The sequence below is a fragment of the Nocardia sp. NPDC004604 genome, from assembly GCF_040609795.1.
Classification (GTDB): domain Bacteria; phylum Actinomycetota; class Actinomycetes; order Mycobacteriales; family Mycobacteriaceae; genus Nocardia.
In genome coordinates, this window is sequence record NZ_JBEXLC010000005.1 from 57,375 (window position 1) to 115,045 (window position 57,671).

A 57,671-nucleotide genomic window follows, 5' to 3' on the forward strand; every position below is an offset into this window, starting at 1 on the left:
TTCGACGAGCACACCGCGGCCGGGCCGAGCACCGCGGGATGGCTGCGAGCCAATAGCGGGCAAACCTGTCACACCCGGCGGGATCTCGACGATATCGCGTTGATCAAATCCTCCGGCGGCACGACGGGCCGCCCCAAGGCGATCATGCAGAGCCACCGCTGCCTGCTGGCCGCCTACCGGATCGGCAATCAGTTCACCGCACCGGCGAAGGATCCGGTGCACCTGGTGGTAGCGCCGCTGACCCATGCCGCGGGCGCGACGGCGATGGCGCTGTCCGCCTTCGGCACGCGCAATGTGCTGGCGCCGTCGACCGATCCTGCGGTGATCCTGGAGCTGATCGAGCGGGAGCAGGTGACGCATATCTTCCTACCGCCGACCATGATCTACCGGATACTGGCACATCCGGACGCCCGGACCCGTGACTGTTCCTCCCTCGAGTACGTGACCTACGGCGCGGCGCCGATGTCGGTCGACAAGCTCAAAGAAGGGTTGGCGCTGTGGGGGCAGGTGTTCGTCCAGTTCTACGGTCAGTCCGAGGCGCCAGGAGTGATCACCTGCCTGTCCCGTGAGGATCATTACCTCAGCGATGACCCCGCGGCCCTCGAGCACCTCGCCTCGGCCGGCCGGCCGACCAGCATCTGCGAGGTGGCGCTGATGGATGACGACGGCAACTTCGTCCCGACCGGTCAGCGTGGAGAGATCGTCGCCCGCGGTGAGCTGGTCTGTCCGGGATATCTCAACAATCCCGAGGCCAATGCCGAAGCTCGCCGTTTCGGCTGGCATCACACCGGCGATATCGGGGTCTTCGACGAGAGCGGCTACCTCTATGTCGTGGATCGCACGAAAGATGTGGTGATCTCGGGTGGATTCAACATCTACCCCAGCGAGATCGAGCAACTGATCTGGTCGCACCCGGCGGTGCAGGACTGCGCGGTCGTCGGTGTGCCCGACGAGGACTGGGGCGAGCGGCTGACCGCGGTGATCGAGCTGAAGCCGGGCTCGGATGTGACCGCCGAGGCCATCACGCAGATGTGCCGGGACCGGTTCGGCAGCCTCAAGACCCCCAAACAGGTCGAGTTCTGGCCCACGCTGCCGCGCAGCCCGATCGGCAAGGTCCTCAAGAAGGACGTCCGCGCCCAGCTCACCGCCGCACACACGGGGACGGACTGACCTATGGCAGACAAACGCGCCCTTGCGGGGCGGTACGCCATCGTCGGGGTCGGTGAAGCGGGACTGGGACGCGCGCCCGCCGGGACGACGGCGCTGTCGCTGCAATGCCGGGCAGCGCGGGCGGCGATGGGCGAGGCCGGCCTGGGCCTGGCCGACATCGACGGCGTCTTCGCCCACTGGGACGATCGCGCAAACGCGCTGCTGGTTGCGGAGTACCTGGGCATTCACCCCAGCTATGTCGACAACACCGTGGTCGGTGGCCAATCCAGCATCACCCATCTCGTTCATGCGATGGCGGCCATCGAGGCAGGATTGTGCGAGGTCGCCCTGGTCACCTACGGCAGCACCCAGCGCCTGGACCACAGTCGCGCCCGAGGCGGCATCGTCCAGGACCCGCGCTCACCGATGGGCCAATTCACCACGCCGTACGGAATGCTCAACCCGGTCGGCTACTACGCGATGCTGACCCAGCTGTACTTCAACCGCTTCGGCGCTGCCCCGGAGGATCTCGGCCAGGTCGCTTTGGCCGCCCGCCGGTGGGCCCAGCTCAACCCGAACGCAGCCCTGCAGGCGCCACTGACCATGGACGACTACCTCGCCTCACCCATGATCGCCGACCCGCTCCGCAAACTCGACATCTGCCAGATCAACGACGGTGCCGGCGCCCTGATCCTGACCAACGCCGACCGTGCCCGCGACCTGGCACAGCAACCGGTATCGATCCGCGGCTTCGGCGACACCTACCGACATCACATGACACCCCTGTACTCCGATGACTGGCTCGACAACGGCGCACTAGCCACGGTCGCCGACGACGCACTGGCCATGGCACGCCTCGACCGCCACGACATCGACCTGGTCCAGATCTACGACGCATTCACCATCAACGTGCTCGTCGCACTGGAGGCCCTCGGCTTCTGCGAACCCGGCGGCGCCGGCGCATTCGTCGGCGGCGGCCGCATAGCCCCGGGTGGAGCGTTCCCGCTGAACACCTCCGGTGGCGGACTCTCGTTCAACCATTCCGGCCAATTCGGCATGCAATTGACGATCGAAGCAGTCCGCCAGCTACGCGGTGAATGCGACCTGCGTCAAGTCCCCGGCGCACGGACCTGCCTGGTGCAAGCCGGAGGAATGGTCATGTCCGCCTACATGGTCATGATCCTCGACACGATCTGACATTCCGGCCCGGCCACCGTGGTCTCGCCTCCCTCATCTCTTCCCCCTCTCCTCATTTCTTCAAGGAGGCCTTATGCGGCCGAACACTGTTACGGCGGACGCACAGGTGACAGCCAACCTGCTGTCGCGTCTGGACCGGCTGCCGATGACGCGGACAGCGTGGGTGACCACGATCCTCGTGACCGTAATCTGGGTTGCCGAGGGGTTCGAGACTGGAGTGATCGGTCCGATCCTGCTGCTGGTGAAGGTGCCCTGGGGCCTGACAGCTCAGGGCGTTGCCCAGCTCGGGATCGCGTCCACCAGCGGCATCATCGTGGGTGCTGCCCTCGCCGGTCGGGTCATCGACCGATACGGCCGACGGGTGGTGCTGCTCTGCGGCGTGACCCTGTTTTCGCTGTCCTCCATGCTGTGCTCGCTGTCAGCGGATGTCGGCTGGATCACCGCGATGCGCCTGCTCGGCGGTCTCGCGCTCGGCGCGGTCTTCACGATCCCGTACCTCATGCTCTCGGAACTGCTGGGGACCCGATCTCGCGCACGAACGATCGCCGCGGCGTCCGGGGTACTCGCGCTGAGCTATCTGATTCCTCAGGCCGCCGCGCTCGTCGTGATCGACCATCTCTCGGTCGATCCGGCCTGGCGCGTCCTGTTCCTCCTCGGCGGCCTGCCGATTGTGGCGGTGCCGTTCATCTATCGCTATCTGCCCGAAAGTCCGCGGTGGCTGTTGCTCACCGGGCGTGTAGCCGCAGCGCAGGCACTGGTGGAGCGGATGGAACGCGAAGCGGGATACGAGCACGACAAGGAGCTTGTGCATCCCGGAATCGGTGCTGTCGTGCAGGCCGAGCACCAGTCCGGCAGCGAACGAGGCAGCGGGGCCGGGAGCCTGTTTCGCCGGCCGCTGGTCGGCCGACTCCTCGTGTGCCTACTGATCTGCGCCGGCGCCAGTGCTGGTGCCTATGTGCTCTTGGTTTACGCATCGACGATGTACGCGGATATGGGGATGTCAGCCCAGGAAGCGCTGATCACCGCCATCGGGATAATCATCGCCGGCGCATCGGGAGCAATCGCGGTGGGGCAGTTCGCCGACAGACTCGGCCGTAGGAAGACCTTCCTCGGTTACAGCCTCGGCGCCGCATTCGGCTTCAGCATGCTCGCGCTATCCCAGAGCATTGCGCTCGCTGTCACCTTCGGCTTGGTCAGCGCGTTCTTCTGTACGGGCTTGGTGCCCTTCACCAAGCTGTTCACCGCCGAGCAATTCCCCACTCGCGCACGCGGAACGGCCGCCGGGTTCGTGGAATCCGCAAGCCGATGCCTCGGTGGGGTTCTCGTCGTCGCGTCGATCCCTTTCATACAAGCGAAATGGGGCACCACTGCACCGTTCTGGCTCATCGCCACGATATTCCTGCTGTGCCTCGGACCGGTCATGATCCGCGCTCGTGAAACCCGCGGCATGAGTATCGACCAGGCAGGAGCAGCCTGAATTCTGACACCGCACAGCGCCTTCGTCGGCATTGCCGACAACGAATTCAGGCAAACATCATTCCGGCCCCGGGAACCACCGACCAAGGACGCGCTCATCGCTCGCGCCGAACAAAAGCTGGCGGCCTACAAATGCCCTCGACGCATCGAATTTCCCCCGGCCCCTCCCGATGACCGCCACCGGCAAGGTCCGCGAACGTGAACTGCGAACACACGGCCGAAAACCACTACACCACAACGCTATCTCGTCCGCACCGAGTAGCGCAGACAACTACGACCCGTCAGGAGATCATCGCGACCAAACCGAACATCTTGATCATACCCGGCCCCGGCGATCATTCCGAAGATCGACAACGTGACCTCAACCACGGTGCGCACCATCACATTCCAGGTCCGCACCAAACCCGATGAAATCAAGGAACACCAGATGAGGAAAACCACCACCACCGCGCTGCTCACCGCGACGGCCATCGCACTCGCCACCGCGACGGCCGGCGCCGACCCCGCGCCCGCCGACCCACAGCCGAACGCCGTGCACTACGAAGTCGCTCGACGCGGCGACGCGGCCGTACTCGCGACCAGCGACGGCAAGCTGAAGATTGTCGGCGACCAGCTCGTCGTCACCGACCGCACCGATCAACCGGTGGCCGCCATCCCGCTCATGTACCAGATCGACAACACGGCCCACCCGATCAACGCCCAGATCGACGGCGGCACTGCAACTCTCACACCAACGAGGACCGACGGCCGCCCGGGCGAGCCCATCTCCCGCGACCAGGTCATCACTACCGACCAAGCCGCCAAACAGGTCGCGGAATCCCTCAACCCCCGCGACGCGCAAGCCCTGGGCACCTTCACCCAGCGGCTCACGATCGGCGCCGCCATCAGCGCTGTCGTGGGCGCCATCCTCGGCGCCGGCGTCGGCTGCCTCGCCGGTGCCGCAGTCGGGGCCGCGATCACCAGCCCGGTCATCTTCCTGCTCGCGCCTTTCGTCGGCGCCGCCGTCGCCGGCTGTGTCCTCGGTGCCGCCACCCTCGGCGCGGTCGGCTCCATGACCGGGCTCGTCGCCGTCGGCGGACCCATCACCCTGTTCGCCGCCATCCAGTACTTCTCCACCATCCTCGCGCCCTGCCCGCCCGAGCTCGCCTACTGCAAGGACCCCGCACAACAACCGGCGGCACCGGCCAAATAGCCCACCCGGCCGCACATCGGTGGGCCCATCAGGGCCCACCGATCCGGCTCCCTGATCGGGCTGCCCCCGATCTCGTTCGGTGGCCCAGCTCTTTCGCTCGCGCCCGTGCAAATGTCCAGGGACGTAGGAACGTCACGATCGCAGCGAGCCGTTCAGCGCCGCCGTGGCCGATACATCACCCACCCCAGCACGACCAGGTCTGCGCGGCCCGCCTCGACCAACTGCGCACCGAAGGAAGCTGAACCCCGATAATGGTCAGATGACCGAATCCCAGCTCCACCAGCGCTTTCCTGAACTGGCCAACACCCTGCCGTTTGCCCGGCTCGGTGGTGCGCCGACGCCGGTCCGCCTGCTCGATCTCGGCACCGGTGCCGCTGTGTGGTGCAAGGACGAAAGCGGATACGGCTCGGGCGGCTGGGGTGGCAATAAGATCCGCAAACTGGAGTGGCTGTTGCCCGAGGCGCGACGGCGCGGAGCGCACACCATCCTCACCTTCGGCGGCACCGGAACCAACTGGGGTCTGGCCACGGCGCTCTACGCTCGGGAATTCGGCATCGACACCGCGCTGGCGCTGGTCGACCAACCGGTGGACGACCACGTCCGCGCACAATTGCGGCGGCTGGAGAACTCCGGCGCCACTTTACATTTCACGCACAGCAAGTTGCGCACGGTCCTCGCCGCACCGTGGCTGCTGCTGCGGCATATGCGCGGCCGCACCCTGCCGTATGTGCTGCCCGTCGGCGGATCGTCGCCGATCGGCGCGCTCGGCTACGTCGAGGTCGCATTGGAGCTGGCGGCGCAGATCGCCGCGGGCGAACTACCCGAACCGACGCATCTGGTGACCGCCGTCGGATCCGGTGGCACGGCAGCGGGTTTGGCCCTCGGCCTACGGCTGGCCGGATTACCCACCCGCGTTGTCGGTGTCATCGTCAACGATTCGCTCCCGCTCGACGCGCGGCACATTGTCGGGCTGGCGAACCGTGCCGCGGCAGTGCTGCGCGCGCGGGGCGCGGAAGTCACCGTGCCCGAGCTACGCCCGGAGGACGTGACAATGGTGCGCGACTGGCTCGGTCCCGGCTACGGCCACGAAACCCCCGCCGCTATCGCCGCGCAGCAGCTCGCCGCGACCAACGGACTGGAATTGGAAACCGTCTACACCGCAAAAGCTTTGGCGGGACTGCTGGATATGGATACCCGCGGCGACTTCGGTGACGGACCCGTACTGTTCCTGGATACCTACGGGCCGCGCTGATCCGGATCCAGACCCAGGATCACCGCCAGCACCGCGCGCAGCCGATCCACATCGCCCCGAATACCGGTCACCGCATCCTGATATAGAAACGCCTCGATGAGCCGGACCAGGGCATACGCGAACGTCTCGGTGTCGACCCGGTTCTGGTAGCCCTCCTCGATCGCGATATCGAGTATCTCGGCGACCACCCCGACCACCTTCGGCTGCACCGGTCCGTCGCTGGTGGTGATGATGCGGCCCGCGGTGGCCTGTTCGGTCGCGATGAAATACCGGTACGCCTCGCTGCGCGTCATCCAGCGCGCCACCCGGTCGAGCATGGCGAGCACGCGCGGTGCGCCCGATCCGTCGACGCGGGTGCGCGCCGCCAGGACCATCCGCTCGAATTCCGACACCATGACCGCGCCGATCAGACCGTCTCGGGACCCGAACCAGCGATAGATGGTCGCCCGCGACAGCCCCAGCTCGGCCGCGATCGCCTGGACGTCGACCCGCTCGGAGGCCAGGAACTGGGCGCTCGCCGCGGCCAACACCTGCTCCTGGGAGGCGGCGGCAGGACGGCCGACGGGTCGGGCGGTACTGGAGGTTGTGGTCATCCCAGCCCTGGGATCGATTCGCGACACATGCGTAGTAACGTACCAAATTGATCCGGACGAGGCGCACGCCCGTCTGGGCCAGTGCTCCGCCACCGCGAGAGGAAGTGCCCGTGCGCTCGACATTGATCTCCCGTAGGGACCTCGATTTCCTGCTCTACGAATGGCTGCGGGTCGAGGAGTTGACGGCGCTGCCGCGGTTCCGCGAACACTCCAGAGAGACCTTCGACGGTTTCCTCGACCTCTGCGAGGATCTCGCCACCCAGCAGTTCGCGCCGCATAACAAGCGCAATGACAGCAACGAGCCGACCTTCGACGGTGAGCGGGTCACCATCATTCCGGAGGTCAAGGCCGCGGTCGAGGCGTTCGGCAAGGCGAATCTCATCGGTGCCGCCATGGATGAGGAGATCGGCGGGCTGCAGTTGCCCGCCACACTGGAGGCGGCCGGGTTCTGCTGGTTCCAGGCGGCCAATGTCGGCACCACGGGGTATCTCTTCCTGACCGTCGGCAATGCCAATCTCCTTGCCGCACACGGCACTCCGGAGCAGATCGAGCGCTTCGTCAAACCCATGGTGGAGGGCAGATTCACCGGGACGATGTGCCTGTCCGAACCGCAGGCCGGTTCCTCGCTGGCCGATATCGTCACCCGCGCCGAACCGCAGGCCGACGGCACCTACCGGCTGTTCGGCTCGAAAATGTGGATCTCCGGCGGCGATCACGAGCTGACCGACAATATCGTGCACCTGGTACTGGCCAAGATTCCCGGCGGACCGGACGGAACCAAGGGCATCTCCCTGTTCATCGTGCCGAAATTCCTGGTGGCCGAGGACGGTTCGCTCGGCGCGCGCAACGATGTAGTGCTGGCCGGACTGAATCACAAGATGGGTTATCGCGGCACCACCAATACGGTGCTGAACTTCGGTGAGGGCAAGCACACTCCCGACGGTGCCGCCGGAGCGGTGGGCTATCTGGTCGGTGAACCGCATCGCGGCCTGTCCTACATGTTCCACATGATGAACGAGGCGCGGCTCGGTGTCGGGCTCGGCGCGACGGCCCTGGGCTACACCGGATATCTGAAATCGCTGGACTACGCGCGCGAACGCCGCCAGGGTCGCGCGGTCACTGCCAAGGACCCGGCCGCACCGCAGGCGCCGATCATCGAGCACCCGGACGTGCGGCGCATGCTGCTGGCACAGAAGTCCTATGTCGAGGGCGCGCTCGGTCTGCTGCTCTACTGCAACCGGCTCGTCGATCTGGAACGCACCACCGCCGATCCGGCCGCGAAACGCGAGCACACCCTGCTGCTGGAAATCCTCACCAACGTGGCCAAGAGCTGGCCGTCGCAATGGTGTCTGGAGGCCAACAGCCTCGCCATCCAGGTGCACGGCGGCTACGGCTACACCCGCGAATACGATGTCGAACAGCACTACCGCGACAACCGCCTCAACCCCATCCACGAAGGCACCCACGGCATCCAGGGCCTGGACCTGTTGGGCCGCAAGGTGATCCAGCACGACGGAGCCAGCCTGCGGCTACTGGCCGCACAGATCGAGCGGACCGTACTCGCCGCCACCGAAGCGGGCGGCGAATGGACCGAATTCGGCGGTCAACTCGACGCGGTCTGGCAGCGCCTGCTCACCGTCACCGGCTGGATGTTCGCCTCCGGCGATATCGCCGCCGCAATGGCGAATTCCACCATCTACCTCGAGGCCTTCGGCCACGTGGTCCTCGCCTGGATCTGGCTCGAGCAGGCACTGGCCGCACACGGCAAACAGGGCGACTTCTACGACGGCAAGCGCGCCGCCGCCCGCTACTTCTTCCGCTACGAATTGCCCAAGACCACACCACAATTGGATCTGCTGGAGCTGATGGACCGAACCACCCTGGATATGCGCGACGCCTGGTTCTGACCTGCCCACGCACCGCGACCCGAACCGGATCGCGGTGCGTTCGCACGCTCAGACCACCAGTGGACGGGGCGGGTGCGACACCAGGCCACCGCCAGGAATGCGAGCAGACCGAGCAGCGGCAGGGTGCCGATCGTCCAGCTCAGCAGGGGCGGACCGGGTTGGTCGAGGCGGTAAATTCCCCATCCCAGGGGTAGTGCAGTCGAGGAACGTTCCGGCGTGAAGACCCCGGACGAGGACACCAAGAACCTCAAAACGGCTAGGGCCGCCGCCGTCTACATCCTCGAACACCAGGCTTGAACACACCACAGGTTCTGAGCAACATGTAAATGGTGTCTCATGCGGTTTCGGCATGTCGTAACCCGTTGCGCGCCATAATATTCGGCAGTGATCGACGAGCTGTCGAAACGGCCGGTGCCCGACGAGTTATGGGGAGCTGGTTGAACCGCTGCTGCCCAAAGCCCCGGCAATCCACCACAATTGGAGACACTACGCGACTTCACCAGTCTGCTGGGCCTATTTTCGGATCATGTCGAATCGAGCGGCGGCTGCCGGAGTCGGTCTTGCACGGGTGATGGCACATTGTGGGGGCAGCCCCACGGCAGCCGTGCACTACATAGCTGGCGCTATCGCCGCCGCGCCCGAGGACCTGGAACCTTACGCGGTGCTCGCTGAACTGTGGGAGGAACAGCGGGCGGCCCTGGCCGAGGTCTTTCAAGGCGCTAGCTCCCTGAGGACGGTGCTGGCGCAGTCGTACGTCAGCTTCCTCGAGAACGACATGGACGGCGCGGTGATGGCGATCGGTTCGATCACGGGCGCGCGGCCCACGATTGCCTGGGCCAACGCCCCTTGGTTCAGCGATGCACAGTTCCTGGAGAGAGTGACTGCCAACGCGCTGGCCGAGGCCGCCATGCGGACGATGGAGTACGGCCATGCTCTGGACACCCTCAGCACGCGGGAGGGGCTCCGTCCCTGGTTCGATGCGATCGACGTGGTCTGTACCCGCGAGCCGGTGCCTGAGGCGATGGCCAAGATGGCGATCTTCCTGCGGGCCTGCGGTCTCACCGATGCGTCGTTCGGCCTGTGCGACCGGGCGGATTCCATTGAGCGGATCATGTTGACGGAAGTCGTGCGGGCGGGGACCTGGCGCAAGTCGGGGGATCCTGGTCAGACCGCGGCGGCGTTCGAGCGCGCTCTTGCCCTGGACCCAACGAACTGGTCGCTGTATCTCGACCTCGCCGACCTACGTGCCGAACAGGGCGACTTCTCCACCGCGGTCCAGCTCATCGGTCAGGGGCTGGAGCACGAGCCGACCGAAGTAACGCTTCGTGCTGCAGGGGCTGCCTACCGTGCCCGGATCACGGGCTCGCCCGACGACCTGCGCGATCTCATAGGATTGGCGCCGCACCTTCCGAACGACCCGTACCGGAGCCTGCTCATTGATCATGCCTGTGCTGGTCCCGCTCTGCCCGCCGAACTCATCGCCGAAGCTCGCCGCTTCCAGAACACCTAACGCGGGCTCCAGCAATAGCCATGACCATGTCGTCTACCGGCACATCGTCAACATCGCGCAACGCCCCGGCCGCGTTGAGCGCCCGTCACGGTGGTGTGCGCGAGCTGGCCGTATCGCCTCGATGTCTCAGTGGTTCGGACACGTGGCCCTGTCGCGTTACCGTCGCCCGCCGACCAAGGCGCGCAGTTCCGACATTGGATCGAACCGCCCCGCTGGACGTTCCGTCCCTCCGGCCTTGCGACGGTCGAGGCGATACGTGCTTGCTCGGCTCAGTGCCGGCCGGTTGAGGCCCAGCGGTCATGAACGCAAATACGTCGGCTCCCAGAGCAATTGGTGTCCTCTCGCTCAATGTGACCGGCCCGCACCTGTTGCGGGATGAACGAGTCATCACCGAGTTGGCACCCATCGCTGCCCTGGATATGCGCGACGCCCGGTTCTGACCTGCCCACGCACCGAGACCGAGTCGCGGTGCGTTCGCGCGCTCAGACCACCAGTGGTCGACCACCGGGGCGGGTGCGACGCCAAGCCACGGCCAGGAACACGAGCAGACCGAGTAAGGGCGGGGTGCCGATCGTCCAGCTCAGCGGCAGGGGCAGTCCGGGCTCGTCGAGTGCCGAGCCCAGCCACGGCCATTCACGGTCGGTGCCTCGGACCCGACGATGTCGCGGGTCGTCAGCGACCTGGTATGTCTCGTCGCCAGCGAGCCGGTGGCGTGCCGTAGCGGTTCTTGAACGCGCGGCTGAATGCCGCCTCCGACGTGTAGCCGACTCGCTCCGCGATGAGCGCGACCGAAAGGGAGGTGTCGCGGAGCAGGCCGGTGGCGGCATCCAGGCGTACCTGCGCGAGATAGGTGGCCGGCGGCTTCCCAACGCGAGCGGCGAACCGCGCGGCGAACGCCGACCGGGAAAGGTTGCACGTTTGGGCCAGCTCCTCGACTGTCCAATCGTGGCCGGGGTCTCGATGGATAGCGCTCAAGGTCAGACCGATCTGCGGGTCGAATGCACCGGCCAGCCAGTTCGGTTCGACGTCCTTGCCGGCGGCCCAGGCGCGCAGAATCTGGATGAAGATCAGATCGAGGATGCGGGCGATCATGACCGCTGATCCTTGAGAGGGCGATTGCATCTCGATTACGAGCATCCTGCGGGCGACTTCGAGCCCTTCGGGCGCTGGGGCGCGGTCGCCGCCCAGGATGATCACGGCCGGCAGGCTCCCGAGCAGGTGGCTCGCCTGCGGGTCGCCGATCGTGAAGGTTCCGCAGAGCCAGCGCGCCGGCTCGGGTGCGTCGTTCTCTGCTGCGCTTGCCCGCACGATCGCTTGCGTGCGCTTGCCTGCGTTGCTGAGGTGGTGGGGGTCGCCGCGCGGGAGCAGGACGACATCGCCGCGGCCTATGTGCTCGACGTGTGCGTCTCCGTCGATCCGAAGCTCGAGTTCGCCCTCTTCGATGATGTGCAGGCTGCCGACATCGGCGAAGCCCATCGAGAAAGTCCGCGGCGGACCGTACGCAACGATCCGTTCTCCGCTCAGACGCACACTCCGGAGCAACTCCGAGAGCAAGTCGTCCGACTGACTCTCTGCGGAGAGGCTGATCGCGGCGTCCTCGAGCGCTGCCGAACCGGCGAACTTCTGCGGCGATCCGAGCGAATTGGCTTGTGCCGCTGGACGATCGGCAAGTTTTACCGGCGGTTGGGTCATGGTCGCTAACCATTCCTCCAGCTAGTGTCGACAACCGTGAGCGGGAGCGCTCGCTGGTATCAACGGAGACTAACGGAGAGGTCATCTATGACCGAGCATGGCAAGACCACCAAGATCAGCTTTATCTACTCCAACCCCACCGACCCGGACGCCTTCGAGGCGGCTTACCCCGAGCAGCTGACGCTGGCGCGCAAGCTCCCCGGCCTGACTCGGCTGCAGACGTCGAAGGTCTGGCCCAAGGAAGACGGCAGCCCGACCCCGGCCTACCGACTGCTGGACCTGCACTTCGCCGACTACGCGGCGGCCAGCGCCGCCGCCGCAGAGGCGGGTCCCCTTGTCGCCGCTACCCGCGAGCACGCCACCGGAGGCGTAGTGATCGCATTCGCAGAAGTCCTCGAGGACGCCTAGCCTGCGCCGTTCACGGCAATTGAGGCGTCGCCACCTGGGATGCGCGAAAGTTGCTTCTACCTGCAACAATTCGACACTCCCAGCGTTGAATGAGCAGATCGCTTTTGCGTGAGGGAGCCTAAGTGGTATTTGCGGCTGGCCGCGGACGGAAACGCGTCGGGTTCGGTGTCGCAGGCGGGTTCGCTGTTGCTGGTGCGCACCGCGGAGAAGATCGGCCTGGTCACTGGTCTGTCGAAAGCGTTGGCACCGTGGCACAAACCCCTCGCCGCCCACAATCCAGGCAAGATGGTGCTGGATCTGGCGATCGCGGTCGGAGGTGACTGCGCCGCGGATGTGGCGCTGTTGCGCACCCAGCCGGGCATGTTCGGGCCGGTCACATCGGACCCGACCTGTCCCGGCTGGTGGCCGCGTTGGCGGCGGATGCACCGAAAGTATTGTGGTCCCGGCGAACCCGCAGTGATCCTGTTGCGACCCGGTAATTCGTCAACCAGTGCCATACCCGCTGGGTGCAATATTCGCTCGGGTTCACCCTCACCGAAGCTCTCGTCGACTCGGTGAACCTGGTCCCGAACAAGGTGCGGACCCCGGCCTACGACGCCGACGCCCAGGTCCGAAAACGCGCGTGGGTCGCCGAAATCGACAACGCCCGTCATGGGAGCCGAAAACCTCACGGCTGCACCTGTTCTCACTGCCCGGCCGCATCACCCGTCACGCCCGGGGAACACGGTTGCACCTACCCCCGGCCGCGATGCGCTTGGTCGGCAACACTGTTCGCGTCACGACCGATGCGGAGGGACTGCGGCCCCGGGCTCCGCGGAGCAGTACGTTCGGACGGCTTGTTCAGCGACGTCGAATGATGTGGACGCCGAGTCTGTCCAAGATGCTGAACGAGTGTTTAATATGTTGATCATGTGTTCAATGGATGGCAGTCTGCCCGCTGGCAAGAAGATCCGTGTCGACATGAGCGGGGCGCCTCAGACGATGCTCGCGACGTTGTATGCCAAGGCGCTGGACGCCGATGCCGAGAATTCATTGCTGCGCGACACCTGGGCCAGGGATGCGGTCAGCCGTATCGACTACGACTGGCACCGCACTAGCATCACGGCCCGCAACCAATTCGGCGTGACCACGCGCACGGTGCATTTCGACGCCTGGGCGCGGGAATTCCTCGCCCGGCATCAGCGAGCCACCGTGCTGCACCTCGGTTGCGGACTGGACAGCCGCGTATTCCGGCTGGCCCCCGGGCCAGGGGTCGAGTGGTACGACGTCGACTACCCGGAGGTGATCGATCTTCGCGAGAAGCTGTATCCCTCCCGCGAGCATTACCACCGGATACCGGCCTCTGTGACGAGTTCGGATTGGCTGCAGGCCATCGCCGGGGACCAACCGGTGCTGTTGATCGCCGAGGGCCTCACCATGTACCTGACCGAAGCCGAGGGCATCGGCCTCTTCCGCGAAGTGGTTGAGAAATTCCCTTGCGGCGAACTTCAATTCGATGCGTTCAACTCCCTGGGGATCCGGTCCCAGAAGATCAACACCATCGTCCGGCGTTCCGGTTCAACACTGCACTGGGCGATCAACGGCCCCGACGACATAGTCTCCAAGGTTCCTGGCCTACGTCCGCTCGCCGCGATCTCGGTCTTCGATTCCGAGTCGTTCCGCCGCGGTGTTTCCGGCGGCTACCGGTTGATCGGAAAACTGATGTCGCTGGCTCCCGCGGTGCGGATGATGGCTCAGTACCACCGCTATGCATTCTGAATCCACCGGTGCCGGCCTCCCCGGCTCGTATCCCGGGACTTTGCCCGAATGTGCACCAGTTGCTCCGCAGCCGGATGGGATTGGTTGTTTCCGTAGCGATGCAGGGAGGGCTCGGTTCACCTCGGCCTATCGCGCCGGTATGCGCTTGCTCCCGCAGGCTGAGGAAATTCGAACTATTGCCACCTCATTCGGTTACACGACGGCGTACCGGTTCGGGCCGCCCGCCCCGGAGCCCATCCTGTTGTTGTCGGGCCGACAGGCATCCACGCCGATGTGGCGAGCCAATGTCGAGTCCCTGCGTGAGATCGGCACCGTGTGGTCGATCGACAGTATCGGCGAGCCCGGTGCCTCGGCGCAGACGAAGGCGATGAGCAGTCCGTGCGACCAGGCGGCGTGGGTGGACGAGGCGATCGCCCAGCTCGGCGTCGAGCGGGTGCATTTGCTCGGCGTCAGTATCGGCGGATGGCTTGCCGCACAGTGCGCCATCCATCGGCGCGAGCGGCTGGCCTCGACGGTTCTACTGGATCCGGCCATGACCTTCGCTCCGGTGACGTGGAAGATGGTCGCGGTGTCTCTCGGTAGTGTGCTGCCGGGGATGCCGCAGCCGATCCGGCACCGGCTGCTGAGCTGGATTTCCGGTGGAGTGGCAGTCGACGACGACATCCCCGAAGCGCGCCTGATCGCTTCTGGCATGCGCGATTTCCAGCAACATCAGCCGCGTCCTACGCTGGCCTCGGCCGACGACTTGATGGCGATCACGACTCCGGTGCTGGCGATCATCGCAGGCGCCAGTATCGTGCACAACCCCGACCGAGCTGCCAAGCGCGCACGCATGATCCCGACCGCACAAGTCGAGATCTGGCCCGGCCGTTCACATGCGATCAACGGCGAGGCACCCGACGCCCTCACCGCCCGGATCGCGGAATTCCTGGGCTCGAGGTGAGGTGAAGCGAGCACGGCTCCGAACCGCATGAACCCTCCGTGAGATCGTCACGACGCTGCCGCGTGTATGCACGCGTTCAGCGTCTCACGCATCTACCCAGCAACGGCCGAATCCGGAAAGCGCTTGCCCAGCAATCCATTCGAGCCGACTCCGCATATGCGCGACGCCCTGGTTCTGACCTGCCCACGCACCGCGACCCGAACCGGATCGCGGTGCGTTCGCGCGCTCAGACCACCAGCGGTCGACCACCGGGGCGGGTGCGACGCCAGGCCACCGCTAGGAATACGAGCAGACCGAGCAGGGGCAGCGTGCCGATCGTCCAGCTCAGCGGCAGGGGCGGTCCGGGTTGGTCGAGGACCGTCACATTGTCGAGGGTGCCTTCGCCGTGGCCGAGCGGACCGTCGATCGCGAAGGTGAAGGTGTAGGTGCCCGGGGCATCGAAGGCCTTCACGTCCAGGCCCCAGGAATCGCGTTTGCGGGGATGGCGGACCAGCGGCGTGGCGCGGCGGCCCGGTCTGACGGCGGGGCCGGTCAACCGCAGCGTTCCGGACTTATAGGCGATGCCGCCGTCGGGCATGAAGGTGAAGTCCAGCGATTTCATCGCGCGAATCGGCCAGGTCGAGAACCCTACGGTCACACCGTACGGCCCGACCTGGACACGCTCGGTGTGCACGATATCGACCGGCGCGTAGGCGGACGCAGGGGCGACCGCGATCAGGGACAGGGTGATCATGGTCAGCACGGTGACGACGAGTCTGCGCAATACGGGCCCACCCGCCACCCGGCCACCGCCCCTCATCGAATCGCTATGCGATGCAATGCTCATCACGCCTCCCGCACCGCGGGCAGCATGGTGGTGAACCGTCCGCCCAGGAATCCGGCGAGCAGCCCGAGCGGAATGCCGAGGAGGGTGATCGTCACGACGTCGCCGACGGCTATACGCGAGCTGGCATGGGTGAAAGCCAGCTGGAGCGGAAATGTCACACCGATGACCACGCCGGTCACCGCACCGGCCACCAATACGATCTTCCTGGCGTCGAAACCACGGTTGCGGGCCAGCCAGAACAGCGCCTCGACGGCGACGGCCGCGACGATCAGGAACATCGGCATCATGACCGGCAGCTCCGGCGGTCGTCCCGTGAGACCGTCCCGCAGCGGTAGACCAATGGCCGAGGCATAGGTTTGCGCAGCCCAGGGCGAGAACCACCACAGCAACGCCTGCATGGCGCCGAGCGCGGCGGCGATCGCGATGGCGGCGCCCGTGCGCGCCAGCAGCGCCGCGCCGAGGATGAGCAGCATCGGTCCGAACAGCACGATGCCGAGGATCGTCGGATCGGCGGGCAGGTGCAGATTGTTCAATGCGTTGGTGGGAATCGGCGCAAAGGTGATCAGGATGGGAATCGCGACGACGATGCCGAGCTGTCCCCACCGGTGGTCACGATGGGCCGCGAAGACGATGATGCTGCCGATCATCGTCAGCGAGATCGATAGGAACAGCGCGACGTGCGACGGGGTGTTGAGTACCGCGTCGAAGCCGTAGATCGAATGCCATTCCAGATCGAGCAGGCCGTAGAGCAGGAACAATGCGGCGCCAGCACCGGCGATCATATAGCCGAGCGGTGCGGTGAGATTACTGCCGAAGACCCGAATGGGGGTGCCGCCGAGCCGGGGTACGGGCCGACCGGCACGTTGGGCGGCGGTGGCGATGACCACCATGGCGAGGCTGGCGAATCCGGATATGGCACTGCCGGAGTACAGGAACAGATGCGGCAGGGTGAAGAAGGTGTCGGGGCCGACTTCGTTGTGCCACTGGATATCCCAGCTGAGACCGACCAAAGTGACCGCGGTGCCGAGTAATACGCCCCAGGCGCCGATGCGGGCCGCGCTGCCGTTATCGGAGGCGGTGATATCTGCTGCCGGTCCGGCCTCGGCCGCGGTCGCATCGGGTGGTGCTGACGTGCTCATGGCGGTCCTCATCTCTCTCGTGCTCCGACGGTTGTCTTGATCTGCAAGTGCTTTCAGCCACCGACCCACAGCGGTACCGCGAGTTCGTCGACGCTGCCGTGTTCATCGATCGATAGGCGAAGCTCCCATGGGCCGGTCATCATCAGCGGCACCGCCGCGGCGTGGAAACGACCGGCCCCGGCGGGCACCGCCGCAATGGGTTGTCCCGCATGTCCCATCAGCGGCTGGTTCGCCTGAATTCGCACTGCGACATGGTCTTTCGAGGCACCGGCACGGTCGGTGACAGTGATGTCGATATCGGTGCTGCCGATTCGCAGGTTGTCGATGGCGACCGTGACGAGATGGCGCGGGGTACCGGATTTCAGTACGAGCGGGCCAGCGGGACTGGGCCAGACCAGCCAGATGACGGCGGCGAGCACGATAACGACCGCCGCTCCCCCGGCCAGCAGCAGACGGCGATCGGTTGTCCGGACCGCGGATTCGGACCCGCTCATGGCTGTGCTCCCGTCGCGACATCGAGGACGATCGGAACGGTGAGCACTGTGTAGCGCCGTTCGACCTGGATCCAGAGTCGATACCGGCCCGCGAGCGGGAAGGTGTAGGTGAAGGGAACGTCGGGCCCGTATGCGGCGACCGTCTCGTCGGGCGTGCTATCGCCGTTGACGGGTGGCATGAGCATGGTTCCCCGGCTCGCGGCGGGCTCGGTCATATTCATGCCCGGCATATCCATACCCGACATATTCATGCCGGGCATGCTCTCCATCGATGTCGCGCCCATCGAGTGAGCGTGCCCCCAGATGGGCGAGTTCTGCACGGCCGCAGCGATATCCGTATCGGATGGCAGTGGACCCGCCATGATCATGTGCCCGACCATGCCGAGCCACGGCTGCAGGTCGGCACTGTCGCCGAACTCGGCGGTAATGGTGATCGGTGCTCCGGCCACCGGCGTGGTCGTCCTGATCTTGACCGGATTTCCGTCGATAATGGTCGCGGTGTTCTTGTCACTACTACCGAGATGCACCGGGGCACTGACGGATTGCGGTGCCCCAGTACCCGGAAGAACAGTGAAACCGCTTGCCGCACGGACCATCTGAACGCCACCGCCGCGCCGCGCCAACTCCGCCGACACCGCATATCGCCCGGCCTCCGGCGACCGCAGATGAACCTGGTAGCGACCGGGCCCGATCCGAATCGGATGCAGATGCGACAGACCGCCGGACGGTCCGACGACGAGCAGATGCATCAGCGCACTGTCATGGACGAGCAGATCATCGACCGGTGCTCCGGTGGCGGCATCGATCAGAACCAGGTCGAGATCGCCTGGGCGTCCGGCATTCACCGGCCCACCCGCAATGGTCAGCAGGACCGGCGGCCGCGAGAAGTCCGATAGCAACGGCTGATTCAGGGCATAGGGATCGGTGACATTGTCCACCGTGGGCTCGAGCTGTCCACCGGGTTGCGGAGGCAGCGGCAGCGATGAGGACAGCACCGCGGCGGTCACCGATACCGCGATCCCGGCCACCATCCCGGCGGCGGGTAGCAGCGCCCACCCGCTGCGCCGAGCGCGTATCGCGAGCACCGCTGCGACCGGCAGCAGCACACCCGCCACCAGAAATCCGCCATAGACCAACCGTTCGGGTGGCGAGGTCACCTGCGCGGGCACGACGAAGGGAATCCGTGCCACCCGCGCACCGTCGCCGATGGCCAATTCCCATGGCCCGGCCCGATCCATGGGCACAGTCGCCGAATACATTCCGGGTGTGTCGCCGAGATCCACAACCGCCTCGGCGGTGGGCGCGCCGGGCGCGGGCAGTGTCGATCGTGTGGTGGCGCCGGTCGGCGTCACTGCGAGGGTGAGCCGCCCGGCGGTGGTACCGGCATGGGTGACCACATCGACGCGCAATGGCCCCGGCACACTGGTCACCCGGCGCAATACGACCGTGAGCTCCCGATCACCGAGCGACTGTGCAACCGAAACATCCGCACCCGAGGCGGGCGCATCCGCGAACGCCGAACCCACCCCAACTGACACCAACAACGCGCACACCCCTGCGACAAGCAGAGCGCGACCGCGAACAACACCGGCAACAACAGCCACGCCCGCCATGGTAGGGATGCGCACCCACGAGAACATCACCCCGGGTGGGGATTTCGTCTCCCCCGCCGGAGTGATGCCACCCTGGCCGACCATCCGGATAATCCCTGAACTCATCCGCGCCGGAACCGCTGGCCCGCCACCCGCTGATTCAACAAGACCAGCAGGGCGATGCGTGGCCGCGCTGTGCGCCCGGGGTGCCCATGTCCCGCGCGGCCACCTCACCGAGGTCGCGGGTGCCCTGGCCACCGCGGCAATGCAGACGGCGCACGAGGTGCTGGCCGCGCGCGGCGAATGGACCACCAACGAGAAGCGCCTGCTGCAGCGGGCGGAGCGGCGTGGCATCGACACCACCGTAGCCGGACTGCGCCCGGAGCCCGCCGCCCTCGCGGAGGCGATCGTCGAGGCCGAGACGTTGTTCCGTACCGCGCTCGATGCGTCATTCGAATCTGTGTGATCAAAACTCACCGACCGTGAACGGGGTGGCGCAATCGCCATTCCGGCACGCATCCGCCCAGGTCAGGGCGACTGGTGGGCGGCGGAATAACATCCCCTGATTTGGCCGGCCCGCTGGGCGGATCTGGCGGGCTGGCGCGCCAACTATCGTCGCTGTCCATGCAGGTCAGCGAGAGAAAGGTGGCGGAGGTGGGAGCCGAGGCGACGCCCGTGCGACGGTTGCGGGCCGACCAGGCGCGCCGGATAGCCGACGTGCTGCGTCATCAGATCCATGCGGGGGCCTTCGACGAGACACTGCCGAGTGAACAGCAGCTCGCCGCGGAATACGACGCGTCCCGCAATACCGTGCGGGACGCGCTCGCACTGCTCAAGGACGAAGGGTTGATCGATCGGGTGCCGAAGGTGGGCACCCGGGTCGCCCGGCGCAAATACGACCACGGGCTCGACGCGCTGCTCGGGCTACAGGAAACGCTGAAGGGCCACGGCACGGTACGAAACGAGGTGCGTGCGGCCGTGCACATCACCGCGCCGCCCGCGGTCGCGCGCAAGCTGGGGCTGAATCCCGGTGAGCGCGTGGTCTATATCGAGCGACTGCGTTATCTCGCGGATCTGCCGCTGAGCCTGGATCTCACCTATCTCGCACCCGATATCGGCACCGAGGTCCTCGGTCACGATCTCGAGACCAATGACATCTTCGTGCTCATCGAACAGATCAGCGGCGGACCACTCGGCTCGGCCGATCTCGCGCTGGAAGCGATTACCGCGGATGCGCACACCGCCGCCACCCTGGAGGCGCCCGAGGGCGCCGCGCTGCTGATGCTCGAGCGGCTGACCCGTCTCGATGACGGCAGACCGGTTGATCTGGAGTACATCCGCATGCGCGGAGACCGAATCACCATGCGCGGCAGTCTGATCCGCAGCACATCCGAATGGAAGGTCATCTGATGGCACTGGCGAACCAACGTACCGATATCCCGGTGACCATCGACGAATCCCGGTGCATTCAGGGCTGCACGCTGTGTGTGGAGATCTGCCCGCTCGACTCGCTTGCCATCAACCCGGACAACGGCAAGGCCTTCATGCACGTGGACGAGTGCTGGTACTGCGGCCCGTGTGCGGCCAGATGTCCCACCGGTGCCGTCACCGTCAATATGCCGTATCTGATCCGCTGAAGTATCTGCACCGAATCCGGAAGTCCCCCATGAAGAAACGCCTCGCTCCTCTGCTCTTCGCCGTCGCACTGGCCGTGGCGGGCTGCTCGCTGCAGAGTTCGGACAGCACCCCGGCCGGAACCGTCAAGGTCGTCGTCGGCTACCAGTCCAAGACCATCAATACCGTCACCGCGGGCACCCTGCTGAAGGCGCAGGGCTATCTGGAACAGCGGCTACAGAAGATCACCGACAGCGACGGCGCCAAGTACCAGGTGGAGTGGCAGGACTACGACACCGGCGCACCGATCACCGCGCAGATGCTCGCCGAGAAGATCGATATCGGCTCGATGGGCGACTATCCGTTACTGATCAACGGATCTCGCACCCGGGCCAATGATCGGGCCGAGACGGCGCTGGTATCGGTGACCGGATACAACCCGAAGGGCGCGCTCAATATGGTTGTGGTGCCCCAGGATTCGACCGCGAACACAATCGGCGAACTGGCGGGGCAGAAGATTTCGGCCAGCGTCGGCTCGGCCGGACACGGCACCCTGGTGCAGGCACTCTCGCGGGTGGGCGTCGATCCGGCCAAGGGCGTCGAGGTGCTCAACCAGCAGCCGCAGGTCGGTGCCACCGCACTGGAATCGCACCAGGTCGGCGCGCTCGCGCAGTTCGTCGCCTGGCCCGGACTGCTGGTCTTCCAGAACAAAGCGAAATTGCTCTACGACGGTGCGGAATTGGGCGTGCCCACCTTCCACGGCGTAGTCGCGCGGCGCTCCTACACCGCCGATCATCCCGAGGTGCTGCAGGCCTTCCTCGCCGCCCAGCTCGATGCCACGAAGTTCCTGAACGACAAGCCGTTCGAAGCCGCCAAGATCGTCGCCGACGGTTCCGGATTGCCGCAGGAGGTCGTGTACCTCTACAACGGGCCCGGCGGAACGTCTTTCGATACCACGCTCAAGCCCGGTTTGATCGATGCGTTCAAAGGCGATGTGCAGTACCTGAAGTCGATCGGCGACTTCGCCGAACTCGATATCGATAAGTTCGTCGATCCCGCGCCGCTGCGCAGAGCCTTCGCCGACAACGGCGTGGGCGACTACGACCAGGCGGTGGCGTCCGCCGTCAACCCCAGCCGCGTCACCGGTACCGACCCGGTCTGCGCGCGTCCGGTGAGCAATGCCACGCAGGCCGGTGAGCTCTGGCTCGACAGCGCCGAGCCACAGCCCGCCGCGGATCCGACCTGCCTGCTGCGCGCGGTCCAGGCGGCCAAGGCACAGGGCAAAGCGAATGCACATCTCCGAAATCGGTTTGTGCGGTGGACATTCCGCATCCGGCGTCTGGGTCGACGAACATGCGCGAACCACCGTGCCGGGCCTCTACGCGGCGGGCGATCTGGCCTGTGTACCGCACAACTACATGATCGGGGCGTTCGTCTTCGGTGATCTGGCGGGCGGGCATGCCGCATCCACCTTGTCCGAAGTCGATGCCCCGGACGACCTTCCGCAATCGCAGCTGGCCGAGGCGCACGAACTGATCTACCGCCCGCTGCGCCAGCCGGATGGCCCGCCGCAACCCCAGGTCGAATATAAGTTGCGCCGATTCGTGAACGACTATGTGGCGCCGCCGAAAACGGCCGCGAAGCTGTCCATTGCGGTCGAGACTTTCGAGCGGATGCGCGGTGAGATCGCCGAAATCGGCGCCCGCACACCGCATGAGCTCATGCGCGCGGTCGAGGTCTCCTTCATTCGCGACTGCGCCGAAATGGCGGCACGCAGCTCGCTGACCCGCACCGAATCCCGCTGGGGGCTCTACCACGAACGCGCCGATCTGCCGCAACGCGATGACGTCGAGTGGCGCTATCACCTGAACCTGCGCAAGGGCTCCGACGGCGCGATGGAATTCCGCAAGCGCCCGGTGGCGCCGTATCTGGTACCGGTGCCCGGCCTCGACGATTTGCCCTCGGCCGATTCGACCGTGGTCCCGGTTCGGCAACCCGATCTCATCGGTGGCCGCGCACCGGCCGCCGCACCACGCACCGTGCGCACATCGACGACGCCGCCGTCACCCCGGCTGGTCACCCTGCTCGCCCTGGATTCGCCTACGGTGCAAGACCTTTCGACCTACCTCGCCGATCCGGACGCGGGTGTTCGAGTGGCGGCACTTTCGGTGCTGACCGAGAACACCCCCGAGGGTTTTGCTCCGATTCTCATCGGTGCACTAGATGACACCGCGGCATCCGTCCGCGCGGCCGCCGCGGCGAGTCTGCGCGAACTCGTGGAGGTGCTGCCCGATTGGCACGGCCTAGCCGACCGACTCGACTCCCCCGATCCGGTGGTCCGCGCGACCGTCGTCGATCTGCTGCGGGCCCGGCGATCCGGATCGGCCGCGCAATTCGTCGCGGCACTGACCGATTCCGATCACCGGGTGCGCATCGAAGCGGTGCGAGCGCTGGTATCCCTCGATGACCGGCAGGCCGTCTCCGCGGCGGCCACCGATGAGAACCGTGAGGTCCGCATCGCCGTCGCATACGGATTGTCGACGATCGGCGGTCACGGTGCGAGCACCGCACGCGAACTCGCCGAGGATCCGGATCCGCTCGTGCGCGCCGCCGCACTGGCAGCCTTCGCGAATCTCGTTGTCACAGCAGATGATGCGAAACTGCTCGCCGATGCGCTCGGACACTCCGCATGGCAGGTCCGGGTCGGCGCGGCCCGTGGTCTCGCGGGCGCGGACCCGGATTTCGCGGTCACCCCACTGTCGGACGCCCTGCGCGATCCACACCTCGACGTGCGCAAGGCGGCGGTATTGTCGCTGGCCACCTGGCCACAGAACGGGGCAGCACATGACGCACTGAAGCTGGCGATCGATGACACCGACGCCGATGTGCGCGCCTACGCGCGCCGAGCGTTGGACACTGCGCACCCGTTGTCGTAGCCGCACACCAGGTGTGCCGCCTACCGGAGGTGCGGCACTGCGCCGCCAGCCCAGGGAGCTTCTCGACGGTTCGACATTCGGCGATCCACATCAGAAGCCGCGGAACACGCCATCCGCGTCGACATTGGTGGAGAAGTCCTCGAAGTCCATGTTCGCCAGCGACAGGTTGTTCTCTACCGCCGCCATCTCGCTCGGCACCACGCGGAAGGTCTGAAAGCCCACCACGTCTGTGTTCCCCCGACTCGTATCCACGACGAGAATCGGATGTTCGGGATCGGTGACCGTTCGCTTGTCGACCAGGAAGAGATAGTAGGGCGGTGGCGCAGGCAGAAGGCTCTCCAACTTCTCCACCGTGAGCGCTTCGAAGCGACGGTCGTCGACCGGTGTAATGCCCGCGTACGCGAGTATCCCGCCACCGAGATCCCACGGCTGCAGCGCCGCGTTCACAGTTTCGGCCCACGCGGCATCGTCAGCGAAATCGGTTCTGATGAACAAGGATTCGCCGTCCGGCAGCCGCATCACGTCGTCCTCTCCGGCCGAGATCGGTCTCGTATCGCCCACACACATGGCCAACACGATCACGGCCAACGCAGTCACCCCCACCGGACCGAACCTCATGAGCTGCAAGCCTACCCACATCCAGAGCCTGGCTACGCTGCAGATCGTCTTGGGCGGCTGTGCACTCTCCCAAGGAGTCACGGATCACCGCGGCCCGGTCAATTGTGACCAAGCTGCACGCGAGGCAAGGTTCCCAGTCGAAATCGGTTTATGCGCAGCGGAATTGGAAGCTTGCGACCGGTGTCGCGCCGGGTGCCACGTCGACCTGAACGTAGGCAATGCTCGCCAGCTCACAGCCGGAGGGAACGGAGGTGACCTGCGCCTGGTAACAGCCGTTCGGGAAGTTCTGCGTCACCGTTCCGTCGCGGCCGGTCGTCAAGGTGGCCAGCACCGGTCCGGCGGAGCACGTGGTGATGCCGACCGCGACGCCCGTGACCGGTATCTGATCGGTGCCGGTGGTCGCCTGCACCTTCAGCGGACCGTCGCCGGGTGCCCGAGCACCCGCCGCGCCGACAGGCAACATCGCCACCAGGGCGGCACCGAGTACGGACGTGAGGAGCAGCGTGTTGCGCAAGCGGGTCTCCTTCGGTGGGTGTGAGCGGATCCGGGCGATCGGCCCTGTGCCACCGTATTGCAAACCGACCGGCACGGCCACGACCCGCGACCGCCTGTCGTCGCACGGTCGCGCCACGGGTCAGGCGGGATCGGCGATAACCACGATGCCGCTCGGCGCGTCCACCAGCGAAACCGTTCGCGCGGCAGCATCATCCACGTGCACGCGCGGATGGGTCGGCAGCTCGGCTTCGTAATACGTACCCGGACCATAGAATTGGCCGTACTTCACGACCACACCGCCGATATCGAGCACCGCGGCCTCGTGCGCCTCGATCACCGCGCCGCGACCGGCGGGCGGCTCCCACGCGATGCTCTGAGCGAGAAAACGCTTCGCGCCCGCGGCCTGGGCGGCGGCAATCAGATTGCGGGTGCCTTCGCCCCGGATGCGCGCATTCGCACCGGCAAGTTCCGGCAGCAGCGCCGCATCGTCGGGAAGGTCGGTGAGCTGGTGCATCACCAGGTCGGGACGGCAGGCGACGACCGCGGCGGTGAGCGCGTCGAGGTCGTACACATCGCAGACGACCGGTTCCGCACCGGCGGCACGCACCTGGTCGGCCTTGGCTGCCGACCGGGTCATCCCCGCCACCTCATGTCCGGCCTCGATCAGCAAGGGCAGCAATCGGGTTCCGATGACGCCGGTCGCACCGGCCAGAAAGATCCGCACCCGTCCACCCTAATTCCCGGATCGAGCGGTCCATCTGCGGGAGTACCGCATAGCTGGTCGTATGCTCTAGAGCCAGCGGTAGCGAGGGAGATGGAGGGTCCATGGCGGATCGGGAAGTGCTGAGCTGGGAATTGTTCGGGACGGCGAGCCGCGAACTCGCGACCGAAATCGCCAAGGACGGGTTCGAACCGGATCTGATCCTCTCGATCGCGCGCGGCGGCCTGTTCGTCGCGGGCGCGCTCGGCTACGCATTGGATGTGAAGAACCTGCACGTGATGAACGTCGAGTTCTACACCGGCATCGATCAGCGCCTCGACCTGCCCGTCATGCTGCCGCCGGTCCCACAGGCGGTCGATCTGGCCGGTGCGACGGTCCTGATCGCCGACGATGTGGCCGATACCGGCGCGACCCTGAAGCTCGTGCGCGACTTCTGCATCGACCACGTCGCCGAGGTCCGCTGCGCGGTCATCTATCAGAAACCGCATTCGGAGGTCGACTGCGAATACGTCTGGCGTCGCACCGACCGCTGGATCAACTTCCCCTGGTCCACCGAACCGCCGGTCGTGGATCGTCAGGCCCGCATTCTGGATGCCTGATCAGGCAGACACTTCGGAGCGTCCGGACGAGCACCCCGGGTCGAGCTACTTGTCGGACCGCTCGGCCGTGGCGGCGTCGAGGCGTGCGCCGAGTGCGTTGACCTGGTCACGCAGTTCGACCAGGCGCGCGATCGGATAGCCGACCTCGGCAATGACCGCCTCGATCATCTGCTTCGCCCGGGGCCGCAGCGCACGTCCGGCGTCGGTGGCGCGCAGTTCGACGGCACGGCGGTCGTGGCTGCTGCGCACGCTCTCCACCAGACCGTGCGCCTGTAGCCGCTGGATGAGCGGGGAGACCGTACCGTAGTCCAGGCGCAGCTGTTCGCCGAGTTCCTTCATGGTCATCGCGGGGCGTTCCCACAAAGCCAGTAGGGCCAGATACTGCGGATAGGTCACCCCCATGGCCTCGAGGAACGGCCGGTACGCCGCGGTCATCGATCGGGAGGTGGAGTACAGGGCAAAACACAGCTGCGATGCGAGCGAGAGCAGGTCGGTATCGGTTCCCCCGGTTGCGGTGGCACCGTCGGGAGTCGTGGCCGCCTCGACACGCACCACTGGTGTGGGATGCGCTTTTTCGGGCATTAGGACACTGTATCCCAGCGAAATCGCTCCAGGATTTGTGCTGTTACGGGGTAACGACACGGGAAGCGAGCAGTTCCGACGACACCCGATCTTCTGACACCTGTTCTACCGAGCACGGCTGAGCGGACCGCGCCGCTGCATCGTGGCGGCCGGGACCGTCCGGTCCGTATGGCCCCGGTGCCGCAGCTGCAGTGGCGGCGCGGGATCCACCGGGTCGACGTCAGCGGTCGAGTCTTGGTGCAGGATGTGCTGTCGCGGTTGGGGTGGACGCCGCACACCGCGCTCGGCTGGAGGATCTATTCGGACATGCTGGTGGTCGGCCCCGGCGGCGGGCCGGATCGGCGGGGCTCCATCGCCCCCGCCATTTCGCTGCCCGGTTCCGATACGCCGGCGCGCCCGTGCGGGCACGCGCATGGCGCCACCCGCACCGATCCTCGAGCGACGACAGCTGCTACTTGTTCGACGATGATCCGTTGGGGTGCTGGCGTGTTGCCTGCAGTCACTGTTCGGCATCGGCCACCAGTTGCACGCGTGATTGTGCGCCGCGCTTGGCCAGTATGGCCGAGACGTGCGACTCCACTGTGCGTTGTGAAAGGTATGTCCGAGCCGCGATTTCCGAGTTGCTGTGGCCCAGGGCAATCAATTCTGCCACGCGTTTTTCGGCAGGTGTCAGCGCTGGCTGCCCGGTGTTGGTGTGACCGCTCAGACGGTTGCGGCCTCGACGAATTCCGAACTGGCGCAAGCGCGCATCGGCCCGTGTGATGCCCATTGCCGCCCCGAGGGTCGAGTACTGATCTACCGCTCGGTACAGCGCGGCACGTGCATCGTCCCGGCGCCCCGATGCGCCGAGCAGCGTAGCCAGGTTCTCGCACGCCTGCCCGACGTAGTGTGGACGGCCCGCGGCGCGGAATTCGGCTTCGGCCGACTCGACCAATGTCGGCTTACTGTCGGCAAGCCCGCGACAAAGGAGTGCTGTGCCACGGCGGGCGGCAGTCGAATATCGACTCTTCCATTGCTCAGCAAGCAAGGCCACCTCTGTTGATATCTTCGAATCTCCGGCAGTCAACGCCATCCGAGCGAGGTCCGGATAGACGTAATAGCGCAACGCCATCGCGGCACCGTCAGCCGTGTCATCACAGAGCACTACCAGTCGCTTGATCGCGTCCGCTAACTGTCCGTTTGCTTCGTCTACCAGCGCTCGAGCCCATGACCACACGAATTGCTGCTCGCAGGTGTCCGAGGCTTCGCGGAAATCGGCCGGATCCAATACTTCCGCGCCGATGATGCCGCGATTGATCTCGATCAGTGTGGACCAGCTTCGCGTCGTAGGGTCGTCGGCTCCTACAGGCGAAGATGATTCGGTCTGTCCCTCGGCTATCGCGTCCCAGCTGCCAGCGAGGAATCGAAGCCTTGCACGAGCCCGCCATGACTGCGGTGGGTCGATTCCCGGTTCCACGCGACCGAGTTCGAAGGAGCGATTCAGCGTGTCCTCTGCCTCGGTCGTGCGGCCCAACTCGATCAGAGCCAAAGCGCGAACCGCGAAAAGGTCGAATGCCAGTGGGCGCCACTGCAACAGGACACCGCAATGGCGGTGGTCGTCGGCTACTTCGTTGCCCAATTCGATGGCCTCGTCCAATAGGCCCTCGTGGTAGCGGATCATCCCCAGCACGTGGCGACCGAGTCCTATTGCCGTCGTGTCGTTTTCCGACTCGCCAACCGAGATAGCCTCGGCAGCGGCTGCCTCGGCGTCGGTGGTGCGCTGACGGGCCAGCAGAATCAGGGCCGCCAGACCGGACAATCTGCCTCGCACAGCCTCGTGGCGATCGACCCGATCGATTGCCGTATTGATTGTCTCCAGCGCATCGGTGAAGCGACCTTGGGTGTATTCCACGTACGCGCAGAGCCACACCATGTCGGCGACCTCGCGAGGGTGACGATCCGACTGGCGTGCGTGCTCCAGCGCCGATCGAACAGCAGGGACCGCCGCAGCAGCGCGACCGCAGCGCAGCAGCGCTCGCACCCGCCACACGGACAACACCTCGACGATATCGTCGTCTGGTAGCCCCACCGCGCAGGCTCGTGCCAGCAGGCGGACTGCGAGTCGCGAGTCCTGCAAGGTCAGAACGGCCGCGGCTGCGGCAATCCATTCGAGGAGGTCTTGGTCGAACGATGCCCTGGCTTCCAACAAGTAGCGTGCGATTCGCTGGTCGGCTACGCCGGCTGGGATGAGCCGCCGAGCTGCGTGCAAGGGCATATGCGCGCGGTCCGGTGCGGACAGACGATTGGCGAAGGTCGTGCGTAGTGCATTGTTCCGGAAGGTCAACTCATCACCCATATGCTGCAGAACACCGCAGTCCACCGCATTGTCGAGCATCGCCCATATCGTGAGCAAAGGCTGGTCGAGGATGATCGCGAGTTCAACGGGCTCGATATTCGGCCCGAGCGCGGCTGCCGTTGACAATACGTTCTGCACAGCTGGATCCAGATAGTCCAACTGCCTCGAGTCCTCCATAACCAGTCCTCCCAGGCCAGGTCTACGGCAGTCTTGTATCCAGTCACAACGCACGTCAAGGGCCGGTACTCCCTCACGTGGGCATTCCCGATCGGTAGTTTCGAATCTTTACACTGACGGTTGTGGTTGGCAGCGCGAACGGCGAGTTACACGGCCGTATGGACGAAATCGCTTGTGCGACAGAGTTGATCACCCAGGTACAGGCGGGCAACGGCAACGTCGCGACGATTATTGGCGAGCCCGGCATCGGGAAGACCGCGCTGCTGAGCTTGCTGCGCAACGAGGCGGCACACCGGGGTTTCCGGGTGCTTGCCGGAGCGGCGACCCGCCTCGACAAGCACGTGTCATTCGCCGGCCTGCGTGCCTGTTTCGAGGGGCATATCGGGCCACACGAACCGCTCATTGACAGAGTACTCACGCTGCTCAGCGGGGTCGAAAGAGCGGAAGGTGGCCTGCTCGGCCGAGAACTCGCGATCACCGAGTCGCTGTTGGCCCTCATGGACCACTGGTGCGCCACAGCTCCAGTGGCCGTCATCGTGGACGACGTGCAGTGGGCCGACGGCTCCACGATGAAGGTGTTGCAGCACCTGAGCCGATATGCCGTCCAGCAGCCGGTTCTGCTGTTGATAGCAACTCGTCGATCGCAGTTGCCGACGGTCCTCGCCGAACTGGATTCGACCGGCGGGCACCACATCGAGCTGGCACCGTTGAGCGAGCCCGCGGTGGTGGCAATGGTGGCACAGACGCTCGGGCGAGCACCCGAACCGGTCGAGCTGGCGGCCGTCGCGAGGGCTGGCGGAAATCCGCTCTATATGACCGAAATACTGGCGGGAATCATCCCTACGTCAACGCTTCCGACCGTCAGGCAGCCACCTAACTCTCCTGACGATGTCATTGAGGCGAGGCTTGCGCTGCTCCCCGCGTCCGCACGTCAGGTGCTGTCGGTTGCGTCTGTGCTAGTGCCGAATATTGCAACGATAGAGCTCGCGGAAGTGCTCGATGCTCCCGCTGGGCATATCGACTCCGTCGTGAAGCTGGCGCTCGAGGCCGGATTGCTGGCCGGTACCCCAGAACGGTTCACCTTTCGCCACGATCTCATCCAACAAGTCCTGGCTGAGCGTGTGCCGCAGGCGACCCAGCGGAACCTGCACGATCGGGCCGCGCTGATACTAGCGGCGAACGAGGCCTCCCCCGAGCGCATCGCGAGCCACTTGGTGCAAGCTGCTTACCATATGGTCAACCCGGCAATGGAAACTTGGCTGCTCGACAATATGAGCGGGCTTGCCCTCCGGGCACCGGAACTCGCGGTCGACTTGATCGAGCGGACCCTACCGAGGGTCTCACGTGTGTCCAACGCCTATCGGGCATTGTGGGAGCACAATATTCGCGCGCTGCTGACGAAAGGCAGCTCGAGTGAAGCCGAAGCGTCGATTCGCGCATTATTGCGGTCGAACGAGCCCTTGGACCAACTGCCGTCATTCACCGCAATCCTCTGGTGGCTTCTCACGATGGCTTGTATCGGGCAAGGCAAGCTGGAGGAGACGATATCGACGATTCGGCAGGTGACGGAACGGCATGTACTCACCGAGTCGGAGCTCTCCCGCTATACCGGGCTTGCCAGCATCTGCCATTATCTGCTCGGTCGGCTGGAACCGGCCGAGCTCGCAGCGAAAGATGCTTTCACGCACGGCGACTTCGGAAATCACGCTGCGGTGACATTGGGATCCCTGGCCTACGTCAGCGGTCGGCTGGACGAAGCATTGAGCTACGGCGAACTCGTCGTGCACGGCTACCAGACGCAACCACTCGATGACAAATCGGATCAGTTCGATCCCTATACGCTGCAAGGCAACAGCCTTACCGAATTGGACCGCTACCCCGAAGCTCTCGACCTTCATGCAGTAGCGGTGCTGCACGGATACCAACACCAGGGCACGTTCATCGCGTCGAGCTTGTACGCTCGGGCACGGATCCATTTCCTCACCGGCAATTGGGATGACAGTCTGGCCGAAATCGAGGCGTGCGCGGACACTCCGGACCCCATGGACTTCGGCCCAACAGGGCTAGCTTTGGCCGACTTGATCGCCGTGCGACGTGGCATGAGCCCGGCGGTCCGTCCGTGCTCGTCGGCCGAGGGATTCGGCAGCCGCGACCGAAAACCGTGGCAGGCGTGGACTCACGCCCTCCTCCTCGAACGCGACGGCGAACTGGAACACGCCCAGCAAGTACTCGCCGAAATATGCACGCAGACCATGGCCGTGCCGACGTTGTATTACCTGTTCCCGGATCTGGCTCGTCTTGCCTTCACGTGCGACAACGACGCACTCTCCCGGGAGATCGCAGCGAAAGCCGAACTGTTGGCCGAGACATCGACACCAACGCACAGCCGCCGCGGTACAGCGTTGTACTGCCGCGGTCTGGCGGATAGTCGGCGCGACTTGCTCGACGCGGCGGCCGACGCGTTCCGCACCGCTGGGCGACCGCTCTACGAAGCATTGGCTCGCGAAGCCCTCGCTGCCAGCCTGGCGGCCGATGGAGATCGAACCGAGGCACGAAAATCGCTGGTAGCGGCCATCGCGCACTATCAACGGCTCGACGCGTATTGGGACATGGCCCGCGCCGAATCAACATTGCGCAAACATGGAGTCCGCCTCGGTCAGGTCGGCCCCCGCAACCGACCCAAAACAGGTTGGGCAGCATTGACTCCCACCGAGCACCGGGTCGCGAAGCTGGTCGCCGAGGGCCACTCCAATGCGGCGATCGGCACTCAAATGGTCCTGTCACGGCGAACCGTTCAATCTCATGTATCCAGCATCCTGACCAAGCTCGCGGCAAAATCCCGGGTTCAGATCGCGATCGAATTCCATCGCCAGCGCTGAGGCAAAGTCGAAGGCTCCTTGCACTGTCCTTGGCTGGATTGGCCGATGTCTCGGTATGCCCGCATATGGTCGACTCGTCCCATGTTCGTGTTGACTCATCGGCCCGAGGAGGTCCCGGACGACCCTCACGTCACATTCCTGTCGGCAGGCATAGCGGGTGGCGTGCGACGGCCAAGGCTGCACCAGACACCGGTGCGGTCGGCATCTTCGGGGCGAACCTGGCCCGGTGGTGCCTGGAAGCGAGTCTCTTGGACGAGATGGTGGCGCACGTGGTGCCGATGCTGCTCGGCAGTGGTGTTCGACTCTTCGAAGGGATATCGCTGGGTTCCTCCCAGCCGATCCCGCCTCGTGGTGGCTGCCCATGCGGCGCGGCATTCGGCGCTACTCGCAGTGGCCGGTCGCCGCAACGAAGCCCGCGACGCCCTCGGCGCTGCATTGCGCTTGTACGATCACGTTGGCGCGCAACGAGACTCGGCGCAAGTTCGGGCTCGACTCCGAGAACACGGCGTTTGGCCCGCCCGCAGGGCTCGCTCGGACGGGCAGGACAAGTGCGTCTCTCACACCCACTGAGCACAACGTCGCCGATCTCGTCACCGAGGAATGCACCAACGCGGCTATTGCGAATCGCCTCTCGGTGTCGAAACGCACCGTCGACAAGCACGTTTCGAAGTTCCTGGCCGAACTCGAACTCCGCTCTCGCATCCAAATCGCAGGAGTCCTCGCGAGCCCGCTGGCTACTGCCAGGATGTCGGAACAGACCGATACTCTCGCGATATGAGCGACATCACGAAGAGCGTTGACGTCCCGGAGTACACGGACGCCGAGTTGGTCGCAGGTGAGGAGCTCGCCCGCGAACCGGCCTTCTGGCTTGCTCACCTGCTGGTGACGATGGGCGATCTCTCGGCCGACACAGATGAATACGGCGTCGCGGCGTCCGTGTTCGAGCCGATGCTGGAACGTCTCAGCGATGCCGAGCAACCGTGGCCTGTGTTCCGGGTCGCCTTCGGCGGCGGACACACAACCTTCGTCGTCTATGCCAACTTCGAGGACACGAATACAGTCGAGTTCGTCGTACGCCACCCTGCGTGGGACCGTCTCGGGCATCTGGGGCAGTGCGGGCCCGAGGAGGCCGGGCCGGGACTGTCCTGGACGGAGTTGACCGCCATCGCCGCGAGCGTGCCGGAGAACGCGTCTGACGCCGAGGGCCTCGTCGATCCGGCACAGCGCCTTCTGCTTCTCTTGCCCATGCTCGGGGACGCCGCCACGCCAGAGGACGCATGGGAGGTCGTCGTGCGCGCCCTCGTTCGCTGCGGTGCACCAGACGACGTAGCTCCCCGGTTCGCACGGGAGCTGCTCGGGACCGATATGGACGATGGGTATTCCGAACCGTCGTGGATGGTAGCCGGGGACAATCCGGTGCCCATCTGCTCGTCGCACTACAGCCCGCGCCAGATCCCTATCGCGCTTGGGATCACCCCGAATCAGGCCCAAGCCTTGGCCGAAGCGCTCCGCGGCGACGACCCGTCGGGACCGATCTGAGTGAGCGTGTCCGGACCTCAACCGCTTTGGGCTCGTCGGACCACTTGGCCAAGCGGCTATGCATCGGTTTACCACTGCTGGAAACATTGCTCGACCGTCACCAAGTGGAGCGTTAGCTTATGGGACACCCAACAAAAAGGTATATCCCCGACATGGATCTGATCACAATGATTTTGGCGCCGGTTACGTCCTTGACAGACACCGGCAGTTCCCGCACCAATTGTCGTTTTCCCTGGTAGAGAGCACGTTATTTCGTTAGAACGAAAAGAGGTTCAGTGTGCGTATCGCCAAAGTCTCCGTCGCAGTCGCAATCACCGCAACGGGGCTAGCAATGAATTTCAGCGCTGCACCAAGTCACGCAGAGGGCGTCGCGGCAGAGGGTGCCATCGTTTCGCCGACCGTGGATACCCGTGCCGATGAGCCGATCGGGGACCACGCGAGTGCGTGTGATCTCCCCGGAGTACTGGCCAACCCGGGCACGGCCCTAATTTGCGTCATCACCGGTTCGTCCAGCTTCTGACGAAGCCAACCACTGAGTTCTTGCCCGGTCGCCGCTCGCGCGACGACCGGGCAAGAGCTGACGCATACCATGACGAATCTCCCCGGGGCCGAGAAACGTATCTGCCAAGGTGCGCTGATTCACCACCAACGCCGTCAGCGGCCTCCTCTCCCACGATTCACCGACCTGCACCAACCGGCAATACGTCGACCAGCCCTCCACCAGGCGGGCATGAAACACCGCGTCGTCATACGTCGGGACCTTCAGCTTCATCCCCGTTAGGAAGGTGTCGACGTCGGGAAACGCCTGGGGCAAGCCAGCAGCATCGCGCAGATGAGCGGCGGCGCGCAGGCGCTGTCGGACTCGCGGGCCGTCGATGTGAAACTCAGCCGCGATGTCGCTCTCCGAGCGCTGCTCGAGCCAAAACATCCGAGCAGCATCGGCTTTCAGACCGGACCACCCGGCGAGGGCCCTCTAGCTTGCGCGGGGCTTTGACGCACCAGGTACGTCACCCGTTGTCTTCCAGCGCGTTTGAGAGTGGACCGCAGTGCGGACAGGCTCACAGCCGCGCCCTGGGCCGGGCTGGGTGCGCGCCCCGAGCACGGCCAGGGCGTCGCGGTCGCCCAGGTCGGGGAAGGCTTCCAGGGCGGCGGGGTAGTACTCGCGCAACGCCGAGCGCAGGGTGTTGGTGTGGCGGGTGCGGGTCCAGATGAGGTTCTGGTGTGTGCGGGCGAGCACCTTGATCGCTTCGGCGGCCCGGCTGTCCCCGGCGATCGGGCAGTGGTTGTGGCGGTCGGTGCGGACCAGATCAGCGAGCAGTTTCGCGTCCGCGGCATCGGATTTCGCCTATGGCGGTCGCGGTAGCGGGCCACAGCCAGGGGGTGATCGCATAGACCCGGTATCCGGCTGCGACCAGCGCGTTGACCCACAGACCCCGGTCGGTTTCGATGCCGATCATGACCTGGTTCGTGTCCTGGGCGTGCGCGGCGAGCAGCTCGTGCAGGGCGGTGATACCGGCTAGCCCTTCGGGCAGGCGGCGCGCGGCCAGCCGCGTGCCGGCCTCGTTCATGACGTGGACATCGTAATGATCCTCGGCCCAGTCATCGCCGACGAAGATCATCGATCACCTCATCTCGTGTAGATCAGCGGAAAAGGGGTGGAGCCCAAGGCAACCCGGCGGCGACCTAATGGATCAGTGCTCGACCGGCACGACATCCCATCAGCGCTACAGGCGGCCTCACCAACCGGCCAGGGCACGATCTAGCTCTAGGAATCGGACCACATTCCAGGCGCGGAGAGTGCTCACCGACCGGCGGCTCGGCGATCAGCCTTCCCCAATCCAGCCACCGAAGGAGAACGAACCGATCAACTCCCATTAGGCCGGGCGTGGCGCGTTGGGTCGAGGATATGGTCGGCGACCTTCTTGCCCAGACGCTGTTGGGTCGATGCTCTGAGTCCGGGCCGGTACAGTGACACGAATTCTGCGGCGTCGGACACGCCGATCGGCGGCGAAGGCCCCCACCTACGACCGTATTTGACGCCGCGCACAGTCACGGTCTGCAAACCGGGGACGTCGACCTCGATGAGGGCGTGGTTTTCGCTCGCGGCCAGCCAGCGCTGGATCCTGAGGTCGGCCGCGGCCCAGTCCGTCGGCGGCTTGCCGTCGAACAACGCTCGCGCCACGAGTGCGTCGACCGATGACAGGGTCGGATCGTCGCGCCGGGCGACGATCCCGGCCATCCCGTAAGGCCGGTCCATGGCCAGGCTGCCCGGCCATCCACGCAGTGGTTCCGAAGTAGCGAGCAGCGCCTCCACCAGTTCCGCCTCGACATGACGGCGGAAGTCGTCGCGCGCAGGCCCTAGAACGATGCCTGATGGGATCTCGCGCACCGAACCGTCGAGCGCGACCTCGAAGCAACGGACGGGCCGCGGGTTCCACAGTGCGTCGGCATAACCTGCGCGGCGGTGCTCGAGGGCCAGCTCGCGCAGCCAATGCTTGTGCATTCCCGGTGTCGCCGCGACCAGCAGCTCATATCCATCAGAGCTTGGGGCAATCATCACATGGTCGTCGACTGCCTGGCCGAGGCCCTCCAGCACGTCCCCCGGGCGAACCTGGAGATCGGTCACTCGATCTTCTGCGGTGAAATACCACTCAGCGACCCGGGCCAATTCCCGCAACTGTTCCTGCGCCCGTTTGCGGGCGGCGAGGCGGGCCAGCATGGGTGCCAGTGCGTCCGCTCCGGGCGACGTATCGAGACCGGCTGCGACAGTTTCCGCGCGGTGCCGATCCAAATCCTGGTGCACCGCTTTGACTTCGGCCGCCGCGACAACTGTCGCGTCCACGACGGCGGCCCGCCAACGCGCTCGGTCGCCGTCCGGATCCGACAGGTCGAAACCGAGCAGCTCCGGGAATTCGGTCGAAATGTCCGCCATAGCCGCGAGCAGCTGCGCTCGCAGGCTGTCCCGGTATGCGGGAGTCGGGTCCTGTGGCTGGTCTTCATACCAGACCGCCCGCAGCGACGTGCTCTCGGCGAGACCGTACGGCGACACGTCGTCGCGGTTCTTGTCGACTGCTACCAGATCGCCACTCGCGTTCCGGGATACGACAAGTTTCCTGGTCGATTGCGGTCCGTGCTCAACGATCTCGACGCGGCCCCGGCCCAGCTTCACCAGGTGAGCAAGCAATTCGGCGCGGCTGTTGTATTCGCGCGCGTGTGCCGCGGCCGGATGATTCCTCGGCAGCGGACCGTCGGTGTCGGGCGCCGCTTCGGCAGGCAGCAACCGGCCGCCGACGCGTGCCACCACGGCGAACTCGGACGCGTCTGCCAGGTGCGCCGGTCCTCGGCCCAACAACTTCGCGAAGAGGCTTGCCTCGTCCGCGGCGCCCTGACCAGCGAACCGCCGCGAAAACGCGTCGGCGAAGCCGTGATCTCCTAGCGCCGGAAAAACCACGATGTTCCCGGCCGTGTCGTCCTGCACGCGGATCGTCAGATGGGTGAGGCCGGGAACACGGATCGTCCGGTATCCTCGCGAATCACTCCGGCCTGAGGGCTCGGCGGGAATCGCCTCGAGGATCGGCCGTCGCCGCAGCGCCAACTCCGCCAGCACCCGGACCGGCCCGGTGAGATTCGGGTCGCGGCGCAACGCGTCGACGAAGTCGGGCAATCGGGCCTCGACATTTGCATGGTCTATCAGCGCGGCGGGCACGACGATCGGCACCGGCGCGGCCATCACCGAAATCGAGGGAGTAAAGAGGTCGCCGCCCACACCGAGAGTCGCCAACCAGGCGCCGAAACTCTGCGTCGTGTCGGAGTCCAGCCATTCGAGAGCGAGCTCGCGTTCCACCGCCTCGTGGAACCGCGGCCGATAGGGCAGTTCGACGTCGACTGCGTCGAGCCACGTCGTCCGGCCATCGCTACCGACCCGCAAGTAGCGCCGCTCCACGCCATCGGTAATGAAGGCGTGCAGGACATCTCGCGGTATGTCGATGGTCCGGACTGCGGCGTCCCGCACCGCCATGTGTCTGCCTTCGGCCGCCACCACCCACAGCTGCGGCGGGTTCGGCCGGTCGCGGACCCAGGCCACCTGACCGAAACGCAAGGTGTCACGCCCGGCCAGTTCGACCAACAGCGCTCGGCGCGTGGGAGCATCGGGGTCGCCGACTCGCTCCAGCAGCACGTGATAGTGCGGTACCAGCCGTTGCAGCCGGGCGAGCCGGTCCCGTCGATCGACGAACTCGGCCAGCATCTCCTGGTACGGCAGGGTGCTCGACCTGCTATCCGCATGCAGGGCCCACAGCGCGACGTGGTGCTCCGTGAGCGCCGCACCGCGGAGCGCTGCCTGCAGGTCTGCCTCGTCGTGGGCCAGCAGCTCGTTCCAGATACGTAGCGTCCGTTGCCAATTCGCGGGCGACAGGGCTGTGTAGGGGTCGTCGAAGCCATGGCCGAGCGGCCCGACGCCACTCGCCAAATCCGCGATGACCGACCCCATTTCAGCGACCCACTCCAACGTAGGATTCATCGCCCGACCTCGGCCGTCGAACAGGACGGCGTGCAACGTGGACGTGCCGAAACTTTGGGAGGTGCGTTCAACACGACCGCGCACGACGCGGATTTCGTACCGGATCGTGGTGCCGCCCGCGTCCTCATAGACATGGGCCCGCGCGCCATCGCCGAGCATGATCAGATCGCCTTTGAGGGCGGCGAAATCTCGTCCGTAGTCCTGCTTCTCGCCGGACTGCGGATCGAACAGCCCCTCGTCGAGCTTGCGCTGCGACATGGCGATCGGCCGGTCCGACAACCGCGCCCGCTGCCGTGGGAACAACCGATCCGCGTCGGCAGGCGTGTAGCGCGGCGCGAGAGCGGCGTTGTCGGGATCGGTGCGGACGTAGTCCATCCGCGCCACCGACACCGTCCGTCCGTCCGGTTCCCATCGATCGTAGGGAACTCCTTCGGCCCCCTCCTCGGGGTATCGAAGCGGGTCGATAACGTAGATGCCCTCCGGAAGGGTTTCGCCGCTGTCGGATTCGCGCTCATCGAACCAGCGCATCACGCTGACGTGCTGATCGAGTGGGATACCGTCGACCCGCAGTTCTTCCAATAGGAACGCGGCATCGACCCGCTGCTCTGCCGGGATCGCGCCCGATCGCCGGGAGTCTGCGATCTCGGCGGCCAAGTTGTCGCAGGCCGCGCGGACGGACTCGTGGATGATCAGTGGTACGAAGGCTCCTCCGGTCGTCGCCTCGAAATGCGTTTGCGTCACTTCCCCGAACTCGCCGGTTTCAGTGAAAGGCATGATCTGCGCGCCTGCGGCGTTCATCGCCTGGCGAGCGTCTTCCGGGCACCCTCGCCGCGGGTCGCGTTGCGGCACATACGGTGCCGACGCGTCCAGGCCCGGCAAGTCGCTCACCGCGACGGGCCGATGTGTCCCGCCGACGAGGCGACCCACCAACTCGTCGACGCCGCCGGGTGTTCCGATCGCATACTTCCCCCGCCGCCGCGTCTCAACGTTCTGCCACGGCATCGGCAGCTCATCGGCAGCTCCGCCGTCCCAGGTCCGGGACCCGCCCGCGCCGCCCCCGGATCCGCGAGCCGCCGCGCGCTCACCAACGGGCCTCGACTCACTCGTTGACGCACCTTCCGAAGTGCCTTCGTCCGGCGAGCCTGCGGATCTCGACGCACGCGTGGGAGCATTCAGGTCGATCCGGCCCGTGATGGCTCGCCCAGGTTTTGCCGCCATATAGCTGGATGAGGCGTGGACGTCGGCTGTCGGCAGCGAGGGGTGGTGTTCGGCGGGAGACGGTCCCGGAGGAAAACCGAGGGCGCGGTGAATTCGGGATCGGCTGAGGGCGCGGAGGTAGCCTGCGGTCAGCGCTACGGGCTCGTCGCGCTGCAGCAGGATCCGCTCCGGGTACTCTGCACCGTTCGCATAGGGCAGGAGGGCACGCAGCACGCCGAATTCGTCTTTCCGCCATGAGCTGACCGCCAACTCCCTGAGGTTCGATGGCGGGTCCCAGCGGTCGAAGGGAATACCGTATCGGGCGTCGTTCGGATCGGCGCATCGGGCGGGGTCGTGCACGTATATCCCGGCGGGCAACTCCGCTCCGCCGTCGGTGCGGCGGGTTCCGTGCCACCGTGCTGCCGCCGCATGGTAAGGCAGCCGACGGTCCTCCACTAAGCCGAGTTCTTCGAGCCACACGATCGCGTCGACCGGATCCTCGCGCGGGTCGTCCGCGTCGGGGATCAGAGCCTGGAATAACGCCTCGAAGGCGGCCCTACCGGGGTACGCCAATAGCGGGAGGAACGCGCAGTCCAATGTCTGTTCGAAGTGGTCGAAGGTGACCTCGTCGAACGCGCCTTTCTCGGTGAATTCCCCTAACCTAGCGCCCATCTCGACGAGGAAGTCACGCACGAGATCGGGGCATGCCCGTGCCGCGCCCAACCGCGCGATGTCCGCCTGGGACACGTGCGGTGCGCTGCCCAACGCCAGCGTCTCCTCCAGCTCGGCTACCTCGGCCGTGGCCTCGGAAGTAGGTGCGGCCGAGACGATTCGACCGACATAGGCGAGGAGGTCGTCCGGGGCGACGTCCGCGACCGACGCCGCAGGGAATCCCTCGGGGACGCTTCCCGGCGCACCGGAATAGACGAAATACACCGATCCCGAATCGATTCCACTTGCGTCATCCGTGGTCAGGCGACGTGCGTTCACGAGCACGATCCGTGCGATGCCCGCTGCCGCACCTGGGCGGCGCAGGGCTTCCAGCAGCATTCGCGCGCTGTCCGTGCCGTAGGCCACGGCGTCGGTATACGTCGGCAAGAGCCGTGGGGAACCACTGCGTTGCAGTGCCAGGCCAAGTGTACGAGGCCAACCGGCTTCGACTGTCGCCCTGCGGATCTCGAGTGCGGTCGAGACGGCCTCAGTGAGCTGCTCTAGTGGTTGCGCCGCGACCACGAGAACCCCGGGAGCCACCCTATTGTCGCCAACGGTCACCTCTAGCCGGTCACCCGCTTCGGTGGCACCAACCTCGATGCCGGTGAATTTCAGCCGCCTGTCTGACACCGCACCGATCGGCTGCTGTTCCGCAAGGGTGTGCAGGCCCTCCAGACCGAGGCGCAGCTGGTCTCGGACCGCGGCGATCCGTTCCGGTGCGGCCTCGATCCACGCGAGCCTGTTCCCGGGAAGGTCGGGGTGGGCGAAACTGTGAATGGCGCTGTTGCGTGCGACAAGATCTGCGGCCTCGAATTGGGCGACGGCGTAGCCGAACCACTGCGTCAAGAACGTGCGCTGGTCGAATGTCATCGACAGCCACAGGTCGGCGAATCCCTGCTCGTTGCGCGTGTGGTAGAACGACAGCACCGCGTCGACCACCGGATACATCGCCTCGAATCGATCGGCATCGTCCTGCGCGAACGCACGGAGCCACGGGAAGACCGGGTCGGGCTGCCAGATCACGTCCAGCGGGTTCACGAAGTCGCCGGGCATGCCTGGGTAATCGGACGAAAGCCACTGCACGGCGCGCGCCGCCACATCCGGGTCCGACCCGAGGCCGCGGTCTCCACTCGCTCGGTAAGACTTGGTGATCGCCGCGAATGCCGCATCATATTCGGGCCCCGGATTGAGGTGGACGACCGCGATACCGGGACGGTTCGCGAGCGCGTGGCTTTGCGACATCGCGATGGCCGCTTCCGGGCCGACGCCGATCAGGATGTGCCTCTGCAACGGTAGATTGGTCAGTGCTCGCAGGTCGCGAACCAAATCGGCGACGATCCCCTCCGCCTGCATCACCATCACGCCCGCCTGCATCACCATCACGCTCGTGATCGAATCGACTCCATCGTCGACGACCACGGCATGCATGGCCAGCACCGCGTCCACGGCGCGTTCCGGCTCGGCCGACGGCGATATGGGCGAGGTCGCGTCGTAGCGCCACAACCTGAGGTTGTTCTCCGGTGCGCCGAACCGCAGTGGCACCCGCGCACTGCCGGGGTCGAGGGGATCGAACACCAACCGCCCGAAACGCGGCTCCGGACAGTCTGTACCCTCCGGCAGCGCGGCAATTTTCTCCATGGCGCGTCGCATCGCCCGTACCGTGTTGTCGCGGAAGCGATCCCACGCGTGCTTCACCGCATCAGGCACATCACCGAAGCCGCGTTTGATTTCGTCCTGCGTCTCCGGGATCAGGACGTGCAGTGACATGAACCGGATTTCGTCCCAGTTCGGCCCCGGGTAGCGCATCACCTCGAGCGGGCACCCTCGCATGGCCAACCGCCGCTGGTAAGGCGTGAAGTCCTGCCATCGCACGGCGTGCAGAAGTGGGTCGACACCGGCCTGGATCTGCAGGTGGATGTCGTGCAGCATGTTCCGGATACGCTCGAGCTCCGCTATTTCCTCGTCGAGCACCGGCTCATACTGCGGACAGAACTCGAAGCCCGGACGCGTATTGCGCGGCTCACCGTTCCACACGGTGTCGTCCGGCACCGCGTGTAACGACCAGGGCAGCGCGAGGGATTCGGAGTACACACCCAACGGCGGCATGCCGTGCAGACGTCGGAACGACCGGACGCCATCCCATTCGGCGGCCGCGCCCGGCTCGGCGAGGAACGACGGGATCCGAGGGAAGTCCGCATCCGTCCCGACGACCACGGTCTCGCCCGGCAAGCACAGCACATGGTCACCGACGATCTGTGCCAGCGGGTTCTCGGCCTGCATGCGTTGCAGCACATCCCGTGAAACGAGACCACTGATCTCGAGTTCCAGTCGCCTATTGTGGCCTGCGAGTTCGATCCTGCGGCGACGCCACTGCTCGGCGATTTCCGAGTCCGATCCGGATGCGCCGAGTTCGGCGAGCCGCTCACCGAGTAGCCGATGCTCGTTGACCACAGCGCGTCGCCGTTCCTCCAAGGGCCACAACGATGTCGTGGTCGAAAGCGACGGCAGGTGTGCCTGAATGCCCTCGTACTGATACTCGGGAGTGAAGCCGTGTGCGCGATCCCAGTCGCGGCCAAGCCACTGCCGGTATCGAGTTACTTCGGACTCGTCGACCTCCACGTGGCCCATGGGAACCTGGTGGCCCGCCGTGCTCAGTTCGGCCGCGAACGCCGCGCGTGTGCGCCTGGCCAGCAGCATCCCGGCTGTGGCGTGTTCGACGAAAGTGTCACGATCCAGCTGCCACGGACCGGGCTCGTATTCCAGATGCACCCTCAGTTGTTCGGCGGCGTCCACCAAATCCAGGGCCTGAGCAGCAATGTCGCGAGCTACGACGTTGCCGTTCTCGTCGCGTGCGTCGCGCGCAACGGTGACCTGCATGCGCTCCGGGTCGAAGTACACTCCGCGGCCAATAGTGTCCGCCGCACGCACCAGTGACAAACCGCGCGTATCCGGCGCTATCTCGATTCGCTTTTCGCGTAGGAAGTCGAGAATCACACGACCGAGCCGGGTTTCGTCCAGCATTGCGAGTATCGGCCCCAGCCACTGATTCGGCTCGTCGGCGAACCCGCTGCCCGAGAACACGCCTGGTGTGCCCGCGCCGCCGCCCGTTACCGCGTCTTCGTTCGACTCGACGCCGAAATCGGCTGCGCCCGAACGACCGCCGCGCCGGGGCGGCTCTGGCTCATGATCGTCCCCCGCCACCGCGATCCGGCCGTGCAGCGCCTGCCTGACCGCCGCGCTGCCGATGAGGCCGTTCGGCGAACTCGCGGCATGACCGTGAATGCTGATGGCAGACAAGGCCGACGCATGATGCTCGGTGATCCCGGCATCAGGGTCGTCGGCATCCGGTTCGGACCTCCCCTCGGGCTCCACCGAGCTACCCGACGTAACGGCCTGCCCTTGCGGCAGGAGATCGCCCCGGAATTCGTGGGCAAGCGGGGCGTCAACACCGTCCGGTCCGCGCGAATCCCGCGGTCCAATGGGACCATCTGCCGAATCGCCGTTCCCGTCGGTGTCCGGACCGGCGCGAGGGACGCACGGCAGGTAGGCCTCGATGGAACAACCGACGCCTTCGTCTGAGGTGAATTCCCGCCAGCGTGCACCCAGCGCCGTCAAGGTGGTCACAAGGCGGTGACGGGGCGTTGTGTAGTCGGCGTGGGTGATGGTGAGCTTCAGCTCGGGTCCCGTCGGTCCCATGTGCTCTTCAGTCCCGAAAGTAACGCGACGACTGAGCGGAATGGCGGTGAGCATGGTGGCGGCCGCCTGCTGAGCGACGTCCCGGTGCGACCTCGGCCAGGCTTCAGTGACCTCGTCAACGAGCTTGAACAGCCGTATCCGGTCATCCAATCGGTGCACGCGTAGGTCCTCGAGGGAGCCTCGAACCGTCACCGTCGCGGAGCGCAGTTTAGCGACTTCGGCCTCGACGGGGTAGATACGTCGCGGACGGCGGATGTTCGCTAGACGACGGCGCACCGGCGAAACGCGGTTCACCATACGGCGGATCCGACGATCCGCCATGACGATAGGTGCCTCGAACTCGGACAAGTGCGCACGGTCTGAGGTGAAAGCGAACTCGAGGCAGCGTTGCCCGTCCTCGACGACCGTGTCGGTCCACGGGGTCTCGGCAAGATCGAGCACGCCCACCGTCTCCGCCGGGATGGCACCGTGATCGTGCTCGAAAGTGATGATGACACAACCGTCTTCGTAACGATCCACGTAAACCCGGGGCCACGAGTCATCGGGCATCACGACCAACGCATCGGCAATGATCCGCTGAATACGGACCACCTGGCTGATCGACGCGTCAGGGAGCATATCGGCCACTGACATGCGGGCGTCGAGTCCTTCCCGCATCCAATGCAACACACCCTCGCGGACAGCGTATTCGGCGGATTGCACCGCTATCTGCTCGGCGCTGAGGTCAGGTCGGTCCAGACTACCGATATCGGTCAACGGCTCGTACTGCCTGCGGCATTCGCGTTCGAGGCCGCGCAGTCTCGTCGACAACCAGTAGTTGATCACCTCCGACGCCCGAGGGTCCGTGACCCGCTCCGTGACGGTCGAGGCGACATCCGCTGCGAAAGCGGCGATATCGCGGTCGAGGCGGGCAGCAGGCGAGTCGCCTTCGGGGTGCCCGTCCGCCTGAGCAGCCCCGACGGTCGACGGGGAGTGCTCGGCAGGTTCCTGGACCTCCGACAGAACGACACCAGTGACGTGTGCGAGTTCGTCGAGTTCCATCCGCATCGCCCAGAGAAACGCCAGCAGATCGGACCTTGCTTCGGGGTTTCCGAGGTGTTCCCAAGACAGTTCGCGCAGCGTCTTCTCATGGCTCTTTCCCCCGTTCAGTACCGAATCCAAGGGTGTCACCATCTCCAGCACCCTTACCACCGGCACACGCGTGTCCCCCACGAACTCGCCGATCTCTTCGAACGCCCTCTTGGTCTGACCAACCACATCGCGGACGAAATCCTCATCACACGTATGAGGCACGACATGACGGAGAACAATCCCGAGATGACCGATGAAGTCGGAAGCCGCCGCAGCGAACTGCCCCGTCCCACGTGTGGCCATCTCGAAGTCCGACCTGGCCGGGGGCAACGCCGCCAACGCCGCCACGGTGCCATCGTCGTAACCGACGCGCTCCTCGAGATACCCGTCGGCCTTCTCTGACCAGCTAATACCATGGACTCGTCGGTCCCTGGTGTAGTAGGCAGCGACGTCGCTGAAGCCAACCCAGAAGTCGCGCCGCAGGCGGCTCCGCCGTGCGTATCCCGACTCGCCCGCCGGTTGTGCGGCCAGCATGACGAGCAACATGCGCAACGCGTAGGGAAGCTCGCTCAGGTACCCCATCGGCCAACTCGGGTCGGCCACGTCCAGCCGCTGTGGTAGCTCGACGGTCAACGACCCCGCCAGATTGAACACATCGCTCGCGAGCTGATGCAGGACAGCGACCCCGCCGCGGTAACCCCCGGCACCCTTGACCAGCGCAGGCGGCTCCGGCCTGCCGACCACCTGCTCCTGCCAGGGAGGCCGACGGTCCGACACGTCCATAATCAGCCGGTCCAACACGACGTTGACAGCACGGGCAACGGCACGCACCACCGCGGGTGGAGCAGGCTTCCCCTCCTTGAATGCGTTCCACACCCGCACCGCGTCGTCATGGAGCCGCTCGGCCAGTGCACGCGGATCAGCCTCCCGGTACGCCCACACCACCAGCTCGCCATACATCGCATCCACCGATGGCAGACCCTCGGCAAGCTCCGACCATGACGAATCACCTTCCGGCACACCCTCGTTGAAACGATTGACCGACAGATTGCGCGGATCGATCAGTGAACGCGGCTCCTGCTCTCCGGACCACGGGGAGCGCACGGCCCGCTCCTCGGCACCCGCCCACAATGCCGGACCGAACACCGCGCGCCCCTGCGGGGCGGATGACTCTTTCGCGTCGATGTTCGGCTCACCTGTGGCGGCGTCGGTGGTCCTGCCGTCGGGAGCCTCGCTCCCGGCTGAACCTGCCAGCGAATCGCGGGTCGGACCGATATGCAAGCGCAGCAAGGTTTCACCCCGGCTCGACCACGGAATGACTTGTACAGCAGCCATATTCGCTAGCACATTGCCGATGGTTTCGGCGTCCGCTTTTTTCACCGCTTTGTCGACGACGATGTCCATCGCTACCGCGCCGCGTTCGAGATACACCATACGCGCTTCGGCACCACTGCCGAGATTCTTCCACGCGAAACCCTCCACAAGCCACGTGAAAGCCACCATGACTGCACGCGCCGACTGCTGAGCAATCCCCGCCCGCTCCAACGCATCCCGCAGACGACGCTGAACCTCACGCAGCGCGTGCCGATCACCCCGAGCCATTGGCAGCGGCGGAGCCACCGCCGGCTGCCCGTCAGCCTGCGCACCTTGCTCGCGTCCGCGCGGCGCGGATGAGCCGTTCGCGGCGGAGTGCGTGGACTCATTGGCAATGTCGACATTGTCACGGCCGGTATCGCCCGGCTGAGGCCTCGACGCTAGGGACACGACGTATTGCACGAAGTCGTCTTGCGACATGGTGTAGGCGCGCAGATCGATATCCTGCGGAATGACCAAGGGCCTTCCCATGAGATAGACCGAGGTCGCGATGAGGAACGTTCTGATGACCGCATCGGAGCCGCGCTTGCATTCGAGCGATTGATACAACAGATACGCGATATTGGCCATCGCCGCGTCAGTGCAGCCGCCAACGGAATACCGGGCCAACTCCTGCATGGCGGCTCTGAATATCAGTGCACGGTTTTTCTCGCTCGCAGTGATCACGTACATCTTCTCGCCGCCGACGTCGAAGTTGTGGACCGGGCCTGCCCTCGCCTCGACTCCGCGCTTCACCTCCAGCGCGACCTCGGATGCCAAGCGACCTCTGACGATACTGTTGCCGTCCACCTGGATATCAGGTGCCAGCCGTACGATGTTCTGCAGCAGGTCGCCTTCATTTCCCTCGGCTTCGAATCGTCGCTCCGCCCATTTACCGGCATCCGCAACGACGCGGCTGGCGGGCGTCTCCTGACCACCGATAAAGGTTTGCAGTTCTTCGCTCCACTCGGATCCGGCACGCAGCCGCCCGACCTCGCCAATAGCATCGCGATTAGGTGCGTCGTCAGTTATCGGGAGCAGCAATCGTTCCTGACCGACCGCCACCCCTGCGCCGAAACGCGTAGCGTCGAGACCCGCACGCCAGACAATCACCGCATCGAAGATGTCCTCCCAATCCTCTGCAGCAAGCTCACTCGCTCGCGCCCAGAGTTCCTCCAATATTCGGTTCACCTCGGCAGCCTGCAGAGCTGCGAATTCTCTCCGCTTATCCAGCTTCAGCTGATCCTTGTCACTCAACGGCCGCGCGAAATCATCTGCACGATCGGGCATCGGCAACGACTCAACACCGACCATTGCGGGGCGACCGTCGATACCAGGCCCAGGTGTGTCTTCCTGCGCCGCGTCACGGGCTGCGTGGGTGGCCGCGGCGAGAGCAAAGTCGGCCATCGGCACTGTCATACCGTTACGGTCGGCGATTCCCAAATCCGCACGCGCCGAGGTGAAGTCCGGCTCGAACATCGGATAGATGGTGAGAGCCACCTCGTCGCCCACTTGCAGGCGGTAAGGCACCAATTCCGAGCTCCGCCCGGTACGCATACAGACCTGGTTGATTCTCGCGTAACTACGCAACTCGCGCTCGACATGGCTCACGCGCTCCGCAAGGTCGTCTTCACTGTTCACCAGTGCCTGAAGCGCCAATGCGATTCGCCGCCGGTCCTGAACAGACACCACGATCGCAGGTTCACCTAGCCCAGCGGACTCAGCGATCCGAACGTAGCCGAACCCACCGAGCATTTCCGCAAGCTCCGCAGGCATATCCGCCGTACTGTCGTCACTATCTTCGTCGCTCTCGTCGGACGAATCCCGGTCCGGCCCCGGCTCGTAAGTACCCCGACCAGGGAAGGCATTGATGGTGATGTCGCCGAAAGGCGATGGGTCCTCTGTATCGGAAACCCGGCCTGCGGCCCGGGCAGCTGCTATGTCGATCGCGCCCGGATCGACGTAGCGCGGCACAGTATTCGCAGCTTTCGAGGCCTTTGTGCGCCATTCCTTCCCAGCGGCCTTCCTTCGGGTGGCATGTTGCGCATAGTCGTGTATGGCCTGCCGACCGAGATCAGTGTTCAACGCTGCGACGGCTGCCTCCATGGCTTGCTCCCGGCCGCCACGACCGGGAACCGCAGACAGCAATGAGGCGTGCAGCCAGTGTGTCTCGCGATAGATCTGCTTGAGATCCTCGCAGAGGTCCGCACATTCCCTGTCGTCCACACTGACCAGCACAAACGTGGAGCCTCGACGAGTCACCGACAGCCCTGCGTCATTGAGAATCTGGGTGAGCTGAGCAAGAGCGGCGCCATCGGCGCCGCCCTCCTGCCGTGCTGCGGCTGTTAGAGGGCGCAGACGGTTCCAGTCGATCGGCTCGCTGATGACTTCTGGACCGTGCACCGCGGCAGCAGGTTTCAGACGCTGGTCGACGAGCACTATCGTGGCCGCGGGATCGACTGACTTGGCTGCGGCGACGATGTCGTCGATCTCCATGAGGATGGTTGGCGCGACATGGTCACGGGTCTCGTCATAGAAACGCCACAGTTCTCGCTTACCCACGCGGTCGGTGATGCCAAGCTGATCGATCGCGGGTCGAACAGCGGCACGCCGTTTCGAGGCTCGCTCGCGTCGGCTGAACCTGAGAAGGCTATAGCCAGCGGCGCTGACACCAGCAATGGTCGTCGCGAATTCGGCGCCGACCTGGCCGCTATTGTGGGCGGCCACCAGAGGGCCGAAAGCGAAGACACCGACTGCCGCACCAGCGCCGAGGACCATGGACATCACGCCGGTCTGCGTACCCAATCGATCAGCGGGGATCGTTTCTTGCTGAAGTTTGGTACGCCCGGCATTGACATAGAGGGCAAGTCCCCCAAGAGTCGCAAGTCCCACCGGCACCAGCACAGGATTGTTCGTTATCGTGACGGCCATGGCCAAGGGATAACCCCAAAGTGCTCTCGAATACAATTGCGAGAATTCGAGACTTGCTATCCTGCGCTTATATTCTTCCGGCAAGAGGTTGGCGATCAATGTGCCCGCTGCGGGTCCGGCGATCGCTGCGCCCTTTTCTAATCCTGAGAGGTTCGGGTTCTGTATCACATCTGCGACTCGCGTTACAAAGAGGCCATTCCAGGCAATATTGTTGATAGAGGTAAAGCTCGTGAAATCTCTAAGAGGCTGGTTCTGCCAAAGTCCCCGGGCACCCAAACGGATATCGCTAAGTAAACGGCGTCGGGCTGTTGGCATCTGCGGAGGGAGAGACTTCTGCAGGCCCATCTGCACTACCGCCTCGAGCCCGAACGACGCGGCATTCAGGCCCATTGGAAGCCAAGAGGAAATGGCCACAGCGGTGGGCGCGAATACCCGAGCGCCGATATCCGTGGCAGGCTGGATCACTGCCATACGTCGATTTCCTTCGTCCCGCTGCTCGGCGGCGAGCAAGAATCGGACCTCTTTTTCGAGGCCTTTGCCGACGTATACGCCAGCCGCGGATCCGACGAACGCTGTCGCAGCGAGGATCGCGTCCAGATGGGAGACGCCCAGGCCAGCGGAAACAGCGCCGGTGATGGCAGCGGCTGCACCAACTGAGGGGCCTATGCGCATCACCCATTTCAGGTGGCGGTCGGCCATGATCCCGGCATGCACGCTGAGGAGTACGTTTGGGACCCAGCCAAAGCCAGTCACCCAAACCATGGCCGTCGCCGAGTGCATCGCATTCGATGCCACAATCGGCGCGGCAGCCTTTTCGAGAGCTGTGCCGCCATTATTGGCTACTTCGGACCACCACAACTTCTCGATAGCCGGGTTGACGGTAAATAGTTTCGTCTCGGGCCTGACCGGCTTCTCCGCTTCGGGATTGTCGACCCGCGGATCGTTATCAGGGGTGTGGTGGAACCAATTGAGTTCGTTGTTGCGGAGGTCAGTGATAAAGGCAGATTCGTGCTCCAGCGAGTTCCCTGTCCAAGGTGTCCGCGGAGTCCACAGCTCGTTACGCAGGTGCGCCGTCCGTCGGGCGAAATATCGCGCTGACTTCACTTTCTCGACAGTCCGGGTGACGATCTCGCCGTTGAATTCGCGATGCAGCAAATCTACTGTCTCGTCACGCACTATGGCCACCGTCTTGCCCTGCTTGGCTACCGCAGCTTCGATGCGGTCCTCCGCTGCCAGCCAGCGCTCGAGGTACGCCGGGCCATCCACCGATTTCTCGAGGCGGCTGTCGAGCTCCGTGCGCAGTTCTCCGGCCGTCGGGTCGCCTGCGGCGAGGGCTCGCTGGTATCGGCGGTACAGCTCGATCAGGTCGTCAGGGAGGCCGTGGTGTTCGTGCGTCGTCATGCCTACGAAGCCGGTCTGGCCTTCGTCGAGGCCGGTGACCTCGTCAGGTTCGTACTCCTGCGAATCACCTGTTCGCGGTGTCCGAAGTGCCTGTGTCTCAGGACTTTGGGTCGGGTCGGAGTACGCGGTGGCGATCCGAGGGTGGGTGCCTTGCCGGGGAATTCGGTCTGGGTTCTCGTCGATGAATTTCTCGACTATCGGTTCTGGGTGGCTCTCGCTGCGGACTATCCGGATGCGTGCCAGCGGTCCCGATTCATCCTCGACTTCGGCCTCGATGCTCCAATTCGTCGAGGTTGTTCGTTGCACAGTGAGGTTCAGCCAGATGTCGCCGGAAACTGCTGCGCGTGCCGCAGCCACAACCTCCGCCACCGCCCTCCGCGGCAGGGGGTTCTCAATCGCGTGCGCGCCTGCTGCAAGGATCGCGTCGGTCAACGCTGCGACGGGTGCGGAGACATCTCCTGCGTTTCTGCCTATCCGCAAGTGAGCCTCACCCGACCAGTGCTCACCGGGAGATTCATCCGGGACGGTGACCACGCTCAGCGATGCTCGCTCGGTCGGTTCCCCGTCGAACCGCACCGAGATTTCCAGCGGATGGCGACCCGGCGCGATGTCTACCTGTCCGGCTGCCGCGCCTGTGTCGAGCACCCCGCGCCGGATTAGCTGCGTCAGCGCGGGTACCAGGCCGAGGCCGCCTGTCCCTCCCACCGCGTTGCCGACCTGCGTGGCGATGATGATGGCATTCGCGTTGCGGGGGAACGAGATCTGCTCTATGCGCAGAATCTTCGCCGATTGCGGGAACCTCTCGTTCAACCAGTCGTATGCGGCGGTGACGTCCGAAGGTTCTGGCTGCTCGATTTTGTAGCCGTGGCTGGGGCCATTGCGGATTTGGCGGATCTCGTGGAGGAGCTTGTGCAGCATGGCGGTTGGGTCAGAAGGTGTCGCCGGATCCCCTCCCAGTCCGTATGCCAGATAGTTCTCCAGTGAGACGTCGGCCGAGGTGATGGTGATGTGCGTGAGTTCGGGCCAGTGTTTGGCGATGGTGGCGAAGAGCCGCCGCGGGTGCAGCGGATGGCTGTAGAAGCGGGCACGTTTCGTGACGCGGACCTTCTTGCCCAGACCTTGTCGGACTCGCTGGATATTCTGCTGGGTGTTGCGCGCGTCCGGTTCTATGACGATCCGGTCCGTACTCATGCCGGATCTGCTTGCCTGGATGGCGAATCGGCGGCCTTCGTCTCGATATCCGCTGGACCACAGTTCGAGATCCGTCCCACGCAAATCGTTCGCGGCGAGTGTGGCGGCACCGATGTCCCAACTGCTGACGACGACAGCGATCTCCTCATCAGTGGGTTCCGACTCCTGCGCCCAGCGTGGGTCGTCGGGAATGTCGTAGGTCCTTAGGTAGTTAAGAAGGGTGGTCGCGTGCTCGATGGTCAGTTCCGGGTCGATGTTTTTGTCGGGGAGACTGGCTTTCCATTCGGCTAAGACGCGCGGTATCTCGGGCTCGTGGCCGAGCGGCTGGATGACCGTTCCGGCCTCGTAGGTCGCACGGGATGTCTGTTCTTGGGTCGCCCGGGATGTCCGTTCTTGGCTTGCCTGAGTTGGCTTTTCGTCAGCTATGTGCCGTGAAGCTCCTCCGCTGGGCCCGGCCGGTGGCGACGGCGGCCCGGTGGGGACGGAGCCATCGGGATCATCCCCATCCTCATCGTCGTTGGTTTCGCCAGATGCTGCAGGGCCTTGGGAATGGTTGGTCTTCTCGGAGGAAGTAGTCGAGCTGGTCACTGCATTCTTGGTCACGTGCATGTCCAGTGTGTCCCCGACAGTTGCGAGCGTGTCCAAATCCGAGCGGATGAAGTAGACCTGCAGGTCCTCGGGACGCATGCCGTACGCGTACGCTAGCTCCCAAAACCTGTCCAGTGTAGGGATCATTACTGCGCCCATCGGCACGACCATCATGCTGTCCGGTCCGACCGCCTCGAGCACTGTGATTGCCTTGGCGAAGTCGAGCCACTGGCATGCCCATTTGCCGTCCTTGGTGCGTATGCCGAACTGATAGTGGAGCCCATTCTCTGGGTTGTAGCTAACGAAGGTAATGCGTGGGCTGTCGGGATCGCGGCGGATAAATCCGCGAAAGTGACCGCCGACCTCCTCGTTTATGTCGACCGGATGCAGTGTCGAACTCTCTGGATTGTGACTGACGAAGGTAATTCGACGAGTGGCGGGATCGCGGCGGATAAATCCGGGTTCGTACGTGAGGCGGTCCTTGGGATCGTTGTGGAGCTTCTCGAGCTCCTCGACCAAGGGCCTTCCGACGTTGTTGTTTGGGTTGCTGAGCTCTTCGAAATCTGCGACCAACTGGAGCGCTTTTTCCTGCATCATGCTTTCCTGGACCAGAAAGAAGTCTCGTCCTTCGACGGCGTTGTCGTCGAGAATGCCGACTTGGCGCAAAAGAGCTATTTGTTTGGCCTTGAAGGAGGTCAGTTCCTCCTCGGTATAAGGGTTCTCGGGATCTCGGGTCGCTCTTGTGGCCGGGTTCTGCAGGTTGTAGTCGTCCCAAAGGTTGGCGATCACAATATGAGCATCGGGATACCGATCGCGTAGAGATTTGACAAGCGCTGCGGACGCCATCAAAACATTGCGATCAGTCGGAATGAGATTCTCAAGAGTAATATTGCCGCCGCGATAGTCTACAAGATAGGGACCGACAACCTCGACGATGATGGACCGACCCTCGGCGACCGCTCGCTCGATTTCCTCCGGCTGAGCGCGACCATAAATGACGCCATCCTTCTCGAGCTCGCGTTGCTCGTATTCCTTCTCGACGTCCGCTTCGTTTGGTAATTCAGTGATGCTCTGATTCGCGCCTCTCGTCCTCAGTGCCTCCTGCTGGCTGGCGGTGATGTCTGCGATGTGCTCTCCGTGCACCGGGGAGCGGCCGAGGAAATTCTCGTTGTCATCCCGTTCCCGTGTTCCGATGAGGTCTTCTCGCTGCAGCTCCAAAAGGATTGGCGATGCCCCGTCATTGTTCTTCGACGCTCCATCGGTAATCCGGAAGCCCACCGACCGGTAGGTCTGCACTGTGTCTGTGTCGTTCGCGTCTAGCCGCACTATGACGTTGTGCACGTCCGGGCTTTCGCGGAACAGCCGACGCATCGTCGCGTGGAGCACCCGCCCGAGAAGATCCGTGTTGCCGTTCGAGGCCTCCATCGCCACGTCGTGGACGTAGGCGGTTTCAAGCATCGAGGTGACATGACAGTAGGCGGCTACCGTACCCTCGCTCAATGCCACGACCTCAAAGGGCTTAACCTCGGCACCGGGATGCTCGGCGATACGGTCGGCGATACGGTCGGCAACGCGGGAAAGGGCTGACCGCACCGTGTCTCGCCGCGCGGCCAGATCCGGCGGCCAGTCGTCCGCGGGGCTGCTCGAGCGGAAACCCTGGTCGATCGGCTCGTCGCCGACGACAACCCAGGTCCTGCGTCCAGTGACGTCCCTGTCGATCCCCCAGTTGTGAGCAGCCGAGTCCAGCTCCGCGATCACCGGTGCCGGATGCGGATTCGTGGCCGACATGCCGACGTCATGCACTTCGAGCTCGACGCGTCCGGTTTCGGGGACCACGATGCTCACCCGCGTCGTGACGGCGGACCCTTTGTCCGCGGACCTGTTTGTCAATGCCGAGACCGCCCGGGCCACATCCTGCGCAGCATCGCCCCGACCGACCCGGCGCAGCTTCAGCGCCGCTTCAGCGCCGGATTCGGGCGCGTCGGCTCCGCGAGGCCCGCTCGCGGAATCGACGACGCCCAGCCCGATCGTCAATCTGTCGGGGCGAACGCCGGTAAACAGACCGTACGGCTTGGTACCTGCAGGCGGTGGTTCTGTGGTCGCCGAAATTTCGGCAGAGGCGAAACTACCGTCGACGAGACGCACGGACACCGAAATTCGCGGGTCACCCACATCCTCGACACCCGTGACGTCGATGTGCGGATTCGCCGCCCCGGACGCGGCCAGCTCGATCAGCCCGCGTGTGAGAGCCTCTGCAGACTCCACCCGGTCTTCAGGCCACCTCAGATCGACCAGTTGATCGCGCAGTGCGGCCTGCCAAGGATCGAGAGCCTCTCGCTCGGCGAGGGCCGCGGACTCCCGTTGGGCTGCTTGCTCTTCCCGCTCAGTCAGCAGATCCATGGCGTGGGCGTGCCACTCGGGCACGCCCAACGCGCGCAAGTCAGATTCCAGCTGCTGCAGATCCCGCCGCAGTTCAGCCAGTTGGTCGGGCGAGTAATCATGGGTCCGCAGGAATTCGAAGACCTCCGTCGGGTCACCAGAACTGGGCTTGCCGCTCTGCGGGTCGTTGTTGTTCGGATTGCCCATGAAATTCGTATGCACCGCGCCATCGCGGTCGAGGTAAACATCAGCAGGCTTCTTTTTCTTGCCCCTAAAGATCGCCTTCTCGAGTAGGGCTATCGCCTTCCGGTTGCGGCCATGCTGCGGCAATCGGAAGTGCTCTTTCAAGAGCCATCGCTTCTGGGGGCGGCCGTCGACTTCGTAGGAATAGAGCTGTTTCTCGGTGAGGTATGGCGCGTCGGGATCGGATGCCCGGACGAGCACGGGTTCCTCGCGTTCGCTGGGATGGGCGCCCCGAACTAGCCGAGCCAAGAGACTCGTGCTGTTGTCCTCGTAAGGACGCCCGTTCTCAGCACCGTCATCTGCGTCTGCACCGAGGTTGGTGGTATACGGTCCTGTGCTGTATCGCGATGTTGTCGGATCGAGTGCCTTCCGCTCGGCGACGGCAGCGGACTCGTGCTGGGCAGCCCGCTCTTCTGCCTCAGCCAGCAGACCCATGGCGTAGGCGTGCCATTCGGGCGTGCCCAACGCACGCAAGTCAGATTCCAGAATTTCCAGGCGCTGCCGCAGTTCAACCAGTTGGTCGGGCGAGTAATCATGAGTCCGCAGGTATTCGAAGACGTCCGTCGGAACGTTGGAGCTGGGCTTGTCGCCCGTGAAGGAATGCACCGCGCCATCGGCGTCGAGGTAGACATCAGGGGGATTCTCTACACCGGTCGCCCCCCAGAGCAGGGCTATCGCCTTCCGGTTGCGGCCTTGCTGCGGCTCCCACATGAATTCGATCAAAGTCCACGTCTGCTGGGGGCTTCCGTCGACTTCGTCGACGTAGGAATACCGCTGCTTCATGGTGCGGCGCGGGGTGTCCGCCCGGACGACCTCGGGTTCCTTGCGCACATGGAGCTGGGTACCGCGGACCAGCTGAGCCATCATGCTGTCGCTGTCATCCTGGTAAGCCTGTCCCGCCTCGTTCCCGGGGTTTACCGGACGTGAACCCCCACTACCTACCTGGTCATCGTGTTGGTCGGGCAGGGCGCCGGATGAGTCGGTGTCGGCCTCTTCCCTCGTCAGCTGAGGTTCGGTCGCTGGGATCCGCGCTTGGTCGCCATCCCCGCTTGATCGGCTGGTCCGACTGGGCTGAGGTGACGGATCTTGTCCTGCCCGGGTCGGGTCTTGAAGGTAGCCGAGTTCGGTGGGGCGGTGGGCTGCCAGGAGTGCTTCGGCCCGCAATCCGATGTTGGCTCGAACGACGGCTGCCCTATCCCGTTCGGCGGTCGCCTTCGCGAGTTCCCTCTCGGCATCGACCCGAACGTCCTCCGGTAGCCGACCGATCTGCCCTGTCCCGCCATACCTCGACATGACGTCGGCATCGAGCTGGGGCTCCGAGATTTCTTCGCCAAGGGGAGTTCCCAAAACGACTCGAAGCGTTCGAACCTTGCGTTCCCAGGGCTGCCAAGCGTCAGTTGCCCTGCAGTATTCGTCAACCAGTAGCAGCAGGTTCCGGCGCACGTTGGCCGGGATGCGGTGTGTTGGTTTTCCCTTGGGTCCCAGGACGAGACCGATTATCGAATCGGGATCGTCTTCGAATCGTGCCAGCGGCTGGTTTTCCTCGGGTGGGAAGGGATGCACGAGGTCGCCTGCCAATTCGCTGACGAGCGGCGGGTCGGCGTCGTAGAGGATGGCACGAGTATGCGCCGACCCGGTATCGCCCGACGCCCGGTAGGTCTCGTGCAGCAGCATGGAGCTGTCGAGTCCCTCGTCAACCAGGACTTCGTATGCCTTCTGGTAGGAGCCCAGGCGCTGGAAGAACCCGCCCAGCACCGCCTCTTCCATCCACGCCGGCGTCCCGTCGAACAGCGGATCGTAGGCAGGCACCGGGAAATTCCGGTTCTTGGAAAAGTCGATCAGCACCTGAAACGAAGCAGGAGCGCAGAAGTCGTCGATCACGTAGGGGGAGAGCCCGGCTGCCTCCAGGTGTGTGGCGAGCTGATCCAACAGTGCCGCCATCTTCTCGTCCTGCTCGGCCAGACGGCCGGCCATCACGTTGGACCCTTCGATCATCGCCATCGCGTGGTCGACCGCGGCTGGGTCCTGGCTCATGATCAAGCGGCGGTACTCCGCCTGGTCCCGACGCACCGCGAGCTGTGCCAGCATTCGGTCATGCGCGACGGTAGCGACTTCGCGCAGATCCTTCGCGATTTCAGCGGCCACGGCGGAATAGGGATCGGCCTCGGTGAGCCGTCGGCAGTGCAGCACCAAGGTGTATCGCCACAAGAACTGCTGGAAGGCAACGTCGTCGTTGCGGTGGTCGGTCTGCGGATCGATGTGCGGAGCGTCCCCCAGTGGTTGTACTGGCACGTGGCCTGGACCATAGAGTACGGCGTACAGCTCAGTGTCGGGCGCCGACTCGACCTTCGACAGTGCCCCGAACTGATCGATGCGGTAGAGCGCTCCCCCGAACTGCGTCACCGCAGCGGTCCGGCGGTCATGCTTCCCGCGTTCGACCAGGATCGCCGCTGTTGCTTGGTCCTCCACGTACAGGCGGGTTGTCAGGACCTCCTTATTCGGCATCCGACGCAGGTACCCGCGCGCGCGTCGCTGCAGGCCAAAATCGGTCAGCGGGTGGCCAACGTTCGGATTGCGCGCATCGACAGCGTCCGGTCGGCCGGCAAGCAGGTTGAGATTCTCGAGCGCGATCAGGGCGTCGTCGACCGGCGCCGCGACCGTGTCAAGATCCGCTGCGGTGACCCCGTGCAGTGTGAGCCCGTCGTCAAATGCCTGCTCGCACTGCCGCATTCTCGCGGCTGCCTCGCCACGCTTCGCGACACACAGAT

The 57,671-nt window shown here is 64.9% G+C and carries 34 protein-coding genes and 2 pseudogenes (2 of these 36 cut by a window edge); 22 read left to right on the forward strand and 14 right to left on the reverse strand.

The annotated features are described in order from the left end of the window. From ABZW16_RS04215 to ABZW16_RS04235, 5 genes are all read left to right on the forward strand, one after another. Positions 1-1,170: the 3' portion of an AMP-binding protein gene (locus ABZW16_RS04215; RefSeq protein ID WP_354952006.1), read on the forward strand. 375 nt of this gene lie to the left of the window's left edge; the window shows 1,170 of its 1,545 coding nt (coding positions 376-1,545); the start codon falls outside the window, past its left edge; it ends in the stop codon at positions 1,168-1,170. A gap of 3 nt (positions 1,171-1,173) precedes the next feature. Next, a complete protein-coding gene (locus ABZW16_RS04220; protein ID WP_354952008.1) occupies positions 1,174-2,346 on the forward strand; it encodes a hypothetical protein in 1,173 nt (390 codons plus the stop codon). 73 nt (positions 2,347-2,419) lie between these two features. Beyond that, complete coding sequence (locus ABZW16_RS04225; RefSeq protein WP_354952010.1) at positions 2,420-3,823, forward strand: MFS transporter; 1,404 nt, start codon at positions 2,420-2,422, stop codon at positions 3,821-3,823. A gap of 354 nt (positions 3,824-4,177) precedes the next feature. Then, on the forward strand, positions 4,178-5,014 hold the full coding sequence (locus tag ABZW16_RS04230; protein ID WP_354952012.1) for a hypothetical protein: 837 nt from the start codon (positions 4,178-4,180) through the stop codon (positions 5,012-5,014). A gap of 259 nt (positions 5,015-5,273) precedes the next feature. Beyond that, complete coding sequence (locus ABZW16_RS04235) at positions 5,274-6,266, forward strand: pyridoxal-phosphate dependent enzyme (protein WP_354952014.1); 993 nt, start codon at positions 5,274-5,276, stop codon at positions 6,264-6,266. Here the strand turns inward: ABZW16_RS04235 and ABZW16_RS04240 are convergent. Next, the gene (locus ABZW16_RS04240; RefSeq protein WP_354952016.1) at positions 6,251-6,859 is read right to left on the reverse strand and encodes a QsdR family transcriptional regulator; all 609 of its coding nucleotides are present in this window, start codon (positions 6,857-6,859) and stop codon (positions 6,251-6,253) included. The two genes, ABZW16_RS04235 and ABZW16_RS04240, sit on opposite strands and share 16 nt — an antisense overlap. 110 nt (positions 6,860-6,969) lie before the next feature. On the opposite strand from ABZW16_RS04240, the gene ABZW16_RS04245 reads away from it, so the two are divergent. From ABZW16_RS04245 to ABZW16_RS04255, 3 genes are all read left to right on the forward strand, one after another. Further along, positions 6,970-8,766, forward strand: a complete 1,797-nt coding sequence (locus tag ABZW16_RS04245; RefSeq protein WP_354952018.1) for an acyl-CoA dehydrogenase — start codon at positions 6,970-6,972, stop codon at positions 8,764-8,766. A 661-nt stretch (positions 8,767-9,427) separates the two neighbouring features. Next, positions 9,428-10,276, forward strand: a complete 849-nt coding sequence (locus tag ABZW16_RS04250) for a tetratricopeptide repeat protein (protein ID WP_354952020.1) — start codon at positions 9,428-9,430, stop codon at positions 10,274-10,276. Positions 10,277-10,575: 299 nt separating this feature from the next. Then, on the forward strand, positions 10,576-10,716 hold the full coding sequence (locus tag ABZW16_RS04255; protein WP_354952022.1) for a hypothetical protein: 141 nt from the start codon (positions 10,576-10,578) through the stop codon (positions 10,714-10,716). Positions 10,717-10,948: 232 nt separating this feature from the next. Here ABZW16_RS04255 and ABZW16_RS04260 read toward each other — a convergent pair whose 3' ends face one another. Continuing rightward, positions 10,949-11,968, reverse strand: a complete 1,020-nt coding sequence (locus tag ABZW16_RS04260) for an AraC family transcriptional regulator (RefSeq protein ID WP_354952024.1) — start codon at positions 11,966-11,968, stop codon at positions 10,949-10,951. 87 nt (positions 11,969-12,055) lie between these two features. Between ABZW16_RS04260 and ABZW16_RS04265 the strand changes: the two genes are divergently transcribed. The 4 genes and pseudogenes from ABZW16_RS04265 to ABZW16_RS04280 all read left to right on the forward strand — a co-directional run bounded on the left by ABZW16_RS04265 (position 12,056) and on the right by ABZW16_RS04280 (position 15,077). Continuing rightward, positions 12,056-12,376 (forward strand): EthD family reductase, encoded by a 321-nt coding sequence (locus ABZW16_RS04265; protein ID WP_354952026.1) that lies wholly within the window; start codon positions 12,056-12,058, stop codon positions 12,374-12,376. A gap of 108 nt (positions 12,377-12,484) precedes the next feature. Then, positions 12,485-12,795, forward strand: a pseudogene (locus ABZW16_RS04270) (transposase); the annotation flags it as partial. Positions 12,796-13,306: 511 nt separating this feature from the next. Next, positions 13,307-14,134: a class I SAM-dependent methyltransferase gene (locus ABZW16_RS04275; RefSeq protein WP_354952082.1), complete on the forward strand. Its 828-nt coding sequence runs from the start codon at positions 13,307-13,309 to the stop codon at positions 14,132-14,134. A 139-nt stretch (positions 14,135-14,273) separates the two neighbouring features. Next, complete coding sequence (locus ABZW16_RS04280; RefSeq protein WP_354952028.1) at positions 14,274-15,077, forward strand: alpha/beta hydrolase; 804 nt, start codon at positions 14,274-14,276, stop codon at positions 15,075-15,077. A 226-nt stretch (positions 15,078-15,303) separates the two neighbouring features. Here ABZW16_RS04280 and ABZW16_RS04285 read toward each other — a convergent pair whose 3' ends face one another. The 4 genes from ABZW16_RS04285 to ABZW16_RS04300 form a co-directional block, all read right to left on the reverse strand. Next, the gene (locus ABZW16_RS04285) at positions 15,304-15,840 is read right to left on the reverse strand and encodes a hypothetical protein (protein ID WP_354952084.1); all 537 of its coding nucleotides are present in this window, start codon (positions 15,838-15,840) and stop codon (positions 15,304-15,306) included. 62 nt (positions 15,841-15,902) lie between these two features. Next, positions 15,903-17,042, reverse strand: a complete 1,140-nt coding sequence (locus ABZW16_RS04290; protein ID WP_354952030.1) for a hypothetical protein — start codon at positions 17,040-17,042, stop codon at positions 15,903-15,905. Positions 17,043-17,095: 53 nt separating this feature from the next. After that, positions 17,096-17,536: a hypothetical protein gene (locus ABZW16_RS04295; protein ID WP_354952032.1), complete on the reverse strand. Its 441-nt coding sequence runs from the start codon at positions 17,534-17,536 to the stop codon at positions 17,096-17,098. Beyond that, positions 17,533-19,140 (reverse strand): hypothetical protein, encoded by a 1,608-nt coding sequence (locus ABZW16_RS04300; protein ID WP_354952034.1) that lies wholly within the window; start codon positions 19,138-19,140, stop codon positions 17,533-17,535. Before ABZW16_RS04300 ends, ABZW16_RS04295 begins: the two co-directional genes overlap by 4 nt. 16 nt (positions 19,141-19,156) lie before the next feature. Here ABZW16_RS04300 and ABZW16_RS04305 point away from each other — a divergent pair, with 16 nt between their 5' ends. The 5 genes from ABZW16_RS04305 to ABZW16_RS04325 all read left to right on the forward strand — a co-directional run bounded on the left by ABZW16_RS04305 (position 19,157) and on the right by ABZW16_RS04325 (position 23,678). Next, positions 19,157-19,594 (forward strand): hypothetical protein, encoded by a 438-nt coding sequence (locus ABZW16_RS04305; protein ID WP_354952036.1) that lies wholly within the window; start codon positions 19,157-19,159, stop codon positions 19,592-19,594. Between the two features lie 158 nt (positions 19,595-19,752). Continuing rightward, a complete protein-coding gene (locus ABZW16_RS04310) occupies positions 19,753-20,538 on the forward strand; it encodes a GntR family transcriptional regulator (protein WP_354952038.1) in 786 nt (261 codons plus the stop codon). Continuing rightward, positions 20,538-20,765 carry a ferredoxin family protein gene (locus tag ABZW16_RS04315; RefSeq protein WP_354952040.1) on the forward strand — a complete coding sequence of 76 codons (228 nt, stop codon included), beginning with the start codon at positions 20,538-20,540 and terminating at the stop codon, positions 20,763-20,765. Before ABZW16_RS04310 ends, ABZW16_RS04315 begins: the two co-directional genes overlap by 1 nt. Before the next feature lie 29 nt (positions 20,766-20,794). After that, positions 20,795-22,186: an ABC transporter substrate-binding protein gene (locus ABZW16_RS04320; protein ID WP_354952042.1), complete on the forward strand. Its 1,392-nt coding sequence runs from the start codon at positions 20,795-20,797 to the stop codon at positions 22,184-22,186. After that, complete coding sequence (locus ABZW16_RS04325) at positions 22,161-23,678, forward strand: HEAT repeat domain-containing protein (protein WP_354952086.1); 1,518 nt, start codon at positions 22,161-22,163, stop codon at positions 23,676-23,678. Before ABZW16_RS04320 ends, ABZW16_RS04325 begins: the two co-directional genes overlap by 26 nt. Positions 23,679-23,768: 90 nt before the next feature. Here ABZW16_RS04325 and ABZW16_RS04330 read toward each other — a convergent pair whose 3' ends face one another. The 3 genes from ABZW16_RS04330 to ABZW16_RS04340 all read right to left on the reverse strand — a co-directional run bounded on the left by ABZW16_RS04330 (position 23,769) and on the right by ABZW16_RS04340 (position 25,515). Further along, positions 23,769-24,296, reverse strand: a complete 528-nt coding sequence (locus ABZW16_RS04330) for a hypothetical protein (protein ID WP_354952044.1) — start codon at positions 24,294-24,296, stop codon at positions 23,769-23,771. 148 nt (positions 24,297-24,444) lie between these two features. After that, positions 24,445-24,810, reverse strand: a complete 366-nt coding sequence (locus ABZW16_RS04335; protein ID WP_354952046.1) for a hypothetical protein — start codon at positions 24,808-24,810, stop codon at positions 24,445-24,447. Between the two features lie 120 nt (positions 24,811-24,930). Then, positions 24,931-25,515, reverse strand: coding sequence for an NAD(P)H-binding protein (locus ABZW16_RS04340; protein ID WP_354952048.1), 585 nt, complete (start codon positions 25,513-25,515; stop codon positions 24,931-24,933). 101 nt (positions 25,516-25,616) lie between these two features. Between ABZW16_RS04340 and ABZW16_RS04345 the strand changes: the two genes are divergently transcribed. Next, entirely contained in the window at positions 25,617-26,111 is a 495-nt protein-coding gene (locus ABZW16_RS04345; RefSeq protein ID WP_354952050.1) for a phosphoribosyltransferase, read from the forward strand. Between the two features lie 45 nt (positions 26,112-26,156). Here ABZW16_RS04345 and ABZW16_RS04350 read toward each other — a convergent pair whose 3' ends face one another. After that, positions 26,157-26,693, reverse strand: coding sequence for a MarR family transcriptional regulator (locus ABZW16_RS04350; protein ID WP_354952052.1), 537 nt, complete (start codon positions 26,691-26,693; stop codon positions 26,157-26,159). Positions 26,694-27,192: 499 nt separating this feature from the next. Continuing rightward, a complete protein-coding gene (locus ABZW16_RS04355; RefSeq protein WP_354952088.1) occupies positions 27,193-28,353 on the reverse strand; it encodes a LuxR C-terminal-related transcriptional regulator in 1,161 nt (386 codons plus the stop codon). A gap of 9 nt (positions 28,354-28,362) precedes the next feature. Here ABZW16_RS04355 and ABZW16_RS04360 point away from each other — a divergent pair, with 9 nt between their 5' ends. The 4 genes from ABZW16_RS04360 to ABZW16_RS04375 all read left to right on the forward strand — a co-directional run bounded on the left by ABZW16_RS04360 (position 28,363) and on the right by ABZW16_RS04375 (position 33,623). After that, a complete protein-coding gene (locus tag ABZW16_RS04360) occupies positions 28,363-28,755 on the forward strand; it encodes a hypothetical protein (protein WP_354952054.1) in 393 nt (130 codons plus the stop codon). Between the two features lie 572 nt (positions 28,756-29,327). Further along, positions 29,328-32,084: an AAA family ATPase gene (locus ABZW16_RS04365; protein WP_354952056.1), complete on the forward strand. Its 2,757-nt coding sequence runs from the start codon at positions 29,328-29,330 to the stop codon at positions 32,082-32,084. A 361-nt stretch (positions 32,085-32,445) separates the two neighbouring features. After that, the gene (locus ABZW16_RS04370; RefSeq protein WP_354952058.1) at positions 32,446-32,862 is read left to right on the forward strand and encodes a helix-turn-helix transcriptional regulator; all 417 of its coding nucleotides are present in this window, start codon (positions 32,446-32,448) and stop codon (positions 32,860-32,862) included. Next, entirely contained in the window at positions 32,859-33,623 is a 765-nt protein-coding gene (locus ABZW16_RS04375) for a hypothetical protein (protein ID WP_354952060.1), read from the forward strand. The genes ABZW16_RS04370 and ABZW16_RS04375 overlap by 4 nt, the downstream gene beginning before the upstream one ends. Before the next feature lie 484 nt (positions 33,624-34,107). Here the strand turns inward: ABZW16_RS04375 and ABZW16_RS04380 are convergent, their stop codons facing one another. The 3 genes and pseudogenes from ABZW16_RS04380 to ABZW16_RS04390 all read right to left on the reverse strand — a co-directional run. Continuing rightward, positions 34,108-34,551, reverse strand: a complete 444-nt coding sequence (locus tag ABZW16_RS04380) for a hypothetical protein (protein WP_354952061.1) — start codon at positions 34,549-34,551, stop codon at positions 34,108-34,110. An 83-nt stretch (positions 34,552-34,634) separates the two neighbouring features. After that, a pseudogene (locus tag ABZW16_RS04385) lies at positions 34,635-35,242 on the reverse strand (IS110 family transposase); the annotation flags it as partial. Between the two features lie 245 nt (positions 35,243-35,487). Continuing rightward, positions 35,488-57,671, reverse strand: the 3' portion of a protein-coding gene (locus ABZW16_RS04390) for a hypothetical protein (protein ID WP_354952062.1). It continues 7,576 nt past the right edge of the window; only the last 22,184 of its 29,760 coding nucleotides appear in the window; its start codon lies off the right edge, out of view; the stop codon is at positions 35,488-35,490.

Bases quoted from the DNA above. Each gene is read 5' to 3' on its own strand.
- ABZW16_RS04220 (WP_354952008.1), top strand. From the start codon at position 1,174: ATGGCAGACAAACGCGCCCTTGCGGGGCGGTACGCCATCGTCGGGGTC.
- ABZW16_RS04225 (WP_354952010.1), top strand. From the start codon at position 2,420: ATGCGGCCGAACACTGTTACGGCGGACGCACAGGTGACAGCCAACCTG.
- ABZW16_RS04235 (WP_354952014.1), top strand. From the start codon at position 5,274: ATGACCGAATCCCAGCTCCACCAGCGCTTTCCTGAACTGGCCAACACC.
- ABZW16_RS04240 (WP_354952016.1), bottom strand. From the start codon at position 6,859: ATGACCACAACCTCCAGTACCGCCCGACCCGTCGGCCGTCCTGCCGCC.
- ABZW16_RS04255 (WP_354952022.1), top strand. From the start codon at position 10,576: ATGAACGCAAATACGTCGGCTCCCAGAGCAATTGGTGTCCTCTCGCTC.
- ABZW16_RS04260 (WP_354952024.1), bottom strand. From the start codon at position 11,968: ATGACCCAACCGCCGGTAAAACTTGCCGATCGTCCAGCGGCACAAGCC.
- ABZW16_RS04265 (WP_354952026.1), top strand. From the start codon at position 12,056: ATGACCGAGCATGGCAAGACCACCAAGATCAGCTTTATCTACTCCAAC.
- ABZW16_RS04280 (WP_354952028.1), top strand. From the start codon at position 14,274: ATGCGCTTGCTCCCGCAGGCTGAGGAAATTCGAACTATTGCCACCTCA.
- ABZW16_RS04290 (WP_354952030.1), bottom strand. From the start codon at position 17,042: ATGAGCACGTCAGCACCACCCGATGCGACCGCGGCCGAGGCCGGACCG.
- ABZW16_RS04295 (WP_354952032.1), bottom strand. From the start codon at position 17,536: ATGAGCGGGTCCGAATCCGCGGTCCGGACAACCGATCGCCGTCTGCTG.
- ABZW16_RS04305 (WP_354952036.1), top strand. From the start codon at position 19,157: ATGCGCACCCACGAGAACATCACCCCGGGTGGGGATTTCGTCTCCCCC.
- ABZW16_RS04310 (WP_354952038.1), top strand. From the start codon at position 19,753: ATGCAGGTCAGCGAGAGAAAGGTGGCGGAGGTGGGAGCCGAGGCGACG.
- ABZW16_RS04315 (WP_354952040.1), top strand. From the start codon at position 20,538: ATGGCACTGGCGAACCAACGTACCGATATCCCGGTGACCATCGACGAA.
- ABZW16_RS04320 (WP_354952042.1), top strand. From the start codon at position 20,795: ATGAAGAAACGCCTCGCTCCTCTGCTCTTCGCCGTCGCACTGGCCGTG.
- ABZW16_RS04325 (WP_354952086.1), top strand. From the start codon at position 22,161: ATGATCGGGGCGTTCGTCTTCGGTGATCTGGCGGGCGGGCATGCCGCA.
- ABZW16_RS04330 (WP_354952044.1), bottom strand. From the start codon at position 24,296: ATGAGGTTCGGTCCGGTGGGGGTGACTGCGTTGGCCGTGATCGTGTTG.
- ABZW16_RS04345 (WP_354952050.1), top strand. From the start codon at position 25,617: ATGGCGGATCGGGAAGTGCTGAGCTGGGAATTGTTCGGGACGGCGAGC.
- ABZW16_RS04350 (WP_354952052.1), bottom strand. From the start codon at position 26,693: ATGCCCGAAAAAGCGCATCCCACACCAGTGGTGCGTGTCGAGGCGGCC.
- ABZW16_RS04355 (WP_354952088.1), bottom strand. From the start codon at position 28,353: ATGATCCGCTACCACGAGGGCCTATTGGACGAGGCCATCGAATTGGGC.
- ABZW16_RS04370 (WP_354952058.1), top strand. From the start codon at position 32,446: ATGCGGCGCGGCATTCGGCGCTACTCGCAGTGGCCGGTCGCCGCAACG.
- ABZW16_RS04375 (WP_354952060.1), top strand. From the start codon at position 32,859: ATGAGCGACATCACGAAGAGCGTTGACGTCCCGGAGTACACGGACGCC.
- ABZW16_RS04380 (WP_354952061.1), bottom strand. From the start codon at position 34,551: ATGTTTTGGCTCGAGCAGCGCTCGGAGAGCGACATCGCGGCTGAGTTT.